Raw genomic sequence first — 55,330 nt, 5'->3', positions numbered from 1 at the left:
AAGGCAGCCGGGAGATTCCGATGTCAGCCTCTCCTGTCACGACGCTCTGCGCGATCTCGTCGTAGCGCTGTGCTTTGAAATGAAACTCCAAAGTCGGATCGAGCTCGTCGAGCGCAAAAATGATTTTTGGTACGAGCCCCAACGCAAGTATGTGCGGCGCAGCAACCGTCAGGCGATTTTCTCTTGTACGAAAAGAGTTGGCGATCTCTTGCTCGATGCGAGCCAGTGTCTCAAAGTATCTGTCCAGCCGATTGTAAATGTCTATCGCCCGTGTGCTCGGAACAAGGCCACGGCGGTCTCGCTCGAATAACTGCTCACCCACAGCGTCTTCGAACATTTTGAGATGCTGGCTGACCGCGGACTGGGTGATCCCGAGTTCTCTGCCCGCCCGCCTTGTAGAACCGGTCCTTATGATCTCCCGAAAAATCTGGGCCGACCTAAATCCCGCCTTGCTGTTTCGGCCCAGGATGTCTTCCATTGCTTTCTCCGAAATTTAAGCCGCCAAGGGTCGCGTGCTATATCAGTAAAACTAATATGGCGGCACAAAAACCTAATAAATTGACGAGCTTTGTGATTCCTCGCATCGTTTTGGCGTCAAAACGGGTGATCCAGAACATCGGGGAAATCCTCGGGCGAGATGGTGGATAAGGCGTCCAGTCTGGCGGTTCCGAGAGTTCAAAGCCTTCCGGTTCCATCTGAGTCTTTGCTGTCCCCGCACGGGGTCGCTGTGGGCCTCTTCTATACAGGAGTTCAAATCCAAACATGCTTTCGCCATTCACTCTGGTCCTAACCGGGCAATCTCTCATTCACCACGATGTTCGACATGTCTCCGATCAGAGCTTCGCCGCGATAAAAGAACTGATTCAAAAAGCGGATGTTTCGTTCACAAATTTCGAAGGCACCATTTTCGGCCGACACGGTGGATGGCCGCTGAAGGGTGCCTATTTTGGGTGCTCTCCAGCTGTCGTTTTGGATAGCCTGAAGGATATGGGTTTCAACGCACTGGCGCTTTCCAATAATCATGCGTTCGATCTCGGGCCTTCGGGAGTACTGTCCACCCTTGAGGAAGTGGGCGGGCGTGACTTTTTGCACGCTGGAATTGGCGTCGACCGCAGCGACGCGCGTAAGGCTGGTATGAAACAATTCGGTGAGAGGAAGGTCGCTCTCATCTCAATGGATGCCGGCCCTGGGCCGGACATTATGTATGCGGACAATGCGAGCGGCACTCGTCCTGCTCGGCCAGGCGTGAACAAACTCGACGTCTCGCGGGTCTTCGAGGTTGACGACGAAAAATTCGCCACCCTGCGTTCGATCCAGGAAACGTTTGTAAGCAACCCTATGGAGCGCGGAAACTACGCGCAGCCGGACGACCCGCGCGAACTGTCATCCTCCGATGAGATCGACTTTTACGGGACCATTTTTCGCAGGTCACCCGAGAACCGTCGCCGGATTATCCTTCATGAGCAGAGCTTACAAGGTCAGCTCGCGACCATCCGGAAGGCCGCGTCCGAGGGGGCCTTTGTCATCGCCTACCTTCATCATCACCATTGGGAACCGGATTGGCGCGAAGTCCCCGCGTGGGTTCAGACTTTTGCCCGATCTTGCGTTGACGCGGGAGCGAATGCGTTTGCAAGCCACGGCGCCCCGGTGCTGCAGCCGATCGAAATCTACCGGGGGGCGCCGATCTTCTATGGATTGGGGAATTTCCTGTTTCATCTGCCCGAGGGTGAGGACGAATGGGTTTCACATGATATCTGGAAAAGCATTGTCGCGACATGTGCCTTCGATGGCGACAACCGCCTAAAGTCGATCGACCTGCATCCAATAGTGATTGGCGGCGAGTCTCAGCTCAACGCCAATAACTATCACAAGCGCCTTGTCCCAGTGCTTGCCCAAAAAGAGCTGAGTTATTCCATGCTCGATGAGTTATCCCGGCGGTCGCAAAAGTATGGGACGACAATATCGCCAGAAGAGGCTCGCGTCATTGCACCTGAGTCCAATTCCCGTCAGACAACGAGGAGAGCCGAACATGCACAATGACTGTCTGGGCTTGCTCGAAGTCGCGCGCCGCGTGGATGTCAAGAGCAAGGACTACTGTGCGCTGAGTGACCGCATCTGGGCTATGCCGGAACTCGCGTTCCAGGAGCATCGCTCGGTTGCTGAGCAGATCGCCATGCTGGAGCGCGAGGGCTTTGTCATCACGAAAAACGTCGGCGGCATGTCTACCGCATTCGTTGCGGAACATGGGAGTGGCGGGCCCATCGTCGGTTTTCTGGGGGAGTTCGATGCGCTGCCAGCTCTCACACAAGTTTCAGGCGTAACAGAGCACAAGCATATCGCGAAGGGCGCGCCCGGGCATGGTTGCGGACACAATCTTCTCGGTTCCGGATCTGCACTCGCCGCCGTGGCGTTGAAGGACGCGCTTGTCGCGGACGGTATCGCAGGCACGGTGCGCTACTATGGCTGCCCGGCCGAGGAGAGTGGCTCCGGCAAAACGTTCATGGCACGGGCAGGCCTCTTCGATGATCTCGATGCCGCCTTCTGCTGGCATCCCCACATCGTCAACCAGGTGCAGACCGCCTCGTCTCTCGCCTGCATCCAGGCTTGTTTCCGCTTCACCGGGCGCGCTTCGCACGCGGCGTTTTCTCCTCACCTGGGCCGCAGCGCGCTCGACGCGGTGGAGTTGATGAATGTTGGGGTAAATTACATGCGCGAGCACATGCCCTCGGATGCGCGCGTGCATTACGCCGTTACCAACACGGGCGGCGATGCCCCCAACGTGGTGCAGGCGTATGCAGAATCACTCTACCTGGTGCGCTCGCCGCATTTGCCTGAGGCGGAGTGCCTGTTCGATCGCCTGAAAAAAATATCCGAAGGCGCGGCGTTGATGACGGAAACCTCGGTGGCGGTACAGATCATGGACGCGAACTCGAACGTTCTGCCAAACATGGTGCTGCAGGAGGTCATGTACGAGAACATGGAGCGGCTTGGCGGTCCTGGCTTTGACGCGACGGATTATGCCTTCGCCGACCAACTGCAGAAGAACGCCCTCACGAAGGAAGAGATCGCATCAAGCGTTGCGCCTCACGATCGTTCGCTGGCGGGCCAGGTGCTGCATGAGGGGCTGCTTCCTATTCAGACGCGCGAAGAAGTAATGATGGGCAGCACCGATGTGGGCGATGTGAGCTGGATCGTGCCTACGGTTCAGTGCAACACGGCCTGCTTTGCCATCGGCACGCCGTTCCACACCTGGCAGATCGTCACACAAGGAAATCTGCCCGCAGCCCATAAAGGGATGATACTTGCGGCGAAGGCCATGGCTACCACGGCGGCCGATTGCCTGCGCAATCCCGATCTCATTGCTCGCGCCAAAATCGAATTGAAGGAGCGGACCGACGGGCGACTCTACGTCTGCCCTATTCCGCCGAAGATCACGCCCGACGACCTACGCGCTCAGGCGGCCTGAGCCCGATGTTACTAGCGTCATGGTTCTTACCGCGATGCATATCCCATCGTCACTTCTGGCTGGGAAGCAGACCTCGATCTGCCATGTCCCATCATTGTCCTCTTGATCGAACGTCGTCGCGGTCTGATGGATCTGTTAAAGCTATGCAAGAAAAGTTGAATGTCGTCCCTTGTGTTAGCGTCGACCGGATGAAGCTCGTTCTGGCGACTGGTGTCGAGCGCTTCCTCACTGATACATCAAAGAAAACTTCCGACGCTGGGAGTCCTTTGACAAGACGCCGCGAGTTGCCTCCTACAGTGCCGATGGGGCCATCGAGCAGATGCCCACCAGTGACGGTGGAACCTATGGTTTCAATACGTCAACGGCCATCCGAAGAATTCGCTCCCGGCGTCAGGCGGTGACCGCCTTCGGTGCGCTTGCAGACGTTGGCAACGGCTATCCGATCCTCCTCGCCGAGATGACGATCCTCACTGCCCTTCGGATCGCTGCAGTGTCGGCGATCGCCGCTAAGCACCTCGCGCCTGAGGGTGCGCGCACCATGGTGATAATCGCAACGGTTCCCAGTCCGAATTTGGGTTCTGTCGCAAACTTGGAAATTGGAAATGCGGTCGTGAACGTCCGATACGGCCTGTCCGTCAGTTAGCGAGGATATCAAACTGTTTGGCGATCGACTGACTGGCATTGTAGGCATATCTCGCCTGGCGCTTGCGCATCATGTGGATCATCTCGATGCCGGACAGGATGATGGCGACGCTCGCCTGCGACTTGAAACCGAGCATGCAGCGGATGCGGCGCTTGATGCACCGGTGATCCTGCTCGATGTCGAAATGACGGCCCTTTGAACATGACAAGCTCCTCGGAAACTGAGGAGCCTTCATGCCCTGGTTGCCATTACCGAAGAGTTTGCGGCAGATCCGTAGCTAGAGCGGAGCGCTTTGAGCGGTGGACGAAGAGATTGCGCAGAGAAGATCGAAGCGAAGCGCCATGCGAGCCTAAGCGGGGGCGCGCCGACGCGGATTCGGTTGCGGCGTTGGCCGGAGGGCGGCTGGGCATAATTTTCTCGCCAGGTCACGGAGACGTCATCGCTTCCGCTCTGTCGTAGCCGTTGAGCTTGTAGACAAGGCTCGAGACCAGCCAGCAGAGGACAAATATTCCGACAACGATGTAGCCGAAGATGGTCAGGTCGCCATTGACGTTGCCAACGACATTCCACACCCCTCCTTGCAAGCTCAGCCTGTCGGCAATCAGTCCAAGCGTCTCGATACCGCCGATGAAGATGGCGACCACCACGGATGCGGCCGTAATCGTCATGTTGTACCAGAGCTTGCGTATCGGATTCACAAACGCCCAACCGTAAGCGCGGGTCATCAGTACGCTGTCGATCGTGTCCAAGAGCGACATGCCGGCGGTGAACAGAGCCGGAAAGATCAATATCGTCCAGAACGACGTGCCGGCTGCTGCCTGCGCCGCCGAAATGCCGAGCAGGCCGATTTCGGTTGCGGTGTCGAACCCGAGTCCGAACAGAAAGCCGACCGGGTACATATGCCAGGAGCGTGTGACGACGCGAAACATTGGCCGGAAAATGCGGGCGAAGAAGCCTCGTCCGGCCAGCAGCGTCTCCAGATCCTCCTCGACCATGGGCTCGCCGCGTCGAGCTTTCGAAAAGGCCCGCCAGATGCTTTTGAGGATGAAGAGGTTCGCGATGCCAATGGCGAGCAGGAACAGGGCCGAGATGCAGGTTCCAATCATGCCGCCAATTTCGTGAAACCTTTCCAGCCGGCCTTGAAGGGCCGCGGCCGTCCCGGCGATCGCCAAGGATGCCAGCACGACGATCGTGGAATGGCCGAGCGAAAAGAACAGACCAGCCGAGAAGGGAGCCTTCTTCTCCAGCATCAGCTTGCGCACGACATTATCGATCGCAGCGATATGGTCGGCGTCGAAAGCATGCCTCAGCCCAAACGTATAAGCGAGCAAGGCCGTGCCGAGCAGGGCGGGATGATGGGAAAAGGCAAACCAGGCCCATGCCCAGGCGCCCATGTTGGCCGCGATCAGAAAAACGCAAGTGAGCACCGTCTTGCAGCGCAGATGATCGGGCCGGTCATCAAATAGATTGGCAATCATGATCTATGCCCCACTCGCGTAGCGCGCACCCGTGGCCAAGGATGACCAATCACCTGCGCAATCTTTTTGGCTTTTGCCTAGTTTTTGTCTGCGGCGGACGCAATCGCAGATGACTGACCGAGTGATCGCCGATGGCTGCGCAGCCAGCCGTACCACTGGTCGACACCCTCGCCGTTGCGCACCGACAAAGCTATCGCCTCGATTGCCGGGTTGACTGCCCGTGCATTGGCCAGTGCGACATCCATATCAAAATCGACATAGGGCAAGAGGTCGGTCTTGCTGATGACCATGAGGTCGGCTGCCTGGAACATGTTCGGATATTTGAGCGGCTTGTCCTGTCCCTCGGTTACCGAGAGAACGATGACCTTCGCATCCTCGCCGAGGTCGAACAGCGCGGGGCAGACGAGATTGCCGACATTTTCGATCAGCACCATCGCGCCGCTAGGTGGTCTCAGCTCCTGGAGAGCCTGCGCAACCATGTCAGCCTCAAGGTGGCATCCCGTTCCAGTGTTGACCTGAACCGCCGCTGCCCCGGCGGCTCGAATGCGTTCGCCGTCATTGGCGGTGGCCTGATCGCCTTCGATGACGAAGATCGGGATTTCGTCCTTGAGGTCCTGAATTGTCCGTTCCAACAGCGTCGTCTTGCCGGCGCCGGGCGAGCTGACGATGTTCAATGCCAGGATTTCCCGCCCCTCGAACCAGCCTCGGTTGCGCATGGCGAGCGTGTCGTTCTTGGCAAGCAAGCGGGCCTCAAGCTCGACGACAGTCGTCCCGCGCCCATGGCCATGATGATGCTTATGGCCGTCATGATCGTGGTGATGATGTCCGTGCTCATGGTCGTGCACATGCCCATCGCCATGGTGGTGGGAATGCGAATGGCCATGGTCATGCTCATGATCGTCGCGATGGTGGCCAGGGTGCTCGCTGGTGTGACCGCCCAACGGCCGGACCAGGCCCGTTTGTAAATTCAGCATCCTGGCGTTGGTGTTTGATCCGCATCCACAGGTCGCGCACATCAGGCAGCCTCCTCAAGTTCCATTTCCCTGATCTTCAGTTCCTCGCCAGCTAGCCGCTCAAGCAATCGCGAGCCGCAGCCACAGGCCTGGTAGAGCGTCGAAGTTTCGAATTCGACGCCGCAGCCGCGACAGCGGCAGCGGCCGGTGATTTCTCTGATCTCGAGCACCGCGCCTTCAAGCGCCGTCCCCTTCGACACGACATCGAAGCAAAAGGCCAGCGCATCCGGCATGACCCCGGCAAGACGCCCGACATCAAGCGTAACGCGTCTGACACGGCGGCCCTTCGCTGCGTCCTCCACGATCGAAACGATGTTTCGGGTGATGCCGAGTTCGTGCATGGTTCCTCAACAAATCCGCGGCAATTGCTCGCCAACCAGCATGTCGACGATGCGCTTGCCACCGAATGCGGTCTTCATCGTCACGCGTCCGGCTTCCCCGGGATAAGCGTGCCCGATGAGCATGGCGCACGCGCCGAGGGGGTGCTCACGCATCGCGGCCAGGGCCGCATCGATTTCGGCCGGTGGAACCGCGAGGACGATCTTACCTTCATTGGCGAGATAGAGCGGGTCGAGACCAAGGATCTCGCAAAAGCCGCGGACCTCTTCACGTAGCGGCGTAGCGGCTTCCTCGATTTCGATCGCGACGCCCGATGCCTCGGCCATCTCGTTGAGCACAGTGGCGATGCCGCCGCGCGTCGCATCTCGGATGGTGCGCGTTCCGGGAGCTGCTTTCAAAATCGTCTCGATCAGCCCGTGCAGCGGCGCGCAATCGCTCTCGATCTCCGTTTCCAGGGCAAGATCGCCGCGCGCCGCCAGGATCGCCGCGCCGTGATCACCGAGGAGACCATTGACCAATATGCCGTCGCCCGGCCTGATGGCGCCAATGGCAAGTTCGATCCCCACCGGGATCACACCCACGCCCGTCGTGGTGATGAAGAGCTTATCGCAGGCGCCGCGCTGCACGACTTTCGTGTCCCCGGTGACGATCGCGACGCCCGCCCGCAGCGCTGCAGCGGCCATCGACTGGGCGACGCGACGCAGCTCGTCAATCTTCATGCCTTCCTCGATGACGACCGCGCAGGACAGGTAGAGCGGCTTAGCGCCGCCCACAGCAAGGTCGTTGACAGTGCCGAAGACCGCCAGCTTACCGATGTCGCCGCCGGGGAAGAACAGCGGATCAACGACAAACGAATCGGTCGTGAAGGCAAGCCTGTCGCCCTGGGCAGCCAGCGCGGCGAGCTCGAAACGCGCCTGGTCTTCAAGCGCCTGCGGCTCGGCAGACGCAAAGGCGCTGACGAAGACATCGTCAATCAAGTCCTTCATCGCCTTGCCGCCACCGCCATGAGCAAGCGTCACGGCGGGCACGTGGATACGGCCGAGCTTGCGGGGAGGGGGAGACATGAGGTTCATGGCGCAGCCGGCACCGTGTCGGGCCGTTCCTGCCGCTTCACGCCGCCATATTGGTAATAGGCCGCGCAGGCGCCCTCGGGCGAAACCATCAACGCACCAAGGGGCATTTCGGGCGTGCAGAGCGTGCCGAATACCTTGCACTGCCACGGTTTGAGCACCCCTTTCAGAACCTCACCGCACTGGCAGGATTTCGGATCGGCGATCTTGATGTTGGGAATGGCAAATTTGCGCTCGGCGTCAAACCGAGCATAGTCATCGCGCACCCTGACCCCCGAATGGTCGATGGAGCCCAGCCCGCGCCATTCGAAGAACTCCCGCAGCTCATAAACCTTTGCCACGGCCGCCAGCGCAGGATCATTTCCCGCTTCGGGCACGATGCGCGTGTACTGGTTCTCGATCTCGGCGCGGCCCTCCTTGATCTGCTTCAGGATCATCCAGATCGACTGCAGGACGTCGAGCGGTTCGAAGCCGGCGACAACCATAGGACGCCGGTAGAAGTTGGCGATGAACTCGTAAGGCGCCGTGCCGATCACCATCGAAACGTGGCCGGGCCCGAGGAAGCCATCGAGATGGAGATCGGGGCTGTCCAGGATCGCTTTGATCGTCGGCACGATGGTTATGTGGTTGCAGAAAACCGAGAAGTTCTCGATGCCGTCGGCTTCCGCCTGCAGCACGGTAAGCGCAGTGGAGGGCATGGTGGTCTCGAAGCCGAGGCCGAAGAACACTACCTGGCGGTCGGGGTTCTTGCGCGCGAGCGCCAGCGCGTCCATCGGCGAGTACACCATGCGCACGTCGGCGCCGTCGGCCTTGGCCTGCATCAGGCTCTTGCGCGAACCTGGCACGCGCATGGCATCCCCAAACGTCGTGAAGATAACGCCCGGCTGTTCGGCGATGGCCACGCAGTCGTCCACCCGTCCCATCGGCAGCACACAGACCGGGCAGCCCGGTCCGTGGACGAGCTCGATTGCTGGCGGCAGCATGCCCTCCAGCCCGTATCGAAAGATCGAGTGCGTATGCCCGCCGCAGACTTCCATGATGTTGAGCGGTCGGTGCTTCGTCACCTCGATTTGGGAGCACAACTTCTCGATCTCACGCACAAGCGTTAGGGCCTTGTCGCGATCGCGGAATTCGTCGGCAAATTTCATTGGACTTTTTCCTTCCTGGCCGCGGAGCCGCGCTCATCCGCTAGCAGCGTATGCACGAGGTCCCACATGATGTGGTACGCCGCGACGTGGCACTCCTGGATGCGGTGGATCGAGGTCGACGGCACGATCAGACAATGGTCGACCGCGCCGGAAGACTTCATCTTGCCGCCGTCGCCGCCCGCGAGTCCGATCGTGGAGACGCCCATCTCCTTGGCCTTCACGAAGGCGGCAATAAGGTTCTGGGAATTGCCGCTGGTCGAGATGCCGATCAGGGCATCTCCCTTGTGCGCATGCGCGACGAGCTGGCGCACGAACACATGATCGAAGCCAAGATCGTTACCGACGGCCGAGATCATGGCAAGGTCAGCGACAAGGTTGGTCGCGGCCAGCGCCGGCCGGCCCGCCGTGACCGGATGAACGAACTCCACCGCGACATGGCTTGCATCACAACTTGAGCCGCCATTGCCCATCGAAAAAAGCTGGCCACCGCTGGAATAGACGTCGGCCAGCGTGCGCGCGGCGGCCACAAGAATCTCGGCCTGACCGCCGAAGAATGCCTCATTCGTTTCGCGCGAATCGCGTGCCTTTTCAGCCACCGAATGCAGCAGGGCCGTCTGCAGCTTGGCGGGATCCTGTGTCTTGCCGTGAAGAAACGGATAGAGTCCGCTTAATGTGCCTTCGTTCGACATAGCTGATCTCCCTAGTGAAGGGCGGATTGACGCATTGCCTCAATTTCGGCCTGCGCCTCGCCAAGTTCTGTGAGGATCTTCAACGTCTCAGCCGCCTCGTTCTCATCGATGCGGCTCATCGCAAAGCCGACATGGACAAGCACCCAGTCGCCGACGCAGCTCTCCACCGGGTGCTCCGCGTCGACGATGCAGGCGATGTTGATCTGGCGCCGGACGCCGCTCACGTCGACGGTTGCAAGCTTACGCCCGGCATCGTCGATCCTTATGATCCGTCCCGGAATACCGAGGCACATGGGCTTCCTCCTTCTGGCCGGACTTTGCCGGCGACCATAGAATGCGCGGCAGCGATCACCGCCTGACCGAGCGCGACGCCACCGTCGCCGGCGGGCACCTCGGCGTGGGTGAGGACCTTGAAGTCCATCTCCTCAATCCGGCGCAGGGTCTCCTCGAGCAGCACGCGGTTATGGAAGCACCCGCCCGAAAGGACGACGGTGTCAAAGCGCGGACCCTGCTCGTCGTCGCGGCGCGAAAGTTTCAGCGTCATCGCCGCAAGGGCCTCGGCCAGTCCCCTGTGAAAGCGCGCCGCCATCACGCCCACGGGTGTCTGCAAGATCAGATCCCCGAGCAGCGCGTTCCACATGGCGAGCGGCTCGATATAGGGCAGGCCGCTTCCCTTCAGATTGGGGATCGTGAGAGGATAGGCGAGTTCGTCGCCCTCCTCGGCCATGGCTTTCGGACAGACGATCGCCTCCAGCCGCATGGCTGCCTCGCCTTCATAGGCCTGGCGCTCAAAACAGATGCCAAGCGCGGCCGCGACGGCGTCGAAGAGCCGGCCGCACGAGGACGCCGGCGCGGAATTGACGCCGCCCTTGATCATGGCGTCGAGTGTAGCGCGCGGCTTGCCGGCAAGCGCCTGCAAGACTTCGAGCTCGCTGAAATTCATCGCAAGCTGGGTCCAGCTCATCTCGGCCATGAGGTGCGCGTAAAGATTGCGCCACGGTTCGCGCGACGCCTGCGCGCCGCCAGGCATGGCCACGGGTTTGAACGTGCCGAGCCTGTCGAAACCGCGATAGTCGGCAAGCATGAACTCGCCGCCCCAGATTTCGCCCGCTGCTCCCAAACCGAGGCCATCGAGCGCGATGCCGAGCACCGCGGGTGTATCCAACGGCCGCTCGTTTTCGGCCAGGCAAGCCGCTATGTGCGCATGGTGATGCTGCACCTCGAAAAGCGGAAGGCCTTGTGAATGCGCGCGCTGACGGGCCAGCTTGCTCGAGACATATTCGGGGTGCCTGTCGCAGGCCAGCGCATCTGGCCGATGATCGAACAGATCGCGAAAAAGCGCGAGGTTCTTGCGGTAGTCGTCGAAGGTCGCCGCGTCCTCCAGATCGCCCTGGTGCTGCGAGAGCACCGCGCGGCCGTCCTTGACCATGCAGAAGGTTGCTTTCATTTGCGGGCCGAAAGCAAGGATCTGCGGTGCGGATTCGAAACCGCGCGGCAGACCAATCGAGCCCGGGGCATAACCACGCGCGCGGCGAAGCATCCGCACCTTTCCAGCGGCCATACGCACCACGCTATCGTCGACGCGGTTGGCGATGTCGCGGTCGTGGATCAGCGCGAAAGGCGCGATTGGTCCCAGCTTTGCCGCCGCTTCGGCTTCGCCCTTCGCCTGCGGTTCTTCGGAAAGATTGCCGCTGGTCATCACGACTGGGCGCTTCATGCGGCGAAACAACAGAACGTGCAGAGGCGTCGAAGGCAGCATAAAGCCGTAGGTCGCCATGCCCGGCGCCACACTCTCGGGCAGACGCAGCGGCCCCGAAGCATCAAGCAGCACGATCGGGGCGGCGGCGGAGCGCAGCGCCTGTTCTTCCCCAGGCGTGACCCGGCAGTATTTGCGGATCACCTCCATGTCGCGCGCCATCAGCGCAAAGGGCTTGCGCTCGCGCCGCTTCAATTGCCTTAGCCGGTCGACGGCATCGGCGCGCGTAGCGTCGCAGGCCAGCTGATAACCACCTAGCGCCTTGATGGCGACGATCTCGCCTTTCTGGATCAGGCTCATCGCGGCGTCGACGTCATCGAGCATGGAGTGCTGCTCGTAACTCACCGCGCGTCCGTCGAAGCGGATCAGCCTCGCCTTCGGTCCGCAGGCGTGACATGCGATCGGTTCGGCGTGAAAGCGGCGGTCCGCCGGGTCGCCATATTCGGCGGCGCAATCGGCACAAAATGAAAATGGCGCCATCGTGGTCGTCGCACGGTCGTAGGGCACGCCTTTGACAATTGTCAGGCGAGGGCCGCAATGGGTGCAGTTGGTAAAGGGATAACGGTAGCGGCGCGCAAAGGGGTCGAGCACCTCGGCCGCGCAAGCGGCGCAAATGCCGGCGTCCGGTGAGATCTCCGTGCGGGCTTCGCCAGTCGTGCTTGCAATGATCCTGAAGCCTTCGTCCAGCCAGCCGACGAAAGGAGACACCTCGATCGTCTCAATGGCCGCCAGCGGCGGCGGCTCGCCGCGCAACCGCTCGACAAGACGAGCAATATCGTCGCGTGGCCCGCGCACGCGGATCAAAACCCCTTCGCCGTCGTTCAGCACTTCACCGTCGAGCAGAGCCTCTTGCGCGAAACGCCACACCGTCGGACGAAAGCCGACCCCTTGCACGCGGCCGCGTACGCGAATCTGCACGCTTTCGTGCCGGTCAGCGGCCTGCCGGGCGGGGAGGGCCGTCATGGCGCCGCCTCCCATATGAGCACCCGGTTGTTCCCGGTGTCGGCCACCGCAACCAGGTCCTCATGCACCGCGATCGCGAAGGGCCAGCAGAGACTGTCGCGAGTGGCCGCCTTCCAGCGATTGTCACCCTTGAGGGCGAACCCGCTCTGCCCTGCCAGCGTGGTTGCCGGAGCGTCCATATCGAGGCCCTCGAGCGGGAAGCCCACAATGCGCGAATTTGCGGTATCGGCGCAAATCAACGTGCCTTCGCGAACGGCGATGCCATAGGGCATCTGCAAAGCCCGCTCGCTCGGGTCGTACGCGGCGCGATTATGATCGATAGCCTCAAAGTTCTTCTGGCCGAGAATGAAACTCGCCGGCGCGCCGTCTGCATTGGGCATGCCGTTCCAGGCCATGATGCGGCTGTTTCCAGCATCGGCCACAAAAATCCTGCCGCTGGTCACTGCAATCGTATGCGGCCACCGCATGCCGGAAGCACTTGCGCCGGATCCGCCGTTGTCGTCGCGTGCGAACATGTCCGGCTGACCGAATACTAGATCCGCGGGCTGGCCGTTTGTCTCGGGTAGGGCGTTCCAGACCAGAACGCGTCGGTTGCCAGTATCGGCCACGAACAGACGACCGTCCGCAATCGTCACGCCATAGCACCAGTTGAGCGTATCAGGGCCCGCCCGGCACTCCCCGCGATTGGCGTGTCCGCCGCCGAAGTCTTTCTGCCCGAGCACCAGGTCCGCCGGCTGGTTGGAGTGCTCGGGCAGCGACGTCCAGATCAGGACGCGATGGTTCCACGCGTCCGCCACAGCCAGGAGGCGACCGTCACTGGCAATGCCGGTCGGCATGTTCAAAGTCGCGGGTCCGGGCTTGTCTCCAGCGTTGCGCCCTTCCGCGAAGAAGTCCGGCTGGCCGATGACAAAGTCTGCCGGCGCGTTGTCGGCTTGCGGGAGCTGGCGCCAACCGAGCAGCCGATGATGACCGGTGTCGGCCACAAGGAAAGCGCCGCCCGGCGCAAAGCAGACCCCGCGTGGCCCGAACAATGTGGAGGGGCCCGGCGCGATCGGCACCGGCAGGCCGTTCGCAGCGACATGGTGGCCGAGCACGATGCTGGCGCCGGCGGGATCGAGCAGCGGCGAGGCCGGCAAGGGGACCGGGCAAGCCGGCCGGAAAGCGGATGCGAGCGAGACGCGCGTCATCTGGCGAGCCTCACCTCGACGCGGTTGCCGATCACCTTGACCATGTGCGGCTGGAGTTGCACCTCGGGAGCAGTGAGGCATTCGCCGGTGGCAAGATCATAGCGGAAGCCATGCCACGGGCAGGTCACGATGCCGTCCTCGACCGCGCCGCCGTCAATTTCCAGGCCGAGATGCGCGCAGGCATTCTGGAAGCAGGAGACGACCGCTCCTTGCCGAGACAAAATTACGTTTTCGCCGCCGACCAGCTGGCGAAGCATGCCGCCCTGCGGGATCTCGTCGAGCCGACAAACCAGATGCCAACCGTCCACCGCACCAAGCGCGAAGGGACTGATGAAACGCACGCTGTCGTTAGCGCCGGCGCCTGATCCCTTGACCTGGAGGATGTCGGTGATTTCCGGGCAGGCCTCCTCCACCGCCTTTTTGACGCCGGCATGGAAGGTCAAGGCCGAGGCGGGACACCCGTCACAGGCCCCGGTGAAGCGCACCTCAATGGATGGCGGGCGCACCGATACGAGCTCGACGTCGCCTCCGTGGGAAGCAAGCATCGGGCGCACACCGTCAAGCGCTGCCTCGACACGTTCGCTCAAGCTCGGCTTGAGGATGTTGTGGTGTCGCAGCACGGCATAAACGATCTCGTCAGCGGCCGCCGTCTTCATCGCCTGGAGCGCTGCCGGATCAGCTTTCAGAGCACGGATCAGTCGCCGGAATGCCTCGCCCTGAAGGTCTTCTATGGCGCGCCGGTAGGCTTCCGCGGCAGCGCGCTGCGTCTCGTCCCAAGAAGCAAACAGCGCCTCCACCCGCTCGATGTCCCCGGTGTATCCGGCGAGCGTATCGCGTTGGGTCGGAACGAGATCGACGGCGTTCATCTGCCCATATTTCCTACCGGTACCGAAGGTCCTTGAAGAGGTACGGCTGCACCGCGCCGCCTACGAGGCCGGCCACCGCCGCGGCGGCTACGACCGGGACCCCGAGCTTGGCCAGGATCACGAGCAGGGCGGCGGTCGTCAGGGCACCTATCGCGGTTTGTCTGTAGACCTTGGCGGGCTCCGCAAAGAGCTTACCCTTGAGGAACAGGATGATCGAGCTTTTCGCCATTTCCCACATGCTTGCACCTCAGCCGATCAGAGCCAAAAGGATCAGGCCCACGACGATGCCAGACACGCCGCCGACCGGACCGTAGAAGCTGCCCATCATCGCGGCCAGCTGGTTGCCGATCGCCTTGCCGCCGGTTGCCATGCCGCCGATCGCGCCACCTATGCCCGATGTCATGATGCCGATTAGCAGCGCCAGCAACGCTACGCCTGCAGTAAGTTCCACTAATGTCACCTCGCGCTCCTTGTTGTCGTCAATTGAGATGGTGTTGGACAGACCCGGACAATCCGTCGGATTTCGTGGCTGGCGCCGAAAGCAGCTCCCGGTCGATCTGTTCGCAGGCCTCCGCCACGATGCGCGCTTTGTCGGCCTCGGCGGATGCCATGAATATCTCGCGACATTCGCGGTAATATTCGCGCGCAGCCGTCAGGTTTGCGCGATTGCCGTTGGCCGGATCCGCGGGATCGTCGGGAAGGTTCCAGAGGCAGTTCGCCTTGTTGGCGATCGTGTTGGCGTATTCCAGCGGCATGGCCGCGCGGGTACGCACCTTGAGCGCCTCGTCATAAGCTTCGAGCGCGCGCAGATTGTTTTCCACGATATGGCTGGACGAGGCATATTGCAGTGCGTTGCCGAGGTTGTTCTGCAGCATCGCGTATTCGGTGGGATGATCGATCAGGTTGACGATCTTCAGCCCTTCCTCGAACGCCTGCACGGCCAGCGCCTCGCGCATTTTGGCGCGACTGTCGGTGAAGGGCATGGACAGGAAGGCAGTCGCCAGATTGTTTTGCAGGATGGCGAATTCTTTCGGGAACCTCACACGGTCGAAGGTGCGCAACGCCCGCTGGTAGGCCGAGATGGCATCGGTGATGCGCGCCCTGTTCAACCCGGCGAGATTGTGGATCGCCAGTCCAAGGTTCATCTCCGCCTCGGCCAGCTCTTCCGGTCGATCGAGATCGGCAAAATAGTAGGTCGCTTTTTCCAACTCGGTTCGGGCTCTCTCGAGAGCATCGGCACCGCCGTTTGGCAGAGCCAGAAGTGCGGTTGCCCGGCGAGCGGCAATCCGTGTGCTCAGCAGATGCTCGCCGCTCGGACAAATAGCGCCGGCTCTTTCGTAGAGATCAATCGCGGCCTCGATCTCGTCGGGCGATTTCGGACGCTGCTGAAGACCCATGGCGATCTCCATGAGCATCTCGGCGCGATCCTGGAGCGAGGCGGAAGGGTCGTCGGCAGCCGCCAACGCGGCGCGCACTTCCTCGTCCACACGAGATTGCCTCACCTTTATCCTCCCACGCTGCTTGGTTGCAGCCTCTATTGCGGCTGATGCTACCAGCTTTTTGAGTGTTGTCTACTTAAATTACGATGTGCAAACTTAGTTTGCAAAGACGCCCCGACCGATGAAGCCGGCCTGAGAGCTGTCCCACACCACTTGAAGCTCGCGCTCTTCGTCATCCGCCATCCCGTTCGCCCGAAAGAAGTCCGGAGCGTGCGCCACCCGGTCGCCTGCCAGGTTCTTACGCTTGAGCAGATATCCTCCTGCCTGCGCCAGCAGCACCGGCAGGATGAGCAGGTCGGCCTCACGTCGCATCAGCACAATGCCGCTGATCCTAGAGAAATGCCGCTCGTAGGCTTCACCCGACAGATGCAAGCCGCCGCGGCTCACGCGCACGGTTAAAGTCGCATCGTTCATTGCTGTCCGGCCGCGAGGCGGTCCGCCACGATTTCCCCAATGCGCTGGGCTACCACCAAGGCCGCCTTGGCTACAGGCACACTGAGACCCAGCCCCAAATCCAGCTGCCCGGCCTCGATCAGGAATACGGTGACGTCGTGCGGGAAGGCTGCGCCGAAGATCTGCCGGCCGGCATGGAGTGCGGCATCCCAGCGGAAGTCGTGCAGATTGAGTCCTGGACAATAAGGCCGCGCCAGTTCGCGTCCCGGCACCTCGTAGATCGCGCCCGCTTCGACGCCGCTGCGGGCCGCATCAACCAGGATCAAGGACCGGCAACCGCGGGCGGCGAACATGACCGCCATGCCATCCGTTCCGGCATCCAGCAGCTTGACGTCCGGTCCTTCCAGCCCTGCGGCGCGCAGCACACGGATCACCTCTGGCCCGGCGCCGTCGTCTTGCCTGTTGAGATTGCCGCAGCCGACCACCGCGATCATGCTGGCCTGCCCGTCATATCCGCCAAAGCCGGCACGACCACTCCGGCTCGACCGGCAGGTCGAGTTCGGGAAGCTCACAGAACCTGCGATGCACCATATAATACATGCAGCTCTCACACGCCTGCTCTATTCCCTGGTGCTCGACCGGCCGCAAGGTGAAGCCCGCGATCACGAGCTTTGCCGAAAGTTCGGCCCCGGTCGCTTGTAGACGGCCAATGACGGCGAGCACATCGTCATGGCTGTCGGCTCGTGGGAATGCTTCCGTCTCCGGCGATCTCGTCAGTAGCAACTCAATGATTTCGCGAGACTGGGCATCGTCAATGGTCGTCATCGCAGCCTCCCTCCAGGGCACGCCTGCGCAAAAGGGAACGTCAGATGCGCCAGAGGCGGCACCACCAGTCCGCGTCGACCGGAACTGCCAACTCTGGCAAGTCGCACCATTCTCGGTGGACCAGATAATACATGCATTCCATGCAGCGTTGCCTGTCAGGCCCATAAGGATGATCGACAAAGCCACTGATGACCATCTTGGCCTCGACGTCGTTCGCATCGAGCTTGCGCAACTCGTCAAGAACCGCCGCGAACTCCTTTTCGGTTTCAGGAAAAGGTTCGGTCTGCGTCTCGAGGCCCGACTTCATGAGCTGCGCCATCTTGCGCAGCAGGGCATGCTGTTGCTCATTGTTCATCGGCTACCGTCCCGACATTTGGAGAGCGGGCCGATCGCCAGCTGATGCAGACGATCGGGCAGCGTCGTAGAACCGGCAGATATCTATGCCGTGCGGAAACGGGCAAGCTCCTCGCCGGTATTGGCGTCGTGAGCGTGCACGGTGCACACAAGACAAGAATCATACGAGCGACAGACATGTCCGACCTCCACAGGGTCGTTCATATCCGCAATCGGCGTTCCAATCAGCGCCTGTTCGATCGGGCCGAGTTCGCCGCCATCGGAGCGCGGCCCTACGTTCCATGTCGTGGGCGCAATGATCTGATAATTCTTGATCTTGCCGCCCTGCACCTCGATCCAATGGCAAAGCGCCCCGCGAATGGCTTCTGTTGCGCCCCACCCTTTGCCATCCTTTTCGGTCGGTTTGACATACCAGGGATCATTCAACCGGAACTCCCTGAGTGCGTGTTCGGCTTGCCGATATAGCTTGACCCCTTCATGCATGCGCGCGAAGTGGCGCAACATCACGCTCGCTCCCCCAAGTTTCTTATACATGTCCAGCACCAACGGATCATAGTGCTGCCAGCTCTCGCCATGCGTGCCGCCGGCGATCAGCTGGCGCGCCAGAGGACCTGCCTCGAGCCGTCCGTTCTGGTCGTGGCGCACGGCAACCGACCAAGAATACTTGTTGTCATAATCGACCGGGTTCTTGCCGACTGGCTTGGTCACGCGCTCGAACGGATGCATGCCGCCCGGCTCGTCATACCAGGCATGCCTGAGGTCTTCGCGCGTATAGACCTGGTCCATCAGCTTGTGCGTGTCGCTCGCGCCGTCATAGACGCCGCTCTTCATAAGGACCGCTGAGTTGCGGCCTTCAATCGTGGGGCGGTTATACTTGTCCTCATGGGGCAGATAGCCCCAAGAGACGTACTTGCCGTGTCCTTGGCCATATTTGTCGACGCCGACATCGAGGCTCATGCGCCAGAACATGCCAAGATCCGAATTGGCATGTTCTGGCCGCTCATCCAGCCAGGCCATGAAGTCGTCGTACGACTGGATCTGCTCATAGCGCTCGAAGGAGCAGCCGAGCCAGACCGGCTCCATCCAGTTGCGGCGAAAATGCTCCAGGATAGACCAGGCTCGGGTCACATCGGTCAGTGTCGGCGCGCACATGACGCCGCCTGGCACCATATAGCTCGAATGCGGCCACTGCCCGCCGAGCAGGGCGTAGATTTCGACCGGACGCCCGGAGATGGTCACGCCGAGCTCATAGTTGGTCCCCGTGAATGGCGACCAGCGCTTGACGGCCTCCTCATAGTATTTCGAATGGGAGTAGTTCTTGTGCGTGTAATCGATCATGAAAAGTCCGTAGTGATGCCTTGGCAGGCTCTGCAGGCTTTCCACGATCTGTCCCAGGTTGCGGGCGAGGATTGCATTGCGTGGCACCTCGGCCTTCCACGCAGTGTCGAGCGCCCAGGCTGCGCAGGTAAGGTGGGAGGCACCGCAGATGCCGCAAGCGCGCGGGGTAACAACGAGCCCCGCCTGCGGATCCTTGTCGCGCAGGATCACCTCAAAGCCGCGGAAGAGCTCGGCTTGCGTCCAGGCGTTGACCACGACGCCATTTTGGATGTCGACGCGCACGTCGAGATCGCCCTCGACGCGGCCGACGGGCGAAATATCAAGTGTTTGAACTGCAGCGGACATAATGTCTTTGACCTTTGTCGATCGGGTTCGGGAAAGCGCGCTTTAGACGACGAAGATGTCTTCTTCGGCCCAGCGCGGCGAAGCGGCCTTGGCGGCGGCGGTCAGCTTGATGTAGCCGGTCTTGTCGACGCCGGAGGGCATGTCCTTCGGCACGCCCATAACCGTCTGCGTCTTGAAGACGGTGCCCGGTGCCAGATCGAAGAACGGGAATTCCGGCTCTGTGCAGCCCATACAGGGCATGCCGGCGCGCGTCTTGGACGATTGCCGGTTCCACAACACACGATTGCACGGCGAATGGGTCATCGGGCCACGGCAGCCCAGGTCATAAAAGAGGCAGCCCTTGCGCTGGCCGAACTCGGTGGCCGACACCTTATAGGCGAAGTGCATATTGCGGGTGCAGCCCGTTTGGGTGAAGGAGGTGAAGAAGGTTTTCGGCCGCTGGAACTCGTCGAGGCTGAGATCGCCCGCGCGCCCGGTCGCGACCGCAACGACAATTTGCGTGATCCAGTCCGGATGAGCGGGGCAGCCTGGAATGTTGATCACGGGCAGTCCGGCCTTCGACTTGTAGTCCTTGCCAAGGAAACCGCCTTGGTTGCGCTTCAGGAATTGCAGGCCCTGGCTTTCGGAAGGGTTCGGCGCCGTTGCGGGTATGCCGCCCCAGGTCGCGCAGTCGCCGACAGCGACGACGAAATTGGCCACTTTGCAAAGGTCGCTCACCCAGTCGCGCATCGCGCGCCCGGCGAAACGGTTCCATTCACCAGTGCCGTTGGGAGCGTTCACGACCGTACCTTCGAAGACGAAGATGTCGAGCGGCATCTGGCCGGAGGTCAGCGCGTTCAGCAGCTTTTTGAGATTATCCCCGAGCTCCAGTCCCAGCGACGGATGCCAGAGCACGTTGATGCCGAAATCAGTGACGAGATCGCAGGCACTTGGCTCCTCCGCATTGAGGAACGACATCGTATTGCCCGAGCAGGCTCCGCCCTGGAGCCATAGAAGATTGGCCATGAATTTCCTCCTCCGCTACGCTGCTGACCGTTAGGTGCAGCGCGTCTACGCAAGAGGAATTGCAAGCAACATGCCAAGTCAGGTCGCGCTAAGAAAATCGTTGTAACTCAGCGGCTTAAGGGAACCAGTCGTGTGTTGCGTTGCAACATTCTTCTTCGCTGATGTGCAAACTAACTTGGCAGGTGGAAAGTTCGTTTGTGGCCGTTTGTCGGCCGCTTAGCCGTGACGGTTGCCGCATGCCGGGCAGGCGACCTCCAGAAGATAGCCGTACCAGATACCTCTGCAGCGGCTGCACCAATGACCCGTTGTCTGATGCTCCGGGGCGCCGATTACATTGGCCATGGCGCCCACTCCCAGATATCGCGTCGGCTCAGCGTGCCGGGATGGCAACACACGCGACTGCGGAAAGCGCAGGACGGTCGTGCCCTGATCTTTCGGATCTTCGGTGGTCATGGATGCCTCTCAACCGTTTTCATTGAGACTGTAGCGCTTAATCTTGTTGGCAAGCCCAACGCGCGACAATCCGAGCTCGGCCGCGGTGCGGCTTTGGTTCCAGTGGTTTCGTATAAGGGCGCGCCCCACAATCTGCTTTTCGAGACTCTCGACCTGGTCCTTAAGCGTGGTCCCTTCGGGCACAAAGCCCCTTAAGCCGTCGCCCTGCTTGCGGGCAGAGGCGGTCGCGAGCAGCGATGGCGCCATGTTGCGGGTGGTGATGTATTCACCATCCTTGGTTAGCGCGACCATGCGGCGAATTTCGTTTTCCAGTTCGCGCACGTTGCCGGGAAAGCTGCACAGCGCCAGCTTCTCGAGTGTGTTGGCGGTGATACCAAGAACCTTGCGGCCCATTGCATCGGCATGCTTGGCGGCAAAAAACTCCGCCAACGGCCCGATATCTTCTGGACGATCGCGCAGCGGCGGCACCTCGAACTCGAAGCCCTTCAGCCGGAAATAAAGGTCCTGACGGAACTTGCCCTGCACGACGAGGTCCTGCAGCGGCTTGTTTGATGCGGCGATAATGCGGACGTTGCAGTGGATGACCTTGTCGGCACCCAGCGGCTTGACCTCGCCTTCTTGGAGAAAGCGCAGCAGGCTGACCTGAAAGGATGGCGACACATCTGAGATCTCATCTAGGAAGACCGTTCCTGCATCGGCAGCCCGAAACAGGCCGAGCCGGTCCGAAATCGCCCCGGTGAACGCGCCGCGCTTGTGGCCGAACAGTTCCGACTGGAGCAATTCGTCCGGCATGCCCCCACAGTTCTGGACAAGGAGCGGGCTTGCGCGCCTGGGTGAATTGTAGTGGATGGCGCGCGCAAGCAGCTCCTTGCCAGTACCGGTCTCGCCCTCGATCAGGATGGGCAGTTCGGTCGCAGCTGCCTGCCGCGCCAGATCGCACATCTCTGCCATTTTTTCGCTTGCATAGACGAGTTTTTCGAACTGGTGGCTTTCTGGCCTGAACACGGGGTCACGGCGCTCCCCGAACATCAGAGGCCCCGAAATCTTGAACTCCCGAGACAGAATACGATGGCGGCGATGAAGTTCACGCGCTTCCAGGGCCCGCTCAACGGCTAAACCGAGCTGCGCCGGGTCGAGAGGGGTCAGAAGGAACTGATAAATCGCTGCCTTGGAAAGCGCTTGGTAAGACAACGAGGAGGGCGCCGGTGTCACATAGACGCGCATGATGTCCGGGTGAGACACGCGCAACCGGGTGAGGAAATCAAGACCCACAGTCTCATCCTGTCGATCCTCCGCGACCGCCAAATCGACATGGATGCTGCTCATCGTTGTCAGTGCCTCGGCCGGACTGCCAACCGGCAGCACCCGATAGGCGTACCGCTCCGACAGCACCTCAAGGCTATCCGCCCAATCGCTGCCTCGACGAGCTACAATGACGACTGTACCGGAATGGTCCATGAAACCATGTTTCCAAAATGTCTACTTGATTAGCAGCTTGCCCCTTGCTGCGCAACGACGAGCTGGCCCAGACAGCAGTTCGACGGTTTCGAAACGGCGAAGCTCCGATAGCAGTGCTAGACAACATTTCCTTGGACGAGCGCAGTGCGCGAGCGCCTGCCGCAATGGGTCAAGGGTTCCGTTCAGCCGGTCATCGCAGACCGTTAAGCTCGTTCGCGCGTAAGCAGACGACTAAGCTCGATCGGCTGGGCCATCAGGGAAGTGTAAGGACGGAACTCTGCCGATGACCATGGCATCGCCAGATTGCGCAAAATCAGATCGGCACCGCTAAAATCTTCATGACAGCTGAACTGGCTGGGGGTGATGATGGTGCGCATGCCTGAGCCGATTGCTGCCAGAAGCCCATTTCTGGAGTCCTCGATACAAATGCATTGCGATCCTTCCAGCCCGAGATCTGACAGCACCAAACGATAGACCTCAGGATCCGGCTTCTTGGCTTTGACGTCCTCACCGGTCCGGATGGTTGCGAAAAGTCGAGGTGCCTCATCGCCCAGAGTTGACTTAAGGAGCGACATCACGTTCACCCTACTTGTCGTCGTCCCGATTGCGAGCAAAAAGCCCTTGCGTCTGGCGTGATCGATCAAGCCCTCCACCCCGGGGCGCAGAGCGATGGCGCCCTCCCGGATCGCCCGGTTATAGAGATCCGTCTTGCGCGCGTGCAGGGCGACAGCATCGAGCTGGCACTGCATCCTGCAGCTATAGGCGATAATGCGTTCGCGCCCGCCCGCTATTGCGAGCAGCTCCGTATAAAGGGCGCTATCCCAATTCCAGCTTAGGCCGTGCTCCGCGAACGACTGATTGAAAGAACGCCGGTGCAGGTCTTCCGTCTCGGCCAGAGTGCCGTCAACGTCGAAGACGATCGCGCGAATCGGCATTATTGAGCCCTGCTGGCCGCGAAGAACTTCGGTTCGAGTTCATCGAGCCGGTCGATCACGACATCCGCGCCGAGAGCCTCTGGCGCGACGGCCGTATAGCCGCCCCGCACGATGGCGCACACCATGTCCGCTGCCCTAGCCGTTTGCACGTCGGTCCCGCTATCGCCGACAAGCACCGCCTCATGTGCATCGCAGCCGCAGCTCCTGCACGCGGCCAACAGCATCTCGGGGGAGGGCTTTTTCGGGTAGCCGCTGTCGCCACCGATCACAACGTCCAGTTCCGCCAGCAGATCGAAACGCGACAGAATAATGCGCGAGAAACCTTCTGGCTTGTTGGTGACCACGCCTGTCCGCAATCCCGCTTTGCGGGCAGCCGACAGGGCCTGTGCAGCCCCGGGCCGGAGCGTGGTCAAGCGGGTGAGATTGTCGGCATAGATGTCGATCATCGTCGCGTGGCGCTCGCGAAATTCCTGACGCGAAAGCGCGACGCCATGGGTGGCGAATGCACGCTCCACCAGTGCCCCGATTCCGTTGCCGATCATGCCGCGGACAGCTTCCAATGAATGCGGCGCCAGCCCGAAACCTGCCATCAATTCATTGACGGCCGCCGCGATGTCCGGAGCGGAATCAACGAGTGTGCCGTCGAGATCGAAGAAGACGGCGCGAAGCGACGAGCCTTCGATGTCCTTTACTGCGAGACTCATGCCGGTTCCCTTGCGGCCACCCTGTCGGCGGCGTGGCGGATCGCGGCTATATTGGTTCGGTAGGCGTCGGCAGTACCGCCCTTGAAGACGGCGGAGCCGGCGACGAGCACATTGGCGCCGGCCGCGGTGACCAGGGGAGCCGTCTCGGGCGTGACGCCGCCGTCGATCTCGATGTCGATCGGGCGTTGGCCGACCAGCGCCTTGACCCGCCTGACCTTGTCGATGACGGCCGGAATGAAGGCCTGGCCGCCGAAACCCGGATTGACCGTCATCAGAAGCACCAGATCGAGCCGGTCAAGAACATATTCGATGACGCTTTCCGGCGTCGACGGATTGAGCGATACGCCGGCCTTCTTGCCGAGGCTCCTGATCGCCTGCAGCGAACGGTCGAGATGCGGCCCGGCCTCGGCATGCACCGTGATGATGTCGCAACCGGCGTCGGCAAAGGCGGCGAGATAGGGATCGGCCGGCGCGATCATCAGATGACAGTCGAAGATCCTGTCGGTTCGATTGCGGATCGCCTTGATCACCGGCGGACCGAAGGTGATGTTGGGCACGAAATGCCCGTCCATCACGTCGAGATGGATCCAGTCGGCGCCCGCCCGCGCGACCGCTTCGACCTCGTCGCCGAGCCGCGAGAAATCCGACGACAGAACGGAAGGGGCGATGATGGTCTTTGCGGTCATTTGCTTTCTCCTTCGCCAGGATTCGGCGCGAACACCCGGCTGGCGGTGATGTCCTCGACCGAGATCGTCGACAGCGCCTTGGCGTCAAGCGGCCCGTTGGCGCTCTCGAACAGGCGGTTGGCCTGTCGCAGCCGGGCACGGTCGAGCGCGTTGCGGATCGAACGGGCGTTGGCGAAATGCGGCTGCGCGCGGCGGCGTGCGATGTAGTCGACCATCGCCCCGATTGCCTTAGTGTCGAACAGATAGTTTTGCTTTTCGAGCATTTGTTCCGCGATCCTGAGGAGCTCGTCGTCGGAATAGTCGGGAAAGTCAATGTGGTGGGCGATGCGCGAGCGGAATCCCGGATTGCTTTCGAAGAAGCGGTCCATACGCTGCGCATAGCCGGCGAGGATCACCACGAGGTCGTCGCGCTGGTTCTCCATCACCTGCAGCAGGATCTCGATCGCTTCCTGGCCGTAATCGCGCTCGTTTTCCGGCCGGTAGAGGTAATAGGCCTCGTCGATGAACAGCACCCCGCCCATCGCCTTCTTCAGGAACTCCTTCGTCTTGGGCGCGGTGTGGCCGATATACTGGCCGACCAGGTCATCGCGCGTCACCGAGACCAGATGGCCCTTGCGTATATAGCCGAGTCGATGCAGCAGGTCGGCCATGCGCAGCGCCACGGTCGTCTTGCCGGTGCCCGGATTGCCGGTGAAGCTCATATGCAATGTCGGCGTTTCGTGCGCGAGTCCCATGCGCCGGCGCGCCCGCTCGACCAGCAGGAGTGCTGCCGTCTCGCGGATGCGCCTCTTGACCGGGGCGAGCCCGATCAGATCGCGGTCAAGCTCGGCCAGGACGTCCTTGACGCCGGAGGTTTCGAATTCCTCGCGCAGATCGATCGCTGCCGGGACGGCGTTTTGAGGCGCTTCCGTTTCGGCCAAGGCTGGCGCCGACATGGCATTCTCCTCTTGTCGCGATGATCAGCCGTACCTTGCTCCAGCCGGCTTGTCGGCGGCATAGGGCTTGGTGGTGTAGCGGATCATGCGGCCCGCAGTTTCCTGCCGCTCGAGTCGGTAGCCGGGTTCCTCGGCGGGACGGTTGACGATGAAGGAGAGCTTCACCGATTCCCAGCCATGCGAGGCATCGAAAGCGACGACGCGGATATAGCGGTCGCCATAGAGCTTGCGGCATGCGTTGAGCTCCATCATCAGCGCCGCCGCGTCGGGATTGTCGAACATCGGGTGACCCCACATCTCCCAATAGACATTGCGCGGGTGCGGGTCGTCGGTGACCTCGAGGCTGACGGCCCATTTGTTGTCGATGCAATACTGCACCTGCGCGCGAATCTGGTCGTCGGTCAGGTCGGGCAGGAAGGAAAAGGCCCCTTGGGTGATGCGCATTGTCTGTCTCCTTATTCGGCCGCCGTTGCCACCGGAACGAAGTCCGGCGTGTCAGTCGATGCATAGTTGAAGGTCACATCCTTCCAGGTCTCGAGCGCCTGTTTCAGCGGCAGACAGTTCCTGGCTGCGTTCTCCAGGATCTGCGGACCTTCGCGCACGTAGTCGCGGCCCTCGTTGCGGGCGAGGATCATGCATTCGAGCGCGACGCGATTGGCGGTCGCGCCGGCCGCGATGCCCATGGGATGGCCGATGGTGCCTCCGCCGAACTGCAGCACCACATCCTCGCCGAGCAGGTCGATGAGCTGGTGCATCTGCCCGGCATGGATGCCGCCTGACGCCACCGGCATCAGCTTGTTGAGCGAGGCCCAGTGCTGGTCGAAGAAGATGCCGTTCTCCAACCGCATCGGGTTATAGTCTTCGCGGCAAATGTCGTAGTAGCCCCTGGTCGTTGCCGGATCGCCTTCCAGCTTGCCGACCACCGTGCCGGCATGGATGTGGTCGACGCCGGCAAGCCGCATCCATTTGGCGATCACGCGGAAGGAGACGCCGTGCGACTTCTGCCGCGTGTAGGTCGAATGGCCGGCGCGATGGAGGTGCAGGATCATGTCGTTTCTGCGCGCCCATTTCGCCATCGACTGGATTGCCGTGTAGCCGATCACGAGGTCAATCATGACGATGTTGGAGCCGAGTTCCTTGGCGAAGTCGGCGCGCTCGTACATGTCCTCCATGGTGGCCGCGGTGACGTTGAGATAGGTCCCCTTGATCTCGCCCGTCTCGGCCTGCGCCTTGTTGACCGCCTCCATGCAGTAGAGAAAACGCTCGCGCCAATGCATGAAGGGCTGCGAGTTGATGTTTTCGTCGTCCTTGGTGAAATCGAGCCCGCCCTTCAGCGCCTCATAGACGACACGGCCGTAATTGCGACCGGAAAGGCCGAGCTTCGGCTTGACGGTGGCGCCGAGCAGCGGGCGGCCGAACTTGTCGAGGCGCTCGCGCTCGACGACGATGCCGGTCGCCGGACCCTGGAAGGTCTTCACATAGGCGACAGGAAAACGCATGTCTTCCAGCCGCAATGCCTTCAACGGCTTGAAGCCGAAGACGTTGCCGATGATCGACGCCGAGAGATTGGCGATCGAACCCGGCTCGAACAGGTCGAGGTCATAGGCGATGTAGGCGAAATACTGTCCGGGTGCGTTCGGCACCGGGTCAACCCGATAGGCCTTGGCGCGGTATTTTTCTGTCGCCGTCAGCCGGTCGGTCCAGACCACCGTCCAGGTCGCGGTCGAGGATTCGCCGGCGACTGCCGCGGCGGCCTCGATCGGATCGACGCCGTCCTGCGGCGTGATCCTGAACACCGAGATTATGTCGGTATCCTTCGGCTCGTAGTCGGGCTCCCAGTACCCCATCTTCTTGTATTCCATGACACCGGATCTGTAGCGGTCCTTGCCGGTCACGGTTTCGGATTTGTTGGGCATGAGGCTGGTCCTTTTCCTTTGTTGGTGGACCGCCGCTCAGGCGGCTTTCGCGGTTGCGATTTGCGGATCGAGCTTTCCCGCGGCGTAACGTTTGGCCATCTCGTCCATGGCGATGACCTTGATCTTCGAGGCGTTGCCCGCGGTGCCGAAGCGTTCGAAACGGTCGCGGCAAAGGTCACGCATCGCATCCATGGCCGGCTTCAGGAATTTGCGCGGATCGAACTCCGAGCGGCTCGTCTGGGCGACCTTGCGGAACTGGCCCGCCATCGCCATGCGGCAATCGGTGTCGATGTTGACCTTGCGCACGCCGTGGCGGATGCCGCGCTCGATCTCCTCGACCGGGACGCCGAAGGTTTGGGGCATCTCACCGCCATATTTGTTGATGATGTCCTGCAGTTCCTGCGGCACGGAGGACGAACCGTGCATGACCAGATGCGTGTTCGGCAGCTTCGCGTGGATCGCCTCGATCACCTGCATGGCCAGGATGCCGCCGTCCGGCTTGCGCGTGAACTTATAGGCGCCATGGGAAGTGCCGCAGGCGATCGCCAGCGCATCGACGCGGGTGGCGGTCACGAAGTCGACCGCCTGATCGGGATCGGTCAATAGCTGGTCATGGGAGAGGGAGCCTTCGGCGCCGTGACCGTCCTCGGCCTCGCCCTGGCCGGTTTCGAGCGAGCCGAGCACGCCGAGCTCGCCTTCGACGGAAGCGCCGACCCAATGCGCCATGCACGCGACGCGTTCGGTGATGGCGACGTTGTAGTCGTAGCTCGCAGGGGTCTTGGCGTCCGCCAGCAACGACCCGTCCATCATCACCGAGGTGAAGCCATGGCGGATCGCTGAAAGGCATGTGGCTTCGCTGTTGCCGTGATCCTGGTGGATGCACAGCGGAATGTTTGGATGGATCTCGGTCAACGCCTCCATCATCCTGGAGAGCATAATGTCGTTGGCATAGGAGCGGGCGCCGCGCGAGGCCTGGATGATCACCGGCGCGTCACAGGTCCTGGCCGCCTCCATGATGGCCAGGCCCTGTTCCATGTTGTTGATGTTGAATGCCGGTACGCCGTAACCGTGCTCGGCGGCATGGTCGAGCAGTTGGCGAAGCGTTATCTTGGCCATATCAGGCGATCTCCATGTTGGGAACCTTGTTGCGCAGCGCCTCGATGCCGGGAAGGCTGCGTCCTTCGAGCCATTCGAGAAAGGCGCCGCCGGCGGTCGAGAGATAGGTGATGCGATCGGCAACCCTGGCCGCGGACAGCGCCGCGGCGGTGTCGCCGCCTCCGGCGATGGCGGTGAGCCGGCCAACCTGGACGAGTTCGGCGGCGTAGCGCGCCACCGCAAATGTGCCCCTGCCGAACGGATCGATCTCGAAAGCGCCGAGCGGGCCGTTCCACAGCAGGGTCCTGCATTCTTCCAGCACGCGGCCTATGCGCATGACGGTGGCACTGCCCACGTCGAGTGCCATCCTGTCGGCGGGGATTGCGTTGACAGGGACTTCGAGGGGAGTGGCCGTCTCATTCAGGTCATGCGCCACGACCACGTCGTCGGGCAGCAGGATCCGGCATCCGCTTTCCGCGGCCTTGGCCATGATTGTCCGGGCGATTCCGATACAGTCCCGCTCATGCAACGACCGGCCCACGTCGAGCCGCTTCGCGGCAAGGAAGGTGTTGGCCATGCCCCCGCCGATGATGAGGTGATCCATCCGCGTGACAAGCTGCTCCAGGATGGCGATCTTCGACGACACCTTGGCGCCGCCGACCAGCGCGGCCACGGGGCGCACGGGGTTCTCCAGCACCGTTTCGAGTGCCGCCACTTCGGCCAGCAGAGAAGGTCCGGCATAGGCCGGCATCAATCGGACGATGGCATGAGTGGAAGCATGCGCGCGGTGGGCGCAGGAGAACGCGTCGTTGACATAGATGTCGCCGTTGACCGACAGGCGGAGCGCAAAGGACCGGCTGTTTTCCTCTTCGGCTTTGTGGAAGCGTAGGTTCTCCAGGAGCTGGATGGTGCCCGCCTCGTGATGCGATGCCGCGTGCTCAGCGACCGTGCCTACGCAATCCGGCACAAAGGTCACGGGATATCCGCTGGCGCGCGCCAGCCGATCGGCGACCGGCCTGGCCGAATAGACCGGGTTTGCTTCTCCAGCGGGGCGCCCGAGATGCGTCATGAGGACGACCCTGGCGCCGCGCGCCACCAGATCGGTCACGGTCGGCGCGAAGCGGTCGATGCGTGTCGTGTCCGCAACCGTGCCGTTGCGCAGCGGGACGTTGAGGTCCGCCCGGACCAGAACGCGCCGGCCGGCGACGTCGACGGAACGGATATCGCCGAGGCCGTTCACAGCGCGCCGCCGATCGCGGCGGCCGTGTCCGCCATGCGGTTGGAGAAGCCCCATTCGTTGTCGTACCAGGACATGACCCGCACCAGTTGTCCATCGATGACCTTAGTCTGGTCGAGAGCGAAGGAGGAAGAGGCGGGGTCGTGGTTGAAGTCGGACGAGACCAGCGGCTGGTCCACGATGGAGAGGATGCCGGCCATCGGTCCGCGCGCGGCCGCGACAATCGCCGCGTTGACTTCCTCCACGCTCGTCGGGCGCAACGGCACGAATTTGAAGTCCACCGCCGAGACGTTGGGTGTAGGCACGCGGATGGCGACACCATCCAGTTTGCCCTTCAGTTCGGGCAGCACCAGCCCGACCGCCTTGGCGGCCCCCGTCGATGTCGGGATCTGCGACAGGGCTGCCGCGCGGGCGCGGTAAAGATCCTTGTGCGTGGTGTCGAGCGTCGGCTGGTCGCCGGTGTAGGAATGGATGGTCGTCATGAAGCCGCGCTCGATGCCGATGGCTTCATGCAGCACCTTGGCTGCCGGGGCGAGGCAATTGGTGGTGCAGGACGCGTTGGACAAGACGACGTGGTCCGCCGCGATCCTGTCGTGATTGACCCCGTAGACCACGGTCAGGTCGGCGCCATTAGCGGGAGCCGACACCAGCACCTTTCTTGCACCGGCGGCCAGATGGCTAGCGGCCTTGTCCCGCGTTGTGAAGATGCCGGTGCATTCGAGCGCTATGTCAACGCCCAGTTCGGCATGAGGAAGCTGCGCCGGGTCACGGAAGGCGGTGACCCGCATCGGTGCCCGCCCGTCGATCTGTATCGTGTCGCCGTCTATCGCTATCCGACCCGCAAAGCGCCCGTGGACGCTGTCGTAGCGCAGCAGATGCGCGTTGGTCTCGACGGGGCCGAGGTCGTTGATGGCAACGACCTCGACATCGGTCCTGCCGGATTCCAGGATCGCTCGCAGGATGTTGCGCCCGATCCGCCCGAACCCGTTGATTGCAACTCGTACCGGCAATGTCTCAATCCTTCTGCGTGATCGCGAGGGCGACTTCGGCGATCGCCTCGGCCGTAATTCCGAAATGCTTGTAGAGGTCGCTCGCCGGCGCGCTTGCGCCGAAGCCGGTCATGCCGACAAAGTCGCCCCGTTCGCCGATCCAACGGTCCCAGCCCATCCGGGCCGCTGCCTCGACTGCGATGCGCGGTGCCTTGCCAAGGACTTCGGCGCGATAGGCGCTGTCCTGTTCCTCGAACAGTTCCCAGCAGGGCATGGACACAAGCGCTGCGCGGATATTGTGACGCTCATGCAGCAGGTCGGCCGCGGCACGTGCGATCTCGACCTCGGAGCCGGTGGCAACCAGCGTGACGTCACGCCGGCCCATGGCCTCCCGCATGAGATAGGCGCCCCGGGCCGAGCGGTTGGCCCCGGGAGCTATCGTGCGCAGCATGGGCAGGTTTTGGCGCGACAGGACCAGCACGCTCGGCCGGTCTTTGGCTTTGAGCGCCAGCTCCCAGCATTCGGCGGTTTCGATGATGTCGGCTGGACGGAAGACATTGAGGTTCGGTGTTGCGCGCAGCATCGCCAGATGTTCGATCGGCTGGTGCGTCGGACCGTCCTCGCCGAGCCCGATCGAATCGTGCGTCATGACGTAGACGACACGCTGCCCCATCAGGGCCGACAGACGCATCGCGCCGCGCGCATAGTCGGCGAAGCAGAGGAAGGTGCCGCCATAGGGAACGAACCCGCCATGCAAGGCAATGCCGTTCATAGCAGCCGCCATGCCGTGCTCGCGAATGCCGTAGTGGATATAGCGCCCGGCAAACGCGCCCGGCGCGATCTTGCCCATGTCCCTGGTGATCGTGAGATTGGAGTGGGTGAGGTCTGCGGAGCCGCCGATCGTGAGGTCGGTTGCTGCGTTGATGATCGACAGCGCCATCTCTGACGCCTTGCGAGTGGCGACAGCGGTTGCCTTCTCGAAATGCTCGGACCGGAAGGACGCAAGCGCCTCGAATACCTCCGCAGGCACCTCGCCGGCAATGGCGCGGTCGAATGCTTCGCGTTGCGGCGTGCTCTGATGACGGCGCTCCCATGCCGTCCGTGCTGCTTCGCCCCGCCTGGCGACGGCCCGCCAGGCGCTCATGACGGTGTCGGGCAATTCGAATGGGGGATATGTCCAGCCGATGTTGGCGCGGGTCGCCTCGATCTCGGCAAGCCCCAACGGCGCACCGTGGGTCTTTTCCGATCCGCCAAGATTCGGAGCGCCCTTGCCGATCACCGTGCGGCAGGCGATCAGCGAGGGCTTGTCCGACCGCCGCGCCTGCTCGATCGCTGCCGCGACGGCTTCCGCGTCATGCCCATCGACGGCGCTAACATGCCAGCCGGCGGCGCCGAAGCGCGCCGGCTGGTCCATCGACGTGGCGAGGGAGGTCGGCCCGTCGATGGAGATGCAGTTGTCATCCCATAGGACGATCAGTTTCGACAGCCGGAGATGGCCGGCGAGGTCGATCGCCTCGTGACTGATGCCTTCCTGGAGGCACCCGTCGCCCGCAATGACATAGGTGTAGTGGTCGATGAGGTCCGCGCCGTAGCGCGCAGCCAGGATCCGTTCCGCGAGTGCCATGCCGACGGCGGTGGCGATTCCCTGTCCGAGCGGCCCCGTCGTGGTTTCTATGCCGAGCGCGTGGCCGTATTCCGGATGGCCGGCGGTGCGGCTGCCGAGCTGGCGGAAACGCTGCAGCTCACCGGTCGGCATGTCTGGGTAGCCGACCAGGTGATGCAGCGCATATTGCAGCATCGAGCCATGGCCGGCAGATAGCACGAAGCGGTCGCGGTCCGGCCAGTCGGGACGCGACGGATCGATAGTGATGAAACGGTTGAACAGCACCGTGGCGACGTCGGCCATGCCCATCGGCATGCCGGGGTGTCCGGAATTGGCCTTTTGGACCGCGTCCATGGCAAGCGCCCGGATCGCGCTGGCCATCTCCTGCTCGCTGCCGGCGAGGGGCGTCTGGCCGGTGATTGTTGCGTGGTCGTTCATGGCTTTGCCTTTCCTCACGAAGCCCGGCGCTTGCGCTCGATCAACTGCAGGATGAGCGGCGTCAGGATGAGCTGCATGGCGAGATCCAGCTTGTTGCCGGGCACGACGATCGAGTTCGCCCGGCTCATGAAGCTGTTGTGGATCATCGACAGCAGGTACGGAAAATCGATGCCGCGCGGGTTGGCGAAGCGGATCACCAACATCGATTCATCGGGCGTGGGGATCCAGCGCGCGATGAAGGGGTTCGAGGTATCGACGATCGGAACCCGCTGAAAGTTGATGTTGGTCAGCGAGAACTGCGGCACGATGTAGCGCGTATAATCCGGCATGCGGCGCAGGATCACGTCCATCACCGCTTCCGTGGAATAGCCGCGGGTCGATCGGTCGCGGTGGATCTTCTGGATCCATTCGAGGTTGATCACCGGAACAACCCCGATCTTCAGGTCCGCATGGCGCGCCAGATCCACCTTTTCGGTAACGGCGCAGCCATGTAGGCCCTCATAAAAGAGCAGGTCGCTCGGCTCGAATTCGCGCCACGGCGTGAAGCATCCCGGCGCGCAGTCGTAGAGCTTGGCCTCTTCGTCGTCATGGACATAGGTCCGGGTCCTTCCCGAGCCTCTTCTGCCGTACTCCTCGAAGATCTCCTGCAGCGTCTCCAGTTCGTTCGCCTCAGCATGAAAGTGGGTGAAGTTTGGATTGCCTGCCTTCTCCTGCTCGGCGACCTTGGCCTTCATCGCCGCGCGGTCGTAGCGGTGAAAGGCGTCGCCCTCGATGAAGGCTGCCGACACATTCTCGCGCCGGAAGATTTGCTCGAATATGCGCTTGACCGAGGTTGTACCGGCGCCTGAGCGGCCGGTCGAGCAGCAGCGCATTGCCCGAGATCCAGGCGGCCGTGGCGCCGCCGAGCGCGAACAGGAAGCCGTTGCGATGGCCCCAGTTCATGGACGCAGCCATCAGGCCGCCGATAATCAGCGCGCCGAACACGATGATGACGGCTACGGCATATTTCTCGAAATCGCTGCCGCGGCCCATCGCCGGCCCCATCGCATTGAGATTGGGCAGATCGTCCGGATCAAAGGGGCTGGCCGAGCCGTATTCGTCTTGACCGAGGGATTCGCGCATCATTCGTTCTCCGCTGGGCGGCAACAAACCATCAACGCTCGCCGAGCGCAACCGGGCATCGCCAACGCAGCCCTGCATTCGCCCATTGCCTGGTGCCGACGTGCCACGGTTTCCCGGCAGGGCTCAACGGCTGAGGGTGTGGCGCGGTTCCACGGCTTGATCTATCTGGAAAAATCGCTGCGCACGATGCCGTGCCGCTGCAGCTTGTCGTAGAAGGTCTTGCGCGGAATGCCGAGCGCCTCGATCGTGCGCCGGACATCGCCGTCGTTGCGACCAAGTGTCTCGCGGATGATCTCGGCCTCATAGCGCTCCAGCCGTTCCGGCAACGGCATTGCGGCGTCCGAATCGGCCGGCTGAGGGGAAGGGCTGCCGCCGATCTCCTCCAATCCGAGCACGAAGCGCTCGGCGAAATGGGCGAGCTCGCGGACATTGCCGGGCCAGTCATGTTCTCTCAGATGGCGCTGGACGGCGGCCGGCGCCGCGGGCACCGTGCGATGGAAGCGGGCCGCGGCGCGCTCGGCGAAATAGCCGAACAGCAGCGGCACGTCGTCCCGGCGCTCGCGCAGCGGCGGGATCGAGAGCGTCACCACATTGAGCCGGTAATAGAGGTCCTCGCGGAAAGCGCCGCGCTGGCTCGCGTCGCCGAGATCGACCTTGGCGGCGGCGACGACGCGCAGGTCGACCGGCCGGACCTCGTTGGTACCGAGCGGCGTCACCTCGCGCATTTCCAGCACGCGCAGCATCTGCACCTGCGTCGAGGCCGGCATGCTTTCGATCTCGTCGAGGAACAGCGTGCCGCCGCTCGAATGCTCGATGCGGCCGACGCGCTTCTTCTGCGCGCCGGTGAAGGCGCCGGCCTCATGGCCGAACAATTCGCTCTCGATCACCGTCTCCGGCAGCGTGCCGCAGTTGAGCGCCACGAAATTGCCCTTGGCGCGGCGGCTCCAGCGATGCAGCAGGCTCGCCACCACCTCCTTGCCGGAGCCGGTCTCGCCGGTCACCAGCACGTCGACATCGGTGTCCGCGATTTGCCTCAGCGTGCGGCGCAGCCGCTCCATCGCCGGCGTCTGGCCGATCAGCGGCAATCCCTCCTGCGCCTGCTCGGCCGCCTCGCGCAAGGCGCGGTTCTCCATCACCAGGCGGCGCTTCTCCGCCGCGCGCCATACACTTTGCGCCAGCCGGTCGGCGGCGAACGGCTTGGTGATGAAGTCGTAGGCGCCGTCCTTGATCGCCTTGACCGCCATGGCGATATCGCCGTGGCCGGTGACGAGGATGACGGGGATATCCGGATCAAGGTCGACCACGCGGTCGAAGAGCTGCAGTCCGTCCATCTCAGGCATGCGGATGTCAGACACCACGACGCCGGCAAAGCTCGCCTCGAGGCCGGCAAGTGCCTCGCTTGCCGAGGCAAAGGCTGAAACAGCAAAGCCGGCGAGCTCCAGCGTCTGCCGCGTCGCCTTGAGCAGGTCGCTGTCGTCGTCAATCAGGATGACCGGGTTGCCGTTCATGATGCCACGCCAGCTTTCGAGAAATGGACGGTGAAGCGGGTGCCCTGCTCGCTGCTCGACACCTCGATGCGCCCGCCATAGTCGGCCACGATATCCTTGGAGATGACGAGGCCAAGCCCGAGCCCCCTTTCCTTCGACGTGTTGAACGGTGTGAACAGCGATTTCAGGATCGCGGGCGGAATGCCAGGGCCGTTGTCGGAGACGATCAGCGCAACGCCGTCGGCGGTTTCGGACGCGGACACTTCGACCCGCGCGTCGTCGCGGCCCTCGAGCGCTTCCAGCGCGTTCTGGAACATGTTGATCAGCACCTGCTCCAGCCGCAGCCGGTTGCCCATTACTTTCAGCGTCCGCGGCGGCAGCGTGATCGCCAGCGCGTCCAGCCGGCCGGCAAAGCGGCTTCTGAGCAGCACCACGGCGCCTTCGATGACGCCACGCAGTTCGACCGGCTCGGCCGCCGTGCGGCCCTTGCGGGCGAACGCCTTCAATTCCTCGGTGATCGAGCCGATGCGCTCGGTCAGCGCGGCGATCGCGCCGAGATTCTCCTCGGCGGACTCATTCTGCTTGCGCTCCAGGAAGACACGGGCGTTGTCGGCATAGGCGCGGATCGTCGCCACCGGCTGGTTGATCTCATGCGCGACGCCGGCCGCCACCTGGCCAAGCGTCGCAAGGCGGTTGGCCTGCACCAGCTCCTGCTGCATGACCTGCAGCTTCGCCTCGGTGCTGCGATGATCGGCGATCTCGGCCTGCAGACGGTCGCGCGCGAGGCTGAGATCCTGCGTGCGCTCGACGACGCGGCGCTCCAGTTCGGCGCGCGCCGCCTGTTCGGCCGCGATCCGCATCTGGGCGGACTGTCGGCGCCACAACAGATAGGCGGCTAAGGCGATCAACGGAACGATGACGCCGAGTGCCAAGAGCCGCATTTCGCGCTGGGCCGAAGCAATCGGCGCTTCGGCCGGAACGAGATAGTCGAGCCGCCACGGTGTCGAGGGCACGGCCGTGGACAGCCGCAGATATTCCGCGTCGCTGCCGCCAGGCGTGATCGCATGGACCAGCGTGACATCGGGGCTGAGCGGTTGCGGCCTCGTGATCGGCAAAGCTACGAGCGGAGCGTCGCCGAACTGCTGGCTGGCGCGGATGTCGGCAAGCACGGGGGCCGCCAAGGGCGCCGTCGTCATGAAGCGCCAGGAGGGCACGCTGGTGATCAGCACCACGCCATGCTCGTCGCTGACATAGGCCGGGCGGTTGGCCTCATGCCAGTCGGCCTCGAGCTGGTCGAACTCCATCTTGACCACGACGACGCCGAGCGGTCCGGCGGCGCCGTCGACGCGGCGCGAAATATAGAGGCCCGGACGCTTGCTGACATTGCCGAGCGCGAAATACTCTGCCGTGCCGGATTGCATGGCGCCCGAGAAATAGGCGCGAAAACCATAGTCGTTGCCGACGAAGCTCACCGGCTCGCGCCAGTTGCTCGAGGCGATCGCGAAACCGTCGATGCCGGTGACATAGAGCACCGAGGCCTTGGTGCCCGAGACCAGCCCTTCCAGCTTGCGGTTCAGCACGTCGATCGAGGCGGGGCTGCGCTCAGTCAGCGCGTCATGCACCTGCTGGTCCTCGGACAGAAGCAGCGGCAGCGCCCGCGGATTCTCCAGCACCGCGCGCAGCAACGCCACCTTGAGATTGGCATCGGTGCGACCCTGCGCGGACAGCGCCTCGATCTCGGTCGAGCGGCCGTAGAGCCCGGCGCCGTAGAGCGCCGCCAGCACGATCAGCAGCGCTATTCCCGCAAACAGCAGCCAGGCGCGCCGCGCACGCCCGGCGAGCAGTTCGGGCGTCAAGGAGAGGGCAGCGGCATGGCGTTGCAGCATACCGCATTTGTGCATGATTTCGCACAAAGCACAATTCGATCTATGCGGATCACCGCACGGTGCGCGAGAAAAATACGGATCATCAGGCCGAAAACCCCAGCGGAATCAATGAGCGCGGCTTCGAGGTGGAATCTGGCACGCACATTGCAAAGTCATCCGCAGCAGTCGCGAGGCTGTGGAGGTCAACTGCCCCAGGGAGGTCGAGCTTTCTCGATCGGGGCTGAACGGAGGATACGATGCAGACAGCTATCGCTGCCGCGGAACCGCGCGGCAAGGTTCCCTTTTACCGGCATCTCTATGTGCAGGTCCTGGTGGCGATCGCCGCCGGCATCCTGCTCGGCCATTTCTATCCCGACTTGGGTGCTTCGCTGAAGCCGCTTGGCGATGCCTTCATCAAGCTGGTCAAGATGGTCATCGCGCCGGTGATCTTCCTCACGGTGGCAACCGGCATCGCCGGCGTCTCCGACCTGCACAAGGTGGGTCGGGTCGCCGGCAAGGCGATGATCTATTTCCTCGTCTTCTCGACGCTGGCGCTTGTCGTCGGCCTGGTCGTATCCAACGTTATCCAGCCCGGCGCCGGCATGCACATCAATCCGGCGACGCTCGACGCCTCGAAGGTCTCGACCTTCACCGAGAAGGCGCATGACACGACGATCGTCGGCTTCCTGATGAACATCATCCCCGACACCATCATCGGCGCCTTCGCGCAAGGCGATATCCTGCAGGTGCTGTTCTTCTCGGTGCTGTTCGGCGTGGCGCTGGCGTTGGTCGGCGAGCGCGGCCGCCCGGTGGTCGATTTCCTGCAGGCGCTCACCGCGCCGATCTTCCGCCTCGTCGCCATCCTGATGAAGGCGGCTCCCATCGGCGCCTTCGGCGCCATGGCCTTCACCGTCGGCAAATACGGCATCGGCGCGATCGCCAATCTCGCCTTCCTGATCGGCACCTTCTACCTGACGTCGCTGCTCTTCGTGCTGGTCGTTCTCGGTGCCGTCGCATGGTACAACGGCTTCTCCATCCTGGCGCTGATCCGCTACATCAAGGAAGAGCTGCTCCTGGTCCTAGGCACGTCGTCGTCGGAGGCAGCCCTTCCCGGCCTGATGGCCAAGATGGAACGTGCCGGCTGCAACCGCTCGGTGGTCGGCCTGGTCATCCCGACCGGCTATTCCTTCAACCTCGACGGAACCAACATCTACATGACGCTGGCAGCGCTGTTCATCGCCCAGGCGACCGACACGCCGCTGACCTTCGGCGACCAGATCCTGTTGCTGCTCGTCGCCATGCTGAGCTCCAAGGGTGCCGCCGGCATCACCGGCGCCGGCTTCATCACTTTGGCCGCCACGCTGTCGGTCGTGCCTTCGGTGCCCGTCGCCGGCATGGCGCTGATCCTCGGCGTCGACCGCTTCATGTCGGAATGCCGGGCGCTCACCAACTTCGTCGGCAATGCGGTTGCGACCATCGTCGTGGCGCGCTGGGAAGGCGAGCTCGACCAGAAGCAATTCGCCGCCGCCATGGCCGGCCAGTTGCCGGAAGAGGCGGACCTGGCGTTGTCGGGCGGTCTCCAGCCAGCCTGATTGGTCAGGCATCCTCCCGAGCCTGGATAGGCCGTGGCGCTCGCCGCGGCCTGTTCTTTTTGTCGGCCGCCGCATAGGGTGGCGCAGGCCGGCATCCTTCCCGGCGCATTCGAGCGTGAGGGGCCGGCGAATGAGCAGCGCGTTTCCCGAGATCTACCTTGCCCGTCATGGCGAGACGGAGTGGAGCGCCTCGGGCAAGCATACCGGCCGCACCGACATTCCGCTGACCGCGAAGGGCGAAGAGGCCGCGCGGGACGTTGCGGAGCGTCTCAAGGGCTTGACCTTCGAAGCCGTCTGGTCGAGCCCGTCGCAGCGCGCCTTCGACACCTGCCGGCTTGCGGGGTTCGGCGAGCGCGCGGTGAAGAAGGCCGACCTGCAGGAATGGGACTATGGCGCCTATGAAGGCGTGACGACGAAGGAAATCCTTGGCCAGCGCCCCGGATGGAACGTGTTTCGCGACGGCTGCCCGGGCGGCGAGACGGCGAAGGACGTCGGCGCCCGGGCCGATGCCGTCATCGCCGAGGCTCGCGCCGTTGCCGGCAATGTGCTGATCTTTTCGAGCGCGCATTTCCTGCGCGTGCTTGCGGCGCGCTGGGTTGGTCTACCGCCGCAGGGCGGCGCGCATTTCGTGCTGGATACCGCGAGCCTCAGCATCCTCGGCTACGAGCATGATCTGACCGAGCCGGTCATTCGCCGGTGGAACCAGGGATAATCCGGGCTTTATAGCAGATCGACCCTGGCGGTTGGCCGAAACGCTTTTCGTCATCCGCGGGCGGAGCAAGGAGCGAAGCGACGCGGCGCAGACCCGAGGATCCATTCCGTTACCTATCAGCGTTGCAGCGATTCAGAACGACCCCTGTCTCGCACCGTCTTTACCCGTTGCGCGAGGTCACGGAATGGATCCTCGGGTCTACGCGTCCGCTTCGCTCCCGCTCCGCCCGTGGATGACGAAGCTGAGGCGTTTCGACTAGACTCTGACCATCGCAAGCTCTTCGGCCGTCAGGTGGCGCGCCTTTCCCTTGGCAAGATCGCCCAACTGCAGCGCGCCGATCGCCACCCGCACGAGTCTCAGCACCTCGATGTCGAAAGCGCCGAGCAGGCGGCGGATCTGCCGGTTGCGGCCCTCGCCGAGCATGATCTCCAGCCAGGCGTTGCGTCCGCCGCTGCGCAATAGCTCGACCGAGCTTGCCGTCAGCAGCTCGCCCTCGACGACGGCGCCTGTACGAAAACGCGCAAGCATCGCCTCGTCCGGCACGGAAGCGATCTGCACATGATAGGTCTTGGCGACATGCGAGGCAGGATCGAGCAGGCCGTTCGCCCAACGCGTGTCGTTGGTCATCAGGAGCAAGCCTTCGCTCGCCTTGTCGAGGCGGCCGACCGGCGAGACGAAGGGCAGGTCGAGATCGGCAATGCAATCGTAGACGGTGCCGCGCCCTTCGGGATCGTCGCGCGTGGTGACCAGGCCGCGCGGCTTGTTGAGCATCAGATAGACCTTGCACTCGGCGACGATGCGCTCGCCGTCGACGGTGATGCGATCGCGATCTGGATCGACGCGCAGCGACGGATTGCTGACCACCTTGCCCATCACGCGCACGCGCCCCTCGGCGATTATCAACTCGGCCTGTTTGCGCGAGCAGACCCCGAGCTTCGACAGCGCTCGGTTGAGACTGACTTTCGCGCCAGCGGATCGTCGGGCGGCATCAGGCGGCGTCGGCATGGGCTTGCGTGTCATCGGCCGACAGATGCCACGCGGCGCGAGGCATGCGCAACCTGGTAGGTCAAATATTGACTATAGAGATCATGTTTTATAGTCAGCAGCTATCGAGGTAGAATCCGGAAGATCGACATGTGGGAGAAGGAGCGGGGATGTCACGGACAATCATGCCTCGCCGGTCCCGTGGCAGACCTTCCGCCAATGCACGGGACAAGAACGGGCGTGCCTCGGCGTCAATCCTCCCACATCACCCGGCGCGCCGCGCTTGGGCTTTTCGCGCTACCCTTCGCGGGCATTCGGCCGGCTGCTGCAATGAAGCGGCCGCCGCGCATCGTCTGCCTCGACGATGGTCTGGCCGAGACCTTGCTGATGCTGGGCGTCAGGCCGGTCGCCATCGCCGACCGCAAGGTCTGGGAGGACTGGGTGGTCGAACCGGCGCTGCCGCCAGAGGTCGCCGATGTCGGCACGCTGCTCGAGCCCAATCTCGAATTTCTTCAGCAGCTCAAGCCGGACCTGATACTCAGCACCCCCTATCTGGATGGCATCAAGCCGCTGCTCGGGCGCGTCGCGCCGGTGACGACCATCGGCATCTACAGGGAGAACGGGCAGCCCTATCGCAATGCCGTCGAAGCCACGCGGAAACTCGCTCGCCTGGTAGGTAGGGAGGCCGAAGGCGAGGCGTTGATCGAAGCGACCGAGGCAAGCTTGGCAAGGGTCGAGCGGGAGTTGGCGCCGTTTGCCGCCAGGCCGCTCTATGTCGTCTCCTTCATGGATCCGCGCAATGTGCGCGTCTATGGCCGGATGAGCCTTTTCCAGGATGTGTTCGACCGCATCGGCATCCCCAACCCCTGGACCGCCGAGACCAATTACTGGGGGTTCTCGACCGTCGGCATCGACGGCCTGGCGACGGTGGATGAGGCGCGTCTTGCCTATCTCGAACCTTTGCCCGCGGGAGCCGGCGGCAGGCTGACCGAAAGCCCGGTCTGGAACGCCATGCCCTTCGTGCGCAATCGCTCGATCATGCGCCTGCCCCCGGTGCTGATGTTTGGCGCTCTTCCCGCCGCTTCGCGCTTCGCCCGCCTGCTTGCCGAAGCGATGACCGCCCATGGCTGAAGACGCTGCCAGCATGGCGCAGAGCCGCACGAGCTTCGCCGGCGCGGCGGTCTCGCGCGCGGGTGGCTGGCCGCTTGGCGCCATCTTGCTCAGCGCGGTGCTCGCCGCATTTGGTTTGGCGGCGTCGGTCGCCAACCTTGCCGCGCAACTCCCGGCGTTGCTCTGGTTCGACGCGATGTTCAGGCCCGACATCGACGACATGCGGCAGGCGCTGATCCACTATGCCTTCCTGCCAAGGCTTGCCGTCAGCCTGCTCTGCGGCGCAGCGCTCGGCCTGGCCGGCACCGTTCTGCAGCAAGTGCTGCGCAACCCGCTGGCCTCGCCTGAAACGGTCGGCGTTTCCGCCGGCGCCTATCTGGCGCTTGCGCTGGCGACGCTTGCCGCGCCTTCGCTGCTCGCCTTCGGCCGCGAATGGGTGGCGCTCGCCGGCGCTTTCGCGGCGCTTGCGGCCGTGCTTGCGCTCTCCTGGCACAAGAGCCTGTCGCCGCTTTCCGTCGTGCTCGCCGGCCTCGTCGTCAGCCTTTATGCCGGAGCGATCGGCGCAGCGCTTGTCGTTCTCAATCACGAATGGCTGGCCGGCCTGTTCATCTGGGGCGCCGGCTCGCTCGGCCAGCAGGATTGGGTGACGACGCTGTGGCTGCTGCCGCGCCTGGGCTTCGCCGCGCTGGCGACCGGCCTGATGACGCGGCCGCTGACATTGCTCGGCCTCGAGGACGAAGGCGCGCGCAGCCTCGGCCTGCCGCTTGGCGTCTATCGTTTCGCCGGGCTCGGCATGGCCGTGGCGCTCATCGCCTTCGTCGTCGCGGCCGTCGGCGTCATCGGCTTCGTCGGCCTCGCGGCCGCGGCACTTGCCCGTATCGGCGGGGCGAGCCGGTTCGGTCAGCGGCTGGTCGTGGCGCCGTTGATCGGCGCCGCGTTGCTATGGGCCGCCGACCAGGGTGTGCAACTCGCAACCGGACCGCGGGGCGACCTGCTGCCGACCGGCGCCATCACCGCGCTGCTCGGCGCGCCGCTGCTGCTCTGGCTGCTGCCTCGCCTCAGCCTCGGCGCTGAACTTCCGGAGCTCGCCGCGGAGCGCCTGCCCAGGCTACGGCGCCCTGGCATGCTGCTCGCGGTATTGGGCCTCGCCATGCTCGTGGCTCTGGTTCTTGCTCTCTCTTGCGGACCCGGGCCGGAAGGCTGGAGCTTCGCCGTCGGCGATCAATTGCAGCCCTTGCTGTCCTGGCGTTGGCCGCGCGTGCTTGCCGCCCTGTCCGCCGGCGGCATGCTGGCGCTCGCCGGGCTGATGATGCAGCGTCTGACCGGCAATCCGATTGCGAGCCCCGAGGTTTTGGGCATCAGCGCCGGTGCCGCGCTCGGCATGGTGGTGGTGATGTTTGCCGTCTCCGATCCAGGCCGTCCCCTGCAGACCATGGCTGCCGCCATCGGCGCCTTCGCATCCTTGTTTGTCGTGCTTGCCATCGGTCGCCGCGCCGCCTACGCGCCGGAGCGGCTCTTGCTTGCCGGCATCGCGCTGACGGCGCTGTTCGACGCGCTGATCCTGGTGCTGACCGCCACCGGCGATCCGCGCGCCATGCTTCTCATCAACTGGCTGACCGGCTCGACCTCCGGTGTCGATCAAGGCTCGGCGGTCCTGACGGCGTCGATCGCGCTTTGCCTCTTGCTGATGTCGCCGCTATTCATCCGCTGGCTCGACATGCTGCCGCTGGGCGCGCCGGCGCTGCGCTCGCTCGGCGTCGATGTGGCCAGAACCCGGCTTCTGGTGCTGCTGATGGTCGCGGTGCTGACCGCCGCCTCCACGCTGATCGTCGGTCCGCTGACCTTCATCGGCCTGATGGCGCCGCACCTGGCCCGCCGCCTCGGCCTTGCCCGCGCCTTGCCGCAGGCCGTCGGCGCCGTGCTCGCCGGCGCGCTGATCATGGTTTCAGCCGACTGGATCGGACGCACGGCCATCTTCCCGCGCCAGATCCCGGCCGGCCTCGTCGCCACGCTCATCGGCGGCCCGGTGCTGATGTGGCTGCTGCGCCGCCGCTGAAGCTCGCGCTGTTCCAGATCGACGCGGTCGGCGAGCAGAAACGACCGGAACACGGTAGCGTATCGGAGCGGCCAAGGCTGATCGGACGCCGGGAAGTCACGGTTCCGGCGGCGCGCTCAACCGCCGGTAAGGGACGCCGTCGAAGGTTGCCGTCACGAAGCTCTGCACCGACATCCTGCGCTTGCGGCCGTCGCTGCATGCATAGACCGGCCAGCCGGCCTCGCTGCATTCGCTGGCCGCGCAGATGCGCGCAAGGCAGTTGCCGACGGTGAGCCGGAAGCCGCCCTTGCCGGCAAAACCTTGCAGCAGGCTGCCGTCGGCAGAGCGCCATGTCCGCTGGCGAAACTCCGGCCGCAAAGCCAGAGGTTCGAGAGGGACGGCGAGGTTGGCCGTACCGGTACGCGCCATGAGCTGAAGGCGGTAGCGGGCCATTCCGGTCGTATAGGCAGTCACCAGGTCGGACTCAGCCGAATAGGCGGACGTCGGGCCGGTGTTGTCGATGAGATGAGCCAGCCGCTCGCCCGCTTCTGTCGGCCTCACCAGGGCAACAAGGGCGGCAAAGGCCAAGCAAGCGCGCAACATCTCGATTTCCAGCAGCCATGCATATCCGGCGTGCCAGCGCCCCCGGCTGCCTTCCATACCATCCCGCCAATTGGTTCGCGGTGCAAGCCGCCTCAGCCGGTAGGGGACGGCGGCAGCTCGAACAGGGTGGCGCCGTTCTCCCGCCCCCGGTCGACATAGCCGATGACCCGAAACCATCTTGCGACGTCCGGTCCACGCAGCCAGCTGCGCGAGTGTACGGGAAGGTTGCCGGCGAGCGCCTGGATATGGCGGATGTGGCGCTTGCAGAAGCGAACGGTTGCCGCGCTGAAGAAGTCCTCCTGTGCGGCAAACAGCGTGTCGGCCGCGTCGCCGTGCTCATGCCAGGCGATGATGGCGACGGCCTTGTCGTCCTGGACCAGCGCATGAGCCCGGCCTTCCTTCAGGTTCATCATCAGATTGTCGTAGGCGGCCTTGCTGTCCTTGCCGGCCGCCAGGTACTCGTCCGACATTCGCTTGGACAGGCCGCGGAAAACATCCTCGAGGTCTCCGACCGTCGCTGCGCGCGCTCTCATTTCTCCTCCAGACAGCCCGGGAGGCAGTTTGCCCTATCGACGGGGGATCACCAAGCAAAGCAAATCCGCCGTCGGGCCGATGCGCGCAAATGCATTTCACAATGCCGTGATCGCCGTGCCGCCCCCGTGCGGCGCGCCGGCTTGAGATCGGGACGGCACCACCCCCTTATCACGCAATCAGCAAGGTCGTTGAGCGCCAGGGCCCGACATTCGCAACGACCGCAGATCCTTGTCGCCGAATAGATTTCGGATTATGTCCGCGCTCGAATGGACACAGGTGTACATTCGAGTTAAGGTCGCGCCGCGCGAAGGTCGATGGCCTACGCCAGCGGGACGGAATGGATTATGGACCTTCAAGGGCGAGGCGAGTTGATTGCGCCGGTTTGGCATCACGCCGGCGGCGCGGCGTCTCAATGCTCCTGCGTACCGATGCGATACCAGTCGCCTGACGATGCGGGCTTGAGCGCATGACAAGACACTATTCAGCGCTTTCGCTCTTCAAGGAAGGCGTCGCCGGCCAGACCGGCTGGGAAAAGGCCTGGCGTTCGCCCGAGCCCAAACCGCGCTATGACGCCATCATCATCGGCGGCGGCGGCCATGGCCTCGCCACTGCGTACTATCTCGCCAGGAATCACGGCGTCACCAACGTGGCCTTGCTCGAGAAGGGCTGGATCGGCGGCGGCAACACCGGCCGCAACACCACCGTGGTGCGCTCCAATTACTTCTATCCCGAAAGCGCGGCGATCTACGGGCTGGCGCACAGCCTCTACAAGACGCTTTCGAAGGACCTGAACTACAATGTGATGTTTTCCTCGCGCGGCATCCTCACCCTCGCGCACAGCGAAGCGGGAATGGAAACCGCGGCGCGGTCCGTCAACGCCATCCAGGCCAACGGCATCGACTGCGAATTGTTCTCGGTCGAGGACGTGCGCCGCGTCGTGCCGATCTATAATTTCAGCCTGGATGCCCGCTACCCGGTCTATGGCGGGACGTGGCAGCCCAGCGGCGGAACCGCCCGCCACGATGCCGTCGCCTGGGGCTATGCGCGCGCCGCCAGCCGTCTCGGTGTCGACATCATCCAGAACTGCGAGATTTCCGGCTTCATCATCGAAAACGGACGCTGCCGCGGCGTCGTCACGTCGCGCGGCGAAATCCGGGCCGAGCGGACGGGAATGGCGGTGGCCGGCCATTCGTCGGTGCTGGCGGCGAAGGCGGGATTCCGGCTGCCGGTCAACTCCTACGCATTGCAGGCCTGTGTGTCCGAACCGGTCAAGCCGATCATCGACACGGTGGTGATCTCGCCGGACACGGGCGTTTATGTCAGCCAGTCGGACAAGGGCGAGTTGGTCATCGGCGGCGCGCTCGACCGCATCCCATCCTATGGCCAGCGCGGCAACCTGCCGGTGCTGGAAGGCGTGATCGCCGGCATGCTCGACATGTTCCCGATCTTCGGCCAGCTGAAGATGATGCGGCAATGGGCGGGTATCGTCGACGTGGTCCCGGATTCCTCGCCCATCATCGGTGAATCGCCGCTGCGCGGCCTGTTCCTCAATTGCGGCTGGGGCACTGGCGGCTTCAAGGCGATTCCGGCCGGCGGCACGCTGCTCGCCCACCTGCTTGCCACCGGCAGCCACCACGACATCAGCCGGCCTTTCGATCTCGACCGCTTCGCCCGCGGCCGGCTGATCGACGAGGCGGCCGGCTCCGGCATTGCCCATTGAAGGTATAGAACAAGATGCAGCTCTTTCCCTGTCCGTTCTGCGGACCGCGCGAAGAAAGCGAATTTCACTATGGCGGCGAGGCCGGCAATCTGAGGCCCGACGGCAGCGACGTGACGGCCGAGCGCTGGGCCGGCTATCTCCATATGCGCGACAATCCGAAAGGGCCAACCCGCGAGATATGGGTGCATCTTACCTGCGGCGAATTCTTCGCGATGAGCCGCGACAGCGTCAGCCATAAGGTCTCGGATTCTTCCGCGCTCGGCGAAACGGAGAACGGCGCATGAGCGCTTCGCGTCTCCCCAATGGCGGCAGCGATATCGATCGCGCGCGCCGGCTGACCTTCACCTTCGACGGCAGGCGCATCGAGGGTTTTGCCGGCGACACGATCGCCTCTGCCCTGCTGGCGAGCGGCCAGGCCGTTGTCGGCCGCAGTTTCAAATATCACCGGCCGCGCGGCATCTGGGGCTCCGGCGTGGAGGAGCCCAACGCACTGGTCGACGTCGAGAGCGCCGACGGCCGCATGCCGAATGCGCGGGCGACGACGGTGCCGGCGAGCGACAGCATCGTCGTCAGAAGCGTCAACGCGTCGCCGACGGCTCTGGCCGACCGCAATGCGGTGCTGGACCGCTTTGCCCGCTTCCTGCCTGCCGCCTTCTACTACAAGACCTTTATGTGACCGGACTGGCATCTGTTCGAGCCGCGCATCCGCGCGATGGCCGGGCTTGGTGTCGTCGACCGCGACTGGAAGCCGCGCCGGGTGGCGGACCAGATCAACCATCACTGCGACGTCCTGGTGGTCGGCGCCGGACCGGCCGGCCTCACCGCGGCTGCCGGCGCTGCGGCGGCCGGATACTCGGTTGTCCTGGTCGACGACCGGACGCATCCCAACGGATCGCTGCGCCACCGCGCCGGCGAAGTCGATGGTGTCGAGGGGACGGCGTGGGTCGATGCGACGGTTGCCAGGCTGAAGAGCGGCGGCCACGTCGTGCTCACGGAAACAACCGCCTTCGGCCTCTACGATCACAATCTGGTCGCGCTCAACCAGCGGCACCGCGACGGTCGGCCCGACACGCTGTGGCGCGTGCGGCCGCGCCGCATCGTGCTGGCGACGGGAGCGATCGAGCGGCCGGTTCCGTTCGCCAACAACGACCTTCCGGGGATTCTCTCCGCCGACGCGGCGCTCAGCTATCTGCGCCGGCATGGCGTGCTTGTCGGCCGCCAGATCGTGGTCGCCACCAACAACGACAGCGCCTACGAGCCGGCCTCGGCGCTTGCCGCGGCCGGCGCCTCGGTGACGGTGGTCGATTGCCGGCGCGACGGCGGCGCGCAAGCGAGGACCGGCATCCGCGTTCTGGCGGGGCGGATGGTGGCGGCGGCGCGCGGACGCAATGGCGTTGAAGGCGTGCTGCTCGATGACGGCACGGCGCTCGCGGCCGACTGCGTGCTCGTCTCCGGCGGCTGGACACCCACCGTGCACCTGTTTTCGCAGGCAAAGGGCAAGCTCGCCTGGAGCGATCAACTGGCGGCTTTCATTCCGGGAGAGTCAATCGACGGAATCGGTGTGGCCGGCGCCGTGGCCGGCACGGTCTCGCTTTCCGAGACCTTGGCCAGCGGCGCAGCGGCCATCGGTTCGTTCGGCGCCGCATCGTTGCCCGCGCCGCGCAGCACGGGGGCGGAAGCGACCTTGGGCGTTGTCAGCCTATGGCCGAAGCCCAAGGCCAGGGGCCGTGTGTGGATCGACTACCAGAGCGACGTCACCGCCAAGGATGTCGAGCTGGCGGCGCGGGAGAATTTCGTCTCCGTCGAGCATCTGAAGCGCTACACGACGCTCGGCATGGCGACGGACCAGGGCAAGACGTCGAACCTGAACGGCCTGGCACTGCTGGCCGATGTCACCGGCCGCGCCATCGCGGAAGTTGGCACCACGACCTACCGGCCGCCATTCACGCCTGTCCCGTTCGCCAGCCTGGCGGGAGCGCGTCGCGGAAGCATGCATGCCCCGGTCCGCCGTCTGCCGCTGGAGGCAAACCATCGCGCCGCAAGCGGGGTGTTCCAGGAATATGGCGGCTGGCTGAGGCCGGCATACTACGGACGCGGCGAGGCCAGGGCTTCAATCCAGGAGGAAGCACGGCGCGCCCGGCAATCCGTCGCGCTCTTCGACGGCTCGACGCTCGGCAAGATCGAGGTGATCGGCCCGCGCGCGGCGGAATTCGTCGACTTCATCTACTACAACACCATGTCGACCCTGAAGCCCGGCCATTGCCGCTACGGCTTCATGCTGTCGGAAAACGGCGTCGTGTTCGATGACGGCGTTCTCGTCCGGCTCGACGAGCGCCGCTTCATCGTCTCGTGCTCCTCGTCGCATGTCGCCGCCGTCCATGCTCGTCTCGAAGAATGGCGGCAAGACCGCTTCGGCCGCGATGCCGTCTATATCCATAACGCCACCGCGCAATACGCTACCTTGACCGTGTCGGGTCCGAATGCGCGCAGGCTGATGGAAGCGCTCGATCTGGCTGCTGCGCTGGACGATGCCAGCTTGCCGCACATGGCCGTCGCCACCGGCCGCTTTGCCGGCGACGAGGTGCGTATAACCCGGGTCTCCTTCACCGGCGACCGAAGTTACGAAATCTCCATTCGCGCCGACCGGGCCGAGGCGCTGTGGGCAAGGATGCAGCAGGAGGGCCGCGCGTTCGACGCCGTTCTGCTCGGGCTGGAATCCTTGATGATCCTGCGCGCCGAGAAGGGCTACATCGTCATCGGCAAGGACACCGACGGCAACATCATGCCGCACGACCTGGGCGTGGCGGGGCCGCGCAGCAAACGTACAGGTGAATTCGTCGGCCGGCGCTCGCTTTTCACGGAAGCGGCGAACCGAACCGATCGCAACCAGCTCGTCGGCCTCGCGGTCCGCGAAGGCGAGGCGCCGCTGGCGACCGGCGCGCACGGCGTCGAGAAAAGCGGGGGCCGCCTCCGAGGCATCGGCTTCGTCACTTCGAGCTATCAAAGTCCGACCCTGGGGCGCCCGGTTGCCCTGGCGCTCATCGAACGCGGCGCAGCGCGGCACGGCGAAACGATCGACGTTCAACATCTCGGCGTTGTGCGGCAGGCCACCATAGCCGCGCCCTGCGCCTTCGATCCGGAAGGGAGGCGGCTGCATGCGTAACCTTGCCGAAAAGTGGCCGGCAGCGCCGGACTGGACCACCGCAACGCTGAACAAGGACGGCCTCGGCATGCGCACGCTTGGCGGGCTGAGCCAGCTCCTGGTCAGCGGCGACCTGACGGCCTGGTCGCAGGCTTCCGGCCTCGCGGGTGAGGGCGTCGGAGCCGGCGCGGTTGCCAGCGGCGACAGATACATGGTGCGGATCGCGCGCGATCGCGTTCTTGCCGTCGGTGAGCCGCCATTTCCCATCGCGGCCGGCTGGCACGAGGCCGGTTTCGCGGTCTCGGTCGTGGATGCCGGGCTGCATGCGTTCGAGATCGAGGGGCCGGGGCTGGCCGGTCTGGTCGCGCGGGGCACTGCGCTCGATCCGGGACAAGCAAGCCGCTCGGCTTCGATCCTTTTCGCCGGCGTCAATGTGCTCTTCTACCGCTTCGGCAATCCCAACCGGGGGCGTCTCCACGTTGACCGCGGTTTCGCGCCCTATCTTTGGGAATGGCTCGAACAATCGGCGGCGTTGTAGCGGCTCGCTTTCAGGTCTATCTAGCCGCGGTTAAATTAAATGTTGCCTGGCCCGCTATGCTCTCCGATTCCAGTGTTGAAGACGTCGTGCGCCGGTCCGGTCTGACCGGCAACACCAAGGTGACGCGCGAGGACTGGATGAAGCTCGCGCTGGAGACGCTGATCTCCGAGGGCGTTGAGGCGGTGCGCGTGCTCGCGCTCGGGCAGAAGCTGAACGTCTCCCGCTCCAGCTTCTACTGGTATTTCAAGAGCCGCCAGGACCTGCTGGATCAGCTTCTGGACCATTGGCGCAACAATAACACCCGATTCATCGTCGAGCAGGCCGGCCGGCCCGCCGCGTCGATAACGAAGGCCGTGCTCAACGTCTTCGAGTGCTGGCTGGACGAGAAGCTGTTCAATCCGCGGTTGGATTTCGCCGTGCGCGCCTGGTCGCGCCAGTCCGCCGAAGTGCACCGGATCGTGACCGAGGAGGACGACGCGCGGGTCGACGCCATCCGGGCGATGTTTTCGCGGCACGGCTACGCGGACACGGAAGCGTTCGTGCGGGCGCGCGTGCTGTACTTCACCCAGATCGGCTACTACTCGCTCGAAATCGTCGAGCCGGTGAGCAACCGTCTCTTCCTGACGCCGGCCTACCTGCTCACCCACACGGGCAAAGAACCGCGCGAAGGCGAGGTGGAGGCCTTCGCCGAAAAGATGCTGGCGCGAAGCCGCAACTGAGCAAGGCCGACTGATCGACGCTGCTGAGCACCGTGGGCCGCCACCACCTCAATTCAGGTCGCGCGGAAACTCCTTGACCTCTTCGCGATCGATGCGCGGAAAGTCACGCTGCGACTGGCAAGTGCTACAGCTTTCCTACTCCGTCGTGTTAGCTTTTTTTCTCCGCCGATTGGCGTGCGACTGCGCGACGGCGATTTTTAACTCGGGTGCGATCTCCAACGGCGCATTCTCTGCTCCATGTGGGTTCTGTAGCCCCTGGATGTGGACGGTCGGAAATGGAAGTTCGATGCCCTGCTCCTTGAAGACTTGGCGCAGGCGTACGTAGAATTTGCCTTTCATGCCGAAGGCGCCTCCCGGTCTGGTTGTCACCTTGACCCTCAATACGATGCCGTACTCGCCAAACTCCTGTATGCCCTGCATCTTGATCGGTACGAGCACCCAGTGCTTGAACTCGGGATCTTCCGCCAGTTCAAGGCCGATTCGCTTGATCAGTTTGCGAGCGAGGTCGATATCGGTGTCATAGCCGACGGTGATGTTGAATTTGTCGGTGACCCAGTCACGGCTCTGGTTCTGGACTGCCCCGAGTTCACCGAAAGGTATTGTGAACAGCGGGCCACGATGGTGGCGCAGCTTCACCGAGCGCAGCGAAAAGCTCTCCACCGTTCCCACATAGCGGCCGGATGTAATGTATTCGCCAACGCGAAACGCATCGTCGAGCAGAAAAAACACCCCCGAAATGACGTCCTTGACGATGGTTTGTGCCCCAAATCCCACCGCGACGCCAACGACGCCGGCGCCGGCGATCAGCGGGCCGATCTGGATACCCACCGAGGCGAGTATCATCAGCACCGCCATCACGACGATTACTGCAAGCAGAATGTTCTGGATGATCGGCAACAGCGTGCGCAGGCGAGCCTGCTGAGGATCGAGGGTCGGGACGTCCTCCTCGCCCATCACCGCGTGCGGTGTTTCGATGCCCAGCTTTCGTTCGATCAACGCTTTGATGATCGACCAGCCGAAATCGGCGGCAAGCGCAATGACGATGATATTGATCAGGCCGCGCAGTACGAGCATGGTCGTCGTATCGCCGTCTTGCATGGACTGCATGTCCAGACCCCAGATACGCGCGAGAAAATAAGCCGCCGCCAGGATGAAGATCATCCGGATTCCGCGATCGATGACAGCGATCGTCACCGCCGGGATCGTAGGCCGGCCAGCTTCTTCCGAACCCGGTCGCAGGACGAAATTGACCCCGCGCTGCGCCAGCACGATCGCCAAAGGCAGGAAGAATGCGGCGAAGGTGAACCAGAAGAGTATATAAAGGCCGGCGATGCGCTGCAGGAACAGAACGACGAAATAGGAAGTCAGCAACCACGTCGCTGCCGTATGATGCGCACCCTCTCGCTGTGTTCTTGGCCGACGCCAAATCGCAAGTAGCAAGAGCAGCAGCAGCACGAAATCGGCGCCCACCGACAGGACCATCATTCCGTCCCGGTCGATGCCGAGACCCGGCAAGAGGATAAACGCGGCGGCGAAGAAGGCGAAGACGCCGACGATCCGGGGTAGCCAATAGAACCAATGGTCAGCCGTCTCGTTTGTGATCGGCAAAGCGCGAACCTCGACGGCGTTCTCGACCTGCATGAAGGAAGGCACGAGCATGGCTGCGAGGTACATGCGCACAGCCGCTGTGGCGACTGCAGCCATCAGAAATGTCAGCACGATCTCGCGGATAAGCATTGGCCAGTCGAACAACATGAACGCGCCGGCGCTGCCCAGCGCGAACGAGACGATCAGCAGGCTGGAATAGAGCGTGCGGCCGCCAATCTTCTTGGCCCGCCCGATGGGTGTGTCCTTCGGCTGCGCGATGATCCAAAGACGAAACGGACGGGTGAGCCTGTACGTTGCCCAGGTGAGCGCCACGCCGGCAGCGATGAACATCGCGATCAGCAAAAGCACGCCGGCCGATCCCTTGCTGGACATATCGTCCATGGTCTCTGCCCGAACGCGCGCGAACTGGCCTGGCAGCAAGGGCAAAGTTCGCGCGATTCTTTCGATATGATGCTTGATCCCATCGAGTGCAGAGGACGCCATCGTATTCATCTGGCCCGGTGCGGCCACGGCGTTGGGCGACGCGTCGGCCGGCGGAGTTGCTACCTCGGCAGGCGCTCCCGTCGACCCGGCGTCCTGATTTCGTTGTCCGGCCATCCAGGCCTTCACGGACGGATCGTCGAGAAGCTCGAATAGCTGTTTGACCTTTTCAGGCGGTACGCTCGCCGGCGCCTGCGCCAGTGCCGGGCCAGCCAACAGGAGGGCGATCCCGAAGACAAGCGGCTTGGCAATCAGAGCTAACATCGCTGTCAGATCTCCGAGACGTCGTGGCAGGCGCGCCAGATTCCTGGCCCCCAATCGTCCAATCATGAGTGGCATCGTGCTGTAACCTTCCGGTCAAATCGGCAAGCAACGACATCTATGTCCGTTGTTGCCCTACCTTGAAGAAACCGATGTTGCGGGGCAAGACGTCATCGTTGCGAGTTCGCGCCGGGTACTTGGCGGTGTTTATTTAGCCACCGGAGCAGGGCATTCCGACCTCGGCCTCCGGCGCAAGCGCTGGCTGCCGGGACCTGGGCATGCAAGCCGGCCTTCGGAAGGCCAGGGACGATCTGCCGTTGGCCGAGATCGCGCAACGCACGGGTTTCACACATCAGGCGCATATGAACCGTGTCGTGACCAGATTGAAAGGCCTCTCGCCAGGCCGGCTGCGGTCCCGTGGGCGCGCTTCAGAATCGTAAAACAGAAAGGAGGGTCGATGCTCAAACGTCCGCAACAAGGCGATTTACATCGCGCTCGGCATCCTGCCCGACGGCAGCGAGGAGATACTGGGCATCTGGATAAGGCGCCAGGTTCTGGCTGCGCGTCATGAATGAACTGAAGGACCGTGGTGTCGCCGACATCTTCATTGCCGTCGTCGACGGCTTGAAGGGTTTTCCAGAGGCGATCAACGCCGTTTTCCCGCAGACGGTCGTGCAGGCCTGCGTCGTGCACCTGATGGCGCGCGAGATGGTTCCACAACAATAGGCGCCGTGCGACGCCCGGCGACCTTGTCCTTTCGCATGCCGATCAGGCATCAGGTATATTGGCGAGACAGCGGGATTCGCCTTCATCTTTTGGATACCGCTTTCCCCTTTCCGGCTCAGGCGATCACAAAGCCTATCTGACAGGCATTCCACAGAATACGTTCGAATTGGTGATAGCCGGCCACTTTCAGCCACGAGGCGCTGTCACGCGGCGGCTCGAATTGGACAACATTGTCGAAGGCTGTATAGCGGACGACGATCCGCTTGAAGGCACTATCAAGGAGAGCGTGCGCCATCCTTGGACGCTGTTGGGTAATACAAATTGAAAATTGCGCCCTCATGTTCCACAACAGGTAGACCCGCGTGGGCGGTTTCGGATACTGCGGAGCCGCCCACGGTTCTCAAGGCGAGAATTCTAAGAGACGTTCAACAATGACCCAGCACGCACAAGACGCTCGAATTCTCATGTACAGCCACGATACGTTCGGGCTCGGCCACTTGCAGCGCTGCCGGACGATCGCGCATTCCCTGGTCGAGGATTTCCACGGACTTCAGGTGCTTATCATTTCGGGTGCGACCATCGCTGGCGCCTTCGACTACCGCGCCCGTGTCGACTTCGTGAAGATCCCCAGCGTCATCAAGTTGCGCAACGGCGAATACACCTCGCTGGAGAAGGATATCGATCTGCATGAGACGCTGAGGATGCGCCAGTCGATCATCCGCCACACGGCCGAGACCTTCCGGCCGGATATCTTCATCGTCGACAAGGAACCGCTCGGCCTGCGCGGTGAGATCGAGGATACGCTGTCCTACCTCAAGACGCGGGGCACCACGCTCGTGCTTGGCCTGCGCGAGGTGATGGACGCGCCGCATCTGCTCGAAGCAGAGTGGGCACGCAGGGATGTGATGCGCAAGATAGGCCTGTTCTACGACAAGGTCTGGGTTTATGGTCCGCCGGATTTCTACGATCCGTTGACCGGCCTGGATGTGCCGCCTGCGGTCAGGGCAAAGATGAAGTTCGTCGGTTTCCTGCAACGGAGCCTGCCGCAGAACGAGTTGCCTGGCCACCGGCCCGAGGGCGACTATATCCTCGTTACCACCGGCGGCGGCGGTGACGGCGCCGAACTGATCCACGACGTCATCGATGCCTATCAGCAGGATCCGCAATTGCAGCATAGGGCGCTGATCGTGCTTGGGCCCTACATGCCGGCACGCAAGCGCAACAAGCTGCGCAAGAAGGGGGCCAAGATCCCCTATATCAAGATCA

Annotated in this window: 56 protein-coding genes and 2 pseudogenes (2 of these 58 running past the window's edge); 17 read left to right on the top strand and 41 right to left on the bottom strand. The window is 63.2% G+C overall.

The annotated features are described in order from the left end of the window. A protein-coding gene (locus EJ071_RS36075) for a LysR family transcriptional regulator (protein ID WP_126102103.1) crosses the window boundary here: on the bottom strand, positions 1-478 show its 5' portion. The gene continues 464 nt to the left of window position 1, outside the view; 478 of the gene's 942 nt are visible here — the first part of the coding sequence; it begins with the start codon at positions 476-478; its stop codon lies beyond the left edge, outside the window. Positions 479-762: 284 nt separating this feature from the next. Here EJ071_RS36075 and EJ071_RS36070 point away from each other — a divergent pair, with 284 nt between their 5' ends. The 3 genes from EJ071_RS36070 (at position 763) to EJ071_RS36060 (ending at position 4,109) form a co-directional block, all read left to right on the top strand. Further along, complete coding sequence (locus tag EJ071_RS36070; protein WP_126102102.1) at positions 763-2,040, top strand: CapA family protein; 1,278 nt, start codon at positions 763-765, stop codon at positions 2,038-2,040. Next, complete coding sequence (locus EJ071_RS36065; protein WP_126102101.1) at positions 2,030-3,466, top strand: M20 family metallopeptidase; 1,437 nt, start codon at positions 2,030-2,032, stop codon at positions 3,464-3,466. The genes EJ071_RS36070 and EJ071_RS36065 overlap by 11 nt, the downstream gene beginning before the upstream one ends. 235 nt (positions 3,467-3,701) lie before the next feature. After that, positions 3,702-4,109 (top strand): hypothetical protein, encoded by a 408-nt coding sequence (locus EJ071_RS36060; RefSeq protein WP_210211948.1) that lies wholly within the window; start codon positions 3,702-3,704, stop codon positions 4,107-4,109. Here EJ071_RS36060 and EJ071_RS36055 read toward each other — a convergent pair. The 3 genes and pseudogenes from EJ071_RS36055 to hypB form a co-directional block, all read right to left on the bottom strand. Beyond that, positions 4,102-4,287: pseudogene (locus EJ071_RS36055) on the bottom strand (DDE-type integrase/transposase/recombinase); the annotation flags it as partial. The gene EJ071_RS36060 and the pseudogene EJ071_RS36055 sit on opposite strands and share 8 nt — an antisense overlap. A 247-nt stretch (positions 4,288-4,534) precedes the next feature. Then, positions 4,535-5,587 carry a HoxN/HupN/NixA family nickel/cobalt transporter gene (locus EJ071_RS36050; RefSeq protein WP_126102100.1) on the bottom strand — a complete coding sequence of 351 codons (1,053 nt, stop codon included), beginning with the start codon at positions 5,585-5,587 and terminating at the stop codon, positions 4,535-4,537. 77 nt (positions 5,588-5,664) lie between these two features. Continuing rightward, on the bottom strand, positions 5,665-6,432 hold the full coding sequence (hypB, locus tag EJ071_RS36045; RefSeq protein ID WP_245460387.1) for a hydrogenase nickel incorporation protein HypB: 768 nt from the start codon (positions 6,430-6,432) through the stop codon (positions 5,665-5,667). Between hypB and EJ071_RS39875 the strand changes: the two genes are divergently transcribed. Then, positions 6,385-6,552 carry a hypothetical protein gene (locus EJ071_RS39875; RefSeq protein ID WP_245460401.1) on the top strand — a complete coding sequence of 56 codons (168 nt, stop codon included), beginning with the start codon at positions 6,385-6,387 and terminating at the stop codon, positions 6,550-6,552. The two genes, hypB and EJ071_RS39875, sit on opposite strands and share 48 nt — an antisense overlap. Before the next feature lie 50 nt (positions 6,553-6,602). Here EJ071_RS39875 and EJ071_RS36040 read toward each other — a convergent pair whose 3' ends face one another. The 30 genes from EJ071_RS36040 to EJ071_RS35895 all read right to left on the bottom strand — a co-directional run bounded on the left by EJ071_RS36040 (position 6,603) and on the right by EJ071_RS35895 (position 33,698). Further along, positions 6,603-6,941 (bottom strand): hydrogenase maturation nickel metallochaperone HypA, encoded by a 339-nt coding sequence (locus EJ071_RS36040; protein WP_126102098.1) that lies wholly within the window; start codon positions 6,939-6,941, stop codon positions 6,603-6,605. A gap of 6 nt (positions 6,942-6,947) precedes the next feature. Beyond that, positions 6,948-8,012: a hydrogenase expression/formation protein HypE gene (gene hypE, locus EJ071_RS36035; protein ID WP_126102863.1), complete on the bottom strand. Its 1,065-nt coding sequence runs from the start codon at positions 8,010-8,012 to the stop codon at positions 6,948-6,950. After that, on the bottom strand, positions 8,009-9,157 hold the full coding sequence (hypD, locus tag EJ071_RS36030; protein WP_126102097.1) for a hydrogenase formation protein HypD: 1,149 nt from the start codon (positions 9,155-9,157) through the stop codon (positions 8,009-8,011). Before hypD ends, hypE begins: the two co-directional genes overlap by 4 nt. After that, a complete protein-coding gene (locus tag EJ071_RS36025) occupies positions 9,154-9,846 on the bottom strand; it encodes an SIS domain-containing protein (RefSeq protein ID WP_126102096.1) in 693 nt (230 codons plus the stop codon). Before EJ071_RS36025 ends, hypD begins: the two co-directional genes overlap by 4 nt. An 11-nt stretch (positions 9,847-9,857) precedes the next feature. After that, entirely contained in the window at positions 9,858-10,139 is a 282-nt protein-coding gene (locus EJ071_RS36020; protein WP_126092853.1) for a HypC/HybG/HupF family hydrogenase formation chaperone, read from the bottom strand. Next, on the bottom strand, positions 10,109-12,565 hold the full coding sequence (gene hypF / locus EJ071_RS36015; RefSeq protein WP_245460110.1) for a carbamoyltransferase HypF: 2,457 nt from the start codon (positions 12,563-12,565) through the stop codon (positions 10,109-10,111). Before hypF ends, EJ071_RS36020 begins: the two co-directional genes overlap by 31 nt. After that, complete coding sequence (locus EJ071_RS36010) at positions 12,562-13,752, bottom strand: NHL repeat-containing protein (protein ID WP_126102094.1); 1,191 nt, start codon at positions 13,750-13,752, stop codon at positions 12,562-12,564. Before EJ071_RS36010 ends, hypF begins: the two co-directional genes overlap by 4 nt. Next, entirely contained in the window at positions 13,749-14,618 is an 870-nt protein-coding gene (locus tag EJ071_RS36005; RefSeq protein WP_126102093.1) for a NifU family protein, read from the bottom strand. The genes EJ071_RS36010 and EJ071_RS36005 overlap by 4 nt, the downstream gene beginning before the upstream one ends. Before the next feature lie 13 nt (positions 14,619-14,631). Further along, complete coding sequence (locus EJ071_RS36000) at positions 14,632-14,856, bottom strand: hypothetical protein (protein WP_126102092.1); 225 nt, start codon at positions 14,854-14,856, stop codon at positions 14,632-14,634. Positions 14,857-14,865: 9 nt separating this feature from the next. Continuing rightward, positions 14,866-15,078 carry a hypothetical protein gene (locus EJ071_RS35995; protein ID WP_126102091.1) on the bottom strand — a complete coding sequence of 71 codons (213 nt, stop codon included), beginning with the start codon at positions 15,076-15,078 and terminating at the stop codon, positions 14,866-14,868. 19 nt (positions 15,079-15,097) lie between these two features. Continuing rightward, a complete protein-coding gene (locus EJ071_RS35990; RefSeq protein WP_126102090.1) occupies positions 15,098-16,120 on the bottom strand; it encodes a hypothetical protein in 1,023 nt (340 codons plus the stop codon). A gap of 93 nt (positions 16,121-16,213) precedes the next feature. Beyond that, positions 16,214-16,531, bottom strand: a complete 318-nt coding sequence (locus EJ071_RS35985) for a hypothetical protein (RefSeq protein ID WP_126102089.1) — start codon at positions 16,529-16,531, stop codon at positions 16,214-16,216. Next, positions 16,528-17,004: a hydrogenase maturation protease gene (locus EJ071_RS35980; protein WP_126102088.1), complete on the bottom strand. Its 477-nt coding sequence runs from the start codon at positions 17,002-17,004 to the stop codon at positions 16,528-16,530. The genes EJ071_RS35985 and EJ071_RS35980 overlap by 4 nt, the downstream gene beginning before the upstream one ends. A gap of 13 nt (positions 17,005-17,017) precedes the next feature. Continuing rightward, positions 17,018-17,335, bottom strand: a complete 318-nt coding sequence (locus tag EJ071_RS35975) for a hypothetical protein (RefSeq protein ID WP_348628122.1) — start codon at positions 17,333-17,335, stop codon at positions 17,018-17,020. 40 nt (positions 17,336-17,375) lie between these two features. Next, on the bottom strand, positions 17,376-17,690 hold the full coding sequence (locus EJ071_RS35970) for a hypothetical protein (RefSeq protein WP_126102087.1): 315 nt from the start codon (positions 17,688-17,690) through the stop codon (positions 17,376-17,378). A gap of 83 nt (positions 17,691-17,773) precedes the next feature. After that, complete coding sequence (locus EJ071_RS35965) at positions 17,774-19,309, bottom strand: nickel-dependent hydrogenase large subunit (protein WP_245460109.1); 1,536 nt, start codon at positions 19,307-19,309, stop codon at positions 17,774-17,776. A 105-nt stretch (positions 19,310-19,414) separates the two neighbouring features. Next, entirely contained in the window at positions 19,415-20,377 is a 963-nt protein-coding gene (locus EJ071_RS35960) for a hydrogenase (protein WP_126102085.1), read from the bottom strand. A gap of 216 nt (positions 20,378-20,593) precedes the next feature. Beyond that, positions 20,594-20,830 carry a hypothetical protein gene (locus EJ071_RS35955; RefSeq protein ID WP_126102084.1) on the bottom strand — a complete coding sequence of 79 codons (237 nt, stop codon included), beginning with the start codon at positions 20,828-20,830 and terminating at the stop codon, positions 20,594-20,596. Positions 20,831-20,839: 9 nt separating this feature from the next. Continuing rightward, positions 20,840-22,288 carry a sigma-54 dependent transcriptional regulator gene (locus EJ071_RS35950; RefSeq protein ID WP_126102083.1) on the bottom strand — a complete coding sequence of 483 codons (1,449 nt, stop codon included), beginning with the start codon at positions 22,286-22,288 and terminating at the stop codon, positions 20,840-20,842. A gap of 203 nt (positions 22,289-22,491) precedes the next feature. Then, positions 22,492-23,223: an HAD-IA family hydrolase gene (locus EJ071_RS35945; RefSeq protein ID WP_210211894.1), complete on the bottom strand. Its 732-nt coding sequence runs from the start codon at positions 23,221-23,223 to the stop codon at positions 22,492-22,494. Beyond that, on the bottom strand, positions 23,223-23,927 hold the full coding sequence (gene gph, locus EJ071_RS35940) for a phosphoglycolate phosphatase (protein WP_126102081.1): 705 nt from the start codon (positions 23,925-23,927) through the stop codon (positions 23,223-23,225). The genes EJ071_RS35945 and gph overlap by 1 nt, the downstream gene beginning before the upstream one ends. Beyond that, entirely contained in the window at positions 23,924-24,613 is a 690-nt protein-coding gene (rpe, locus tag EJ071_RS35935; protein WP_126102080.1) for a ribulose-phosphate 3-epimerase, read from the bottom strand. The genes gph and rpe overlap by 4 nt, the downstream gene beginning before the upstream one ends. Beyond that, a complete protein-coding gene (gene cbbX, locus EJ071_RS35930; RefSeq protein ID WP_189521596.1) occupies positions 24,610-25,533 on the bottom strand; it encodes a CbbX protein in 924 nt (307 codons plus the stop codon). Before cbbX ends, rpe begins: the two co-directional genes overlap by 4 nt. Before the next feature lie 39 nt (positions 25,534-25,572). Next, positions 25,573-25,992, bottom strand: a complete 420-nt coding sequence (locus tag EJ071_RS35925; protein ID WP_126102078.1) for a ribulose bisphosphate carboxylase small subunit — start codon at positions 25,990-25,992, stop codon at positions 25,573-25,575. An 11-nt stretch (positions 25,993-26,003) separates the two neighbouring features. Next, positions 26,004-27,464 carry a form I ribulose bisphosphate carboxylase large subunit gene (locus EJ071_RS35920; protein WP_126102077.1) on the bottom strand — a complete coding sequence of 487 codons (1,461 nt, stop codon included), beginning with the start codon at positions 27,462-27,464 and terminating at the stop codon, positions 26,004-26,006. A 36-nt stretch (positions 27,465-27,500) separates the two neighbouring features. Further along, on the bottom strand, positions 27,501-28,580 hold the full coding sequence (gene fba, locus EJ071_RS35915) for a class II fructose-bisphosphate aldolase (protein WP_126102076.1): 1,080 nt from the start codon (positions 28,578-28,580) through the stop codon (positions 27,501-27,503). A 1-nt stretch (position 28,581) separates the two neighbouring features. Continuing rightward, positions 28,582-29,853: a phosphoglycerate kinase gene (locus EJ071_RS35910; protein WP_126102075.1), complete on the bottom strand. Its 1,272-nt coding sequence runs from the start codon at positions 29,851-29,853 to the stop codon at positions 28,582-28,584. Beyond that, the gene (gene gap, locus EJ071_RS35905) at positions 29,796-30,806 is read right to left on the bottom strand and encodes a type I glyceraldehyde-3-phosphate dehydrogenase (protein ID WP_126102074.1); all 1,011 of its coding nucleotides are present in this window, start codon (positions 30,804-30,806) and stop codon (positions 29,796-29,798) included. The genes EJ071_RS35910 and gap overlap by 58 nt, the downstream gene beginning before the upstream one ends. Before the next feature lie 4 nt (positions 30,807-30,810). Then, on the bottom strand, positions 30,811-32,826 hold the full coding sequence (gene tkt, locus EJ071_RS35900; RefSeq protein ID WP_126102073.1) for a transketolase: 2,016 nt from the start codon (positions 32,824-32,826) through the stop codon (positions 30,811-30,813). A 14-nt stretch (positions 32,827-32,840) separates the two neighbouring features. Beyond that, complete coding sequence (locus EJ071_RS35895; RefSeq protein ID WP_126102072.1) at positions 32,841-33,698, bottom strand: phosphoribulokinase; 858 nt, start codon at positions 33,696-33,698, stop codon at positions 32,841-32,843. Between EJ071_RS35895 and EJ071_RS39870 the strand changes: the two genes are divergently transcribed. Further along, positions 33,649-34,161, top strand: a complete 513-nt coding sequence (locus EJ071_RS39870; protein ID WP_245460108.1) for a hypothetical protein — start codon at positions 33,649-33,651, stop codon at positions 34,159-34,161. The genes EJ071_RS35895 and EJ071_RS39870 overlap by 50 nt on opposite strands. On the opposite strand, the gene EJ071_RS35885 is transcribed toward EJ071_RS39870, so the two are convergent. Together EJ071_RS35885 and EJ071_RS35880 are read right to left on the bottom strand one after the other, a co-directional pair. Continuing rightward, complete coding sequence (locus tag EJ071_RS35885) at positions 34,110-35,456, bottom strand: sigma-54 dependent transcriptional regulator (protein ID WP_126102071.1); 1,347 nt, start codon at positions 35,454-35,456, stop codon at positions 34,110-34,112. The two genes, EJ071_RS39870 and EJ071_RS35885, sit on opposite strands and share 52 nt — an antisense overlap. Further along, a complete protein-coding gene (locus tag EJ071_RS35880) occupies positions 35,453-37,321 on the bottom strand; it encodes a sensor histidine kinase (RefSeq protein ID WP_126102070.1) in 1,869 nt (622 codons plus the stop codon). Before EJ071_RS35880 ends, EJ071_RS35885 begins: the two co-directional genes overlap by 4 nt. Positions 37,322-37,557: 236 nt before the next feature. On the opposite strand from EJ071_RS35880, the gene EJ071_RS35875 reads away from it, so the two are divergent. After that, positions 37,558-38,892 (top strand): dicarboxylate/amino acid:cation symporter, encoded by a 1,335-nt coding sequence (locus tag EJ071_RS35875; RefSeq protein ID WP_126102069.1) that lies wholly within the window; start codon positions 37,558-37,560, stop codon positions 38,890-38,892. Positions 38,893-39,022: 130 nt separating this feature from the next. Then, positions 39,023-39,604, top strand: a complete 582-nt coding sequence (locus EJ071_RS35870; protein ID WP_126102068.1) for a histidine phosphatase family protein — start codon at positions 39,023-39,025, stop codon at positions 39,602-39,604. 255 nt (positions 39,605-39,859) lie between these two features. On the opposite strand, the gene EJ071_RS35860 is transcribed toward EJ071_RS35870, so the two are convergent. Further along, positions 39,860-40,624, bottom strand: coding sequence for a pseudouridine synthase (locus tag EJ071_RS35860; RefSeq protein ID WP_245460107.1), 765 nt, complete (start codon positions 40,622-40,624; stop codon positions 39,860-39,862). Between the two features lie 294 nt (positions 40,625-40,918). Here EJ071_RS35860 and EJ071_RS35855 point away from each other — a divergent pair, with 294 nt between their 5' ends. Both EJ071_RS35855 and fhuB read left to right on the top strand, forming a co-directional pair. Then, positions 40,919-41,719: an ABC transporter substrate-binding protein gene (locus EJ071_RS35855; RefSeq protein WP_245460106.1), complete on the top strand. Its 801-nt coding sequence runs from the start codon at positions 40,919-40,921 to the stop codon at positions 41,717-41,719. Next, complete coding sequence (fhuB, locus tag EJ071_RS35850; protein ID WP_126102066.1) at positions 41,712-43,754, top strand: Fe(3+)-hydroxamate ABC transporter permease FhuB; 2,043 nt, start codon at positions 41,712-41,714, stop codon at positions 43,752-43,754. The genes EJ071_RS35855 and fhuB overlap by 8 nt, the downstream gene beginning before the upstream one ends. Positions 43,755-43,850: 96 nt before the next feature. On the opposite strand, the gene EJ071_RS35845 is transcribed toward fhuB, so the two are convergent. Beyond that, positions 43,851-44,336: a hypothetical protein gene (locus EJ071_RS35845; protein ID WP_245460105.1), complete on the bottom strand. Its 486-nt coding sequence runs from the start codon at positions 44,334-44,336 to the stop codon at positions 43,851-43,853. Between the two features lie 92 nt (positions 44,337-44,428). Next, complete coding sequence (locus tag EJ071_RS35840) at positions 44,429-44,869, bottom strand: hypothetical protein (RefSeq protein ID WP_126102065.1); 441 nt, start codon at positions 44,867-44,869, stop codon at positions 44,429-44,431. A gap of 467 nt (positions 44,870-45,336) precedes the next feature. Here EJ071_RS35840 and EJ071_RS35835 point away from each other — a divergent pair, with 467 nt between their 5' ends. Genes EJ071_RS35835 through EJ071_RS35815 form a run of 6 tightly spaced genes read left to right on the top strand, consistent with a single transcriptional unit; the run spans position 45,337 to position 50,989 of the window. Then, positions 45,337-46,590, top strand: a complete 1,254-nt coding sequence (locus tag EJ071_RS35835; RefSeq protein WP_126102064.1) for a sarcosine oxidase subunit beta family protein — start codon at positions 45,337-45,339, stop codon at positions 46,588-46,590. A 14-nt stretch (positions 46,591-46,604) separates the two neighbouring features. Then, positions 46,605-46,874, top strand: coding sequence for a sarcosine oxidase subunit delta (locus tag EJ071_RS35830; RefSeq protein WP_126102063.1), 270 nt, complete (start codon positions 46,605-46,607; stop codon positions 46,872-46,874). Continuing rightward, a complete protein-coding gene (locus tag EJ071_RS39865; RefSeq protein WP_245460104.1) occupies positions 46,871-47,266 on the top strand; it encodes a 2Fe-2S iron-sulfur cluster-binding protein in 396 nt (131 codons plus the stop codon). The genes EJ071_RS35830 and EJ071_RS39865 overlap by 4 nt, the downstream gene beginning before the upstream one ends. Before the next feature lie 36 nt (positions 47,267-47,302). Then, positions 47,303-49,753 carry an FAD-dependent oxidoreductase gene (locus EJ071_RS35825; RefSeq protein ID WP_245460103.1) on the top strand — a complete coding sequence of 817 codons (2,451 nt, stop codon included), beginning with the start codon at positions 47,303-47,305 and terminating at the stop codon, positions 49,751-49,753. Continuing rightward, complete coding sequence (locus tag EJ071_RS35820) at positions 49,746-50,270, top strand: hypothetical protein (RefSeq protein ID WP_126102062.1); 525 nt, start codon at positions 49,746-49,748, stop codon at positions 50,268-50,270. The genes EJ071_RS35825 and EJ071_RS35820 overlap by 8 nt, the downstream gene beginning before the upstream one ends. A gap of 56 nt (positions 50,271-50,326) precedes the next feature. Continuing rightward, positions 50,327-50,989: a TetR/AcrR family transcriptional regulator gene (locus EJ071_RS35815; RefSeq protein ID WP_126102061.1), complete on the top strand. Its 663-nt coding sequence runs from the start codon at positions 50,327-50,329 to the stop codon at positions 50,987-50,989. A gap of 135 nt (positions 50,990-51,124) precedes the next feature. Here EJ071_RS35815 and EJ071_RS35810 read toward each other — a convergent pair whose 3' ends face one another. Then, positions 51,125-53,341, bottom strand: a complete 2,217-nt coding sequence (locus EJ071_RS35810) for a mechanosensitive ion channel family protein (protein ID WP_126102060.1) — start codon at positions 53,339-53,341, stop codon at positions 51,125-51,127. 464 nt (positions 53,342-53,805) lie between these two features. Between EJ071_RS35810 and EJ071_RS35800 the strand changes: the two are divergent. Continuing rightward, a pseudogene (locus tag EJ071_RS35800) lies at positions 53,806-54,037 on the top strand (transposase); the annotation flags it as partial. 142 nt (positions 54,038-54,179) lie between these two features. Here EJ071_RS35800 and EJ071_RS35795 read toward each other — a convergent pair. After that, complete coding sequence (locus EJ071_RS35795) at positions 54,180-54,359, bottom strand: hypothetical protein (protein ID WP_126102058.1); 180 nt, start codon at positions 54,357-54,359, stop codon at positions 54,180-54,182. 136 nt (positions 54,360-54,495) lie between these two features. Here EJ071_RS35795 and EJ071_RS35790 point away from each other — a divergent pair, with 136 nt between their 5' ends. Then, positions 54,496-55,330 carry the 5' portion of a glycosyltransferase family protein gene (locus tag EJ071_RS35790; protein ID WP_126102057.1) on the top strand. It continues 380 nt past the right edge of the window, so only the first 835 of its 1,215 coding nucleotides appear in the window; the start codon lies at positions 54,496-54,498; its stop codon lies off the right edge, out of view.

The sequence above is a fragment of the Mesorhizobium sp. M1B.F.Ca.ET.045.04.1.1 genome (assembly GCF_003952465.1).
GTDB classification, from domain to species: domain Bacteria; phylum Pseudomonadota; class Alphaproteobacteria; order Rhizobiales; family Rhizobiaceae; genus Mesorhizobium; species Mesorhizobium shonense.
Note: the sequence above shows the minus strand (reverse complement) of the source record. Positions and strands in the feature narration are given on the sequence as shown.

Excerpts from the sequence above, each read along its gene's own strand:
- EJ071_RS39865 (WP_245460104.1), top strand. The coding sequence starts at position 46,871 with ATGAGCGCTTCGCGTCTCCCCAATGGCGGCAGCGATATCGATCGCGCG.
- EJ071_RS35870 (WP_126102068.1), top strand. The coding sequence starts at position 39,023 with ATGAGCAGCGCGTTTCCCGAGATCTACCTTGCCCGTCATGGCGAGACG.
- gph (WP_126102081.1), bottom strand. The coding sequence starts at position 23,927 with ATGAGTCTCGCAGTAAAGGACATCGAAGGCTCGTCGCTTCGCGCCGTC.
- EJ071_RS35980 (WP_126102088.1), bottom strand. The coding sequence starts at position 17,004 with ATGATCGCGGTGGTCGGCTGCGGCAATCTCAACAGGCAAGACGACGGC.
- EJ071_RS35860 (WP_245460107.1), bottom strand. The coding sequence starts at position 40,624 with ATGACACGCAAGCCCATGCCGACGCCGCCTGATGCCGCCCGACGATCC.
- EJ071_RS35830 (WP_126102063.1), top strand. The coding sequence starts at position 46,605 with ATGCAGCTCTTTCCCTGTCCGTTCTGCGGACCGCGCGAAGAAAGCGAA.
- tkt (WP_126102073.1), bottom strand. The coding sequence starts at position 32,826 with ATGAACGACCACGCAACAATCACCGGCCAGACGCCCCTCGCCGGCAGC.
- EJ071_RS35885 (WP_126102071.1), bottom strand. The coding sequence starts at position 35,456 with ATGAACGGCAACCCGGTCATCCTGATTGACGACGACAGCGACCTGCTC.
- EJ071_RS36020 (WP_126092853.1), bottom strand. The coding sequence starts at position 10,139 with ATGTGCCTCGGTATTCCGGGACGGATCATAAGGATCGACGATGCCGGG.
- EJ071_RS36005 (WP_126102093.1), bottom strand. The coding sequence starts at position 14,618 with ATGAACGCCGTCGATCTCGTTCCGACCCAACGCGATACGCTCGCCGGA.
- EJ071_RS35840 (WP_126102065.1), bottom strand. The coding sequence starts at position 44,869 with ATGAGAGCGCGCGCAGCGACGGTCGGAGACCTCGAGGATGTTTTCCGC.
- EJ071_RS35880 (WP_126102070.1), bottom strand. The coding sequence starts at position 37,321 with ATGCTGCAACGCCATGCCGCTGCCCTCTCCTTGACGCCCGAACTGCTC.
- hypE (WP_126102863.1), bottom strand. The coding sequence starts at position 8,012 with ATGAACCTCATGTCTCCCCCTCCCCGCAAGCTCGGCCGTATCCACGTG.
- fba (WP_126102076.1), bottom strand. The coding sequence starts at position 28,580 with ATGGCCAAGATAACGCTTCGCCAACTGCTCGACCATGCCGCCGAGCAC.
- EJ071_RS35985 (WP_126102089.1), bottom strand. The coding sequence starts at position 16,531 with ATGAACGATGCGACTTTAACCGTGCGCGTGAGCCGCGGCGGCTTGCAT.
- EJ071_RS39875 (WP_245460401.1), top strand. The coding sequence starts at position 6,385 with ATGGCCGTCATGATCGTGGTGATGATGTCCGTGCTCATGGTCGTGCAC.
- EJ071_RS35970 (WP_126102087.1), bottom strand. The coding sequence starts at position 17,690 with ATGAACAATGAGCAACAGCATGCCCTGCTGCGCAAGATGGCGCAGCTC.
- rpe (WP_126102080.1), bottom strand. The coding sequence starts at position 24,613 with ATGACCGCAAAGACCATCATCGCCCCTTCCGTTCTGTCGTCGGATTTC.
- EJ071_RS36040 (WP_126102098.1), bottom strand. The coding sequence starts at position 6,941 with ATGCACGAACTCGGCATCACCCGAAACATCGTTTCGATCGTGGAGGAC.
- EJ071_RS35845 (WP_245460105.1), bottom strand. The coding sequence starts at position 44,336 with ATGTTGCGCGCTTGCTTGGCCTTTGCCGCCCTTGTTGCCCTGGTGAGG.
- hypD (WP_126102097.1), bottom strand. The coding sequence starts at position 9,157 with ATGAAATTTGCCGACGAATTCCGCGATCGCGACAAGGCCCTAACGCTT.
- EJ071_RS35875 (WP_126102069.1), top strand. The coding sequence starts at position 37,558 with ATGCAGACAGCTATCGCTGCCGCGGAACCGCGCGGCAAGGTTCCCTTT.
- EJ071_RS36000 (WP_126102092.1), bottom strand. The coding sequence starts at position 14,856 with ATGTGGGAAATGGCGAAAAGCTCGATCATCCTGTTCCTCAAGGGTAAG.
- hypF (WP_245460110.1), bottom strand. The coding sequence starts at position 12,565 with ATGACGGCCCTCCCCGCCCGGCAGGCCGCTGACCGGCACGAAAGCGTG.
- EJ071_RS35910 (WP_126102075.1), bottom strand. The coding sequence starts at position 29,853 with ATGGGGCTTCTCCAACCGCATGGCGGACACGGCCGCCGCGATCGGCGG.
- EJ071_RS35855 (WP_245460106.1), top strand. The coding sequence starts at position 40,919 with ATGAAGCGGCCGCCGCGCATCGTCTGCCTCGACGATGGTCTGGCCGAG.
- EJ071_RS36070 (WP_126102102.1), top strand. The coding sequence starts at position 763 with ATGCTTTCGCCATTCACTCTGGTCCTAACCGGGCAATCTCTCATTCAC.
- EJ071_RS36050 (WP_126102100.1), bottom strand. The coding sequence starts at position 5,587 with ATGATTGCCAATCTATTTGATGACCGGCCCGATCATCTGCGCTGCAAG.
- EJ071_RS35920 (WP_126102077.1), bottom strand. The coding sequence starts at position 27,464 with ATGCCCAACAAATCCGAAACCGTGACCGGCAAGGACCGCTACAGATCC.
- EJ071_RS36025 (WP_126102096.1), bottom strand. The coding sequence starts at position 9,846 with ATGTCGAACGAAGGCACATTAAGCGGACTCTATCCGTTTCTTCACGGC.
- EJ071_RS35895 (WP_126102072.1), bottom strand. The coding sequence starts at position 33,698 with ATGCGCTGCTGCTCGACCGGCCGCTCAGGCGCCGGTACAACCTCGGTC.
- EJ071_RS35955 (WP_126102084.1), bottom strand. The coding sequence starts at position 20,830 with ATGACCACCGAAGATCCGAAAGATCAGGGCACGACCGTCCTGCGCTTT.
- EJ071_RS35960 (WP_126102085.1), bottom strand. The coding sequence starts at position 20,377 with ATGGCCAATCTTCTATGGCTCCAGGGCGGAGCCTGCTCGGGCAATACG.
- EJ071_RS35950 (WP_126102083.1), bottom strand. The coding sequence starts at position 22,288 with ATGGACCATTCCGGTACAGTCGTCATTGTAGCTCGTCGAGGCAGCGAT.
- EJ071_RS36065 (WP_126102101.1), top strand. The coding sequence starts at position 2,030 with ATGCACAATGACTGTCTGGGCTTGCTCGAAGTCGCGCGCCGCGTGGAT.
- EJ071_RS35945 (WP_210211894.1), bottom strand. The coding sequence starts at position 23,223 with ATGCCGATTCGCGCGATCGTCTTCGACGTTGACGGCACTCTGGCCGAG.
- EJ071_RS35820 (WP_126102062.1), top strand. The coding sequence starts at position 49,746 with ATGCGTAACCTTGCCGAAAAGTGGCCGGCAGCGCCGGACTGGACCACC.
- fhuB (WP_126102066.1), top strand. The coding sequence starts at position 41,712 with ATGGCTGAAGACGCTGCCAGCATGGCGCAGAGCCGCACGAGCTTCGCC.
- EJ071_RS35835 (WP_126102064.1), top strand. The coding sequence starts at position 45,337 with ATGACAAGACACTATTCAGCGCTTTCGCTCTTCAAGGAAGGCGTCGCC.
- EJ071_RS35925 (WP_126102078.1), bottom strand. The coding sequence starts at position 25,992 with ATGCGCATCACCCAAGGGGCCTTTTCCTTCCTGCCCGACCTGACCGAC.
- EJ071_RS35825 (WP_245460103.1), top strand. The coding sequence starts at position 47,303 with ATGGCCGGGCTTGGTGTCGTCGACCGCGACTGGAAGCCGCGCCGGGTG.
- EJ071_RS35975 (WP_348628122.1), bottom strand. The coding sequence starts at position 17,335 with ATGACGACCATTGACGATGCCCAGTCTCGCGAAATCATTGAGTTGCTA.
- EJ071_RS35795 (WP_126102058.1), bottom strand. The coding sequence starts at position 54,359 with ATGGCGCACGCTCTCCTTGATAGTGCCTTCAAGCGGATCGTCGTCCGC.
- EJ071_RS35810 (WP_126102060.1), bottom strand. The coding sequence starts at position 53,341 with ATGTTAGCTCTGATTGCCAAGCCGCTTGTCTTCGGGATCGCCCTCCTG.
- EJ071_RS35815 (WP_126102061.1), top strand. The coding sequence starts at position 50,327 with ATGCTCTCCGATTCCAGTGTTGAAGACGTCGTGCGCCGGTCCGGTCTG.
- EJ071_RS36010 (WP_126102094.1), bottom strand. The coding sequence starts at position 13,752 with ATGACGCGCGTCTCGCTCGCATCCGCTTTCCGGCCGGCTTGCCCGGTC.